Here is a 53733-nt window from a genome sequence, read left to right as displayed (position 1 = left end):
GCGGACTAAATACCAATGCCGTGTAAAAGTAACAGAAGAAAATAATCATTGCGCCAAACAGAACCAAATACAGCGGCTGCCCTGGAGACAACACCAATGCCATATTTTGTAATATCTTTTGTGTAAAAGTAGGATCAGCCGATTGACCAACCCATTGTCCTAAACTTGCTGGAAACAACAATAACGAGCTGGCAAAAATAGCGGGAATAACCCCTGCCATATTTAGCTTAAGCGGCAAATGCGACTGCTGCTGAGCATAAATTTTGCGACCTTGTTGTTGCTTCTGCGCATAGTTTACTGGGACACGGCGCTGCGCTCGTTCAATATAAACGATACCGGCAGTCACCGCGATGCCTAGCAATACAAAGATAAAAAGTACAATCAAGTTCATCTGCCCTTGATTGACCTGTTCGATAGACTGCGAAATCATACCTGGCGTACCAGCCACAATACTCGCAAAGATGAGCATTGAGATACCATTACCCACGCCGCGTTCTGTAATTTGCTCACCAAGCCACATTAGGAACATAGCGCCAGCTACCAATGAGGTAACCGCTGGAATATAAAAAGTCAAACCAGTAGATAAGGTAAGATTCTGACTGATAAGGCCAGCACACATTCCTAATGACTGTACTAGTGCTAATCCAAGTGTCCCTTGACGGGTGTACTTGTTTAGCTTACGTCGTCCCGCTTCGCCTTCTTTTTTGAGGGCTTCAAGCGATGGCAATACCGCCGACATCATCTGAACGATAATAGACGCTGAAATATATGGCATGATGCCAAGTGCCATGATGGACATACGTTCTAGTGCACCACCTGAGAACATGTTAAACATGCTCAAAATGGTATTTTCGTTGCGCGAAAACAGATCAGCCAAGTTAACCGGATTGATACCCGGTACTGGAATATGTGACCCTAAACGATAAACAATCAATGCGCCGATTAAGAATAATAAACGCGTCCATAATTCATCATACTTACGTATAAAGGCAAATGGATTGAGCGGTATACCAGTCGATGACATTGATTGTTTTGACACGTTACTACTCCTCGATGCTACCACCAGCAGCTTCGATTGCTTGCTTGGCGCCTTTAGTCACTTTGATACCTTTAAAAGTATAAGCTTTAGTGACTTCGCCTGACAACATAATACGAACGCGTTTCATGTCATGACGGATAACGTTAGCAGCTTTTAGTGTTTCAATGCTAACCACATCGCCTTCGACTTTGTTTAATTCAGACAGACGAACTTCAGCAGTCGTCATTGCCATTTTACTGGTAAAGCCAAATTTTGGTAGGCGACGATATAAAGGCATTTGACCACCTTCAAATCCTGAGCGGATGCTAGAACCTGAACGAGATTTCTGACCTTTTACACCGCGACCACCAGTTTTGCCAAGACCTGAACCGATACCACGACCACGACGTTGGGCAGTTTTTTTCGCGCCAACACCTGGTGATAATTCATTTAATCTAAGTCCCATTACGCTTCCTCCACTTTTACCATGTAGTTGACGCGATTGACCATACCACGGGTTGAAGGAGTATCTTCTACTTCAACAGTATGACCAATACGGCGTAAACCCAATCCTTTCAAGCTCGCTTTGTGGCTCTTGAGGCGATGGGCACCCGATTTAAATTGAGTGACTTTCATTTTTTTCATCGTAACTCACCTAGTTTCTAAGTTAACCCAAGATTTCGTCTACAGATTTACCACGTTTTGCTGCCATCTTTTCTGGAGTTGACATATCACGTAAACCGTTAAATGTTGCACGTACAACGTTTGCCGTGTTGGTAGAACCATGAGATTTCGTTAAAACGTCTTTAACACCAGCAACTTCTAATACTGCACGCATTGCGCCACCAGCGATTACACCAGTACCTTCAGATGCAGGCTGCATGTAGACTTTACTAGCACCATGACGTGCTTTGATCGGATGGAACAATGTTGCACCATCAAGCTCAACAGTAATCATGTTGCGCTTAGCAGCTTCAAGTGCTTTTTGAATAGCGGCTGGTACTTCACGTGCTTTACCACGACCAAAACCAACACGGCCATTGCCATCACCCACTACAGTTAGCGCAGTGAATGAGAAAATACGACCACCTTTAACCACTTTTGCAACGCGATCAACGGTAACTAAGCGTTCTACTAGACCGTCAGTCTGTTCATTTTTATCATTTTTATCATTTCTAGCCATGATTAAAACTCCAATCCGTTTTCGCGAGCAGCTTCAGCTAAAGCTTTTACTCGACCATGATATTTAAAACCACTACGGTCAAAGGCAACTTTAGTAATACCAGCTGCTTTTGCGCGTTCTGCGATCAATTGGCCCACAGACGTCGCTGCATCAACGTTACCAGTTGCACCTGAACGTAAGCTGCTGTCTAAGGTAGATGCCTGAGCAATCACTTCACCACCGTTTGGAGAGATAATTTGGGCATAAATATGTCTTGGGGTGCGGTTAACCGTTAAGCGATTTACGCCTAAAAAACGGATATGTGCACGGGTTTTCTTTGCTCGACGTAGACGAGCTGCTTTTTTATCAAACATTTCAACTCACCTTATTTTTTCTTGGCTTCTTTGCGAATCACATGCTCGTCACTATAACGAATACCTTTACCTTTATAAGGCTCTGGTGGGCGGAAACCGCGGATATTAGCCGCTGCTTGACCAAGCTGCTGCTTATCGTTTGATTTTAAAACGATTTCAGTTTGCGTTGGGGTTTCAGCTGATACACCTTCAGGTAGCGTATATTCTACTGGATGTGAGTAACCAACGTTTAGCGTTACTTTATTACCAGTAGCTTGAGCGCGATAACCAACACCAATAAGTTGAAGGCGTCTTTCAAAACCTTCGTTTACGCCTATTACTAAATTGTTTAGTAAAGAGCGCATGGTGCCAGTATGCATCATGGCTTCTTTTGAATCGGCTGCAGGTGAGAGAAGAATTGCATCATCTTCCTGTTTTAGCTCGACCAATTCATGCAGGCGTAAAGACATATTGCCATTTTTGCCTTTAACTTCGACCTGCCGATCGTTCAAAGTAACACTTACGCCGCTAGGCAGTGCTACTGGGGCTTTAGCCACACGAGACATAGGAATATTCCTTAAAAAAATTAACTTACTTTTATTAGCGAAAAAACTAACAGGCTAAAAAGCGTGTTAGTTTAGCATAATTGACTGCATTAGGCACCTATCAATGTTAAAAAATATCTATGATAAAATTGATAAGTGCCCAACGAAGATCAAGTAGACTTTATCGTCTCGTTACCGATAGCAATGATTGCTAATTAAGCAACGAATGCAACGATTTCACCACCGATACCAGCAGCGCGTGCAGCACGATCGCTCATGATACCTTGGCTGGTTGATACGATAGCAACACCCATACCTTGTTTAACAGTAGGGATAGCGTCTTTACCGCGATGCTGGCGTAGGCCAGGACGGCTATAACGTTGGATCGTTTCAATAACCGCTTTGCCTTCGAAGTATTTTAACTCGATGGTCAAAGTTGCTTTGTTATTTTCTTGCTCAGTCACAACAGCGCTGGCTACATAACCTTCGCTTACTAATAAGTCAGCGATTGATTTACGTAGTTTAGAGCTCGGCATTGCTACCGATACTTTATTAGCCATTTGTGCGTTACGAATACGGGTTAGCATATCCCCAACGGTATCTTGCATACTCATATCGTTACTCCTTACCAGCTTGCTTTACGAACACCAGGCACATCGCCTTGCATGACACGCTCACGCAGCATATTGCGTGATAAGCCAAACTTGCGGAAGTAACCGTGAGGACGACCAGTGATAGCACAACGGTTGCGTAGACGTACTGGTGATGCGTTGCGTGGTAGGGCTTGTAGCTCTAGCATCGCTTCCATACGCTCTTCGTCTGATGCGTTGATATCACTGATAGTTTCTTTTAGCTTAATACGCTTTTCAGCATATTTAGCAACCATTTTTTCGCGTTTCAATTCGCGGTTAATCATGCTCTTCTTTGCCATAACGTCTTTACCTTATTTAAATGGGAAGCCGAATGCTTTAAGCAACGCACGACCTTCTTCATCATTACCAGCTGACGTGGTGATGGTCACATCCATACCGCGGATACGATCAATCTTGTCAAAGTCTACTTCTGGGAATACGATTTGTTCTTTGATACCCAATGAGTAGTTACCACGTCCGTCAAAGGCTTTAGGTGAAAAACCGCGGAAATCACGAATACGAGGAATTGCAATGGCAATGAGACGATCTAAAAATTCGTACATTTGCTCACCGCGTAGCGTTACTTTACAGCCAATTGGCCATTCTTCACGAATTTTAAAGCCAGCAACTGATTTGCGCGCTTTGGTGACGACAGGCTTTTGACCAGCGATAGCGGTCATGTCAGCTACAGCACCTTCAAGCAATTTTTTGTCTTGAGACGCGCCGCCTACACCCATATTAAGCGTGATTTTAGTGATTTTAGGCACTTGCATCACGTTCGCCAAACCAAGCTCTTCTTTGATTTGTTGCTTTAATTCTTCGTTATATAAAGATTTTAATCTTGCCATTACCATTACACCCTTAGTGTCTTACGCAGTCGCCACTACTTCACCGTTCGAACGATAGACGCGTTGTTTCTTGCCGTCTTCACCGAACTGATAAGTAATACGATCAGCTTTTTGGGTTTGCGCATTTAAAATTGCGACATTTGAGATATGCAAAAAAGCTTCTTGCTTAACGATGCCACCTTCAGTACCAGTTGCCTGATTTGGCTTCTGATGTTTGGTGACAATGTTGATGCCTTCAACTTTAATACGATCGTTTTTTACAGCTTGTACAGTACCTTGCTTGCCTTTGTCTTTCCCAGCAATCACGATAACTGTATCGCCTTTACGTAATTTTGACATGGATTACCTCACAATACTTCTGGTGCTAGTGATACAATTTTCATAAACTGATCACCACGTAGTTCACGAGTTACCGGTCCAAAAATACGAGTTGCTATCGGTGCTTTGTTTTGGTTCAACAATACCGCAGCATTGTCATCAAAACGCAGAACTGAACCATCAGGACGACGAACGCCTTTTTTGGTACGTACAACTACAGCATTCATCACGTCGCCTTTTTTAACACGACCACGCGGAATGGCTTCTTTAACCGTTACTTTAATAATGTCGCCAACTGATGCATAACGACGATGAGAGCCACCCAGTACTTTAATGCACTGAACTCGTCTTGCACCGCTATTGTCTGCAACTTCCAGCATCGATTCAACCTGAATCATAGCGTTACTCCACACGTATGAGCAATAAAAACCAGTTGCTGCCGCTAGCACAGAATGAGTAGTCGGCATTTTAATATTAATAACCGCTGCTACTCTTAATGTGAGTGATATACGCTCGGCGCAATCAGCATCCTTAAAAAGGCGGCTATTTTAACAGCTTCTGGCTTTTAATGCAATTTACTTAGATTTTTTCTACTTTTTCAACCACTTCAACCAAAGTCCAAGACTTGGTTTTTGAGATTGGACGCGTTTCTTTGATGCGGACAAGGTCGCCTTGTTGACAAACGTTATCTTCATCATGAGCTTTGATTTTTGTAGAACGACGAAGCTGTTTGCCATACAAAGGATGACGAACCAGACGCTCAATCAAAACTGTGATGGATTTGTCCATCTTGTCGCTGACAACTCGTCCTGTCAATACGCTAGCATTAGCTGTTTGATTGTTATCGCTCATGAGTCGCCTCGTTGTTTCTCGTTAATCAAAGTCTGAATCTGAGCAATCGTGCGACGATTGCTTCTGACTTCATGGGTGTTACCCAACTGACCCGTTGCTTTAGCCATACGAATACGGAAAGCATCAAGTTGCTTTTCATCAAGTAACTGAGTCAGTTCTTCTAATGATTTATCACGTAATTCACTGATCTTCATTACATTATCGTCCGCTTAACAATGGTAGTTTTAAAGGGCAGTTTTGCTGCAGCAAGCGTTAACGCTTCGCGAGCAAGTTCTTCTGAAACCCCTTCGAGTTCATATAGCACTTTACCAGGTTTGATTTCGCATACCCAATACTCGACTGGACCTTTACCTTTACCCATACGTACTTCTAGTGGTTTGTTGGTAATAGGTTTGTCTGGGAATACACGAATCCAAATCTTACCGCCACGCTTGATTTTACGAGTGATGGTACGACGTGCTGCTTCAATTTGACGGGCAGTCATACGACCACGAGTCAACGATTTTAGACCAATTTGTCCGAATGCAACGGTGCTTCCACGGTGAGCAAGACCTGTGTTACGACCTTTGTGCATTTTACGAAACTTGGTACGTTTTGGCTGTAACATAGTTTAACCTCTGTCTGTGTTTCGACGGTTTCCGTTTCCACGACCACGGCGTTTTGGCGCACGAGTCTGCTCTTCTTTGACGGGATTATATACGCTGTTCATACCGTCAAGGATTTCGCCACGGAAAATCCAAACTTTTACACCGATAGTGCCGTATGTGGTTTCTGCACGAATTGACGCGTAGTCAATATCAGCGCGGAGTGTATGCAATGGCACACGACCTTCACGGTACCATTCAGTACGAGCAATCTCAGCACCGCCAAGACGGCCAGACAGCTCAACTTTAATACCTTTAGCACCAGAACGCATGCTGTTCTGTACGGCGCGTTTCATCGCACGACGGAACATAACACGGCGCTCAAGCTGGCTGCCGATACCGTCTGCTACCAAACGTGCATCAAGATCAGGTGATGTGATTTCTTCAATGTTGACCTGAGCAGGTACGCCCATAATTTTGGTCAATTCTTTTTGAAGTCTTTCGATATCTTCGCCTTTTTTACCGATAACAATACCAGGACGCGCAGTGGCGATGGTAATCTTAGCAGCACCAGTAGGACGCTCAATCATAATGTTGCTGATCATAGCGTTGTCTAGTTTTTTGCGTAGATACTCACGAACTTGAATGTCGTTGATGAGGTATTCTGAGTATTGTTTAGGGTTAGCATACCAGTTTGCGTTATGCTTTTTGACAACACCAAGACGAATTCCGATTGGATGTACTTTTTGACCCATAACTTATTCTCCTACCTTTATAGTGATGTGACAAGTACGCTTACTGATACGATCAGCGCGACCTTTAGCACGTGGTAGGATACGTTTTAGCGTAATGCCTTCATCAACGTAGATGGTTGATACTTTAAGAGTATCGATATCTAAACCGTTGTTGTGTTCGGCATTGGCGATGGCTGAGTCAAGACATTTCTTAACGAAAACAGCGCCTTTTTTATTACTATACGTTAGGATATCCAAAGCACGCTCGATAGATTTGCCACGAACTTCATCAGCAACGAGTCTAACTTTTTGTGCCGATATGGCGGCACCGCGTAATTTTGCAGTTACTTCCATGGTAAGCACCTTATCTCTTAGCTTTCTTGTCAATGCCATGACCACGATATGTACGAGTCGGGGCAAATTCACCTAGTTTATGACCAACCATCTGCTCGCTTACGATAACCGGTACGTGAGTACGGCCGTTGTGAACAGATAAGGTTAGGCCAACCATTTGTGGCAAAATCATCGAGCGGCGCGACCAAGTTTTAATTGGTTTGCGTGAGTTGGTGTCTAATGCATTCTCAACTTTAGCAAATAAGTGCGCGTCTATGAATGGACCTTTTTTCAATGAACGAGGCATGAAATTCTTCCTTTATTTCTTCTTGGCGCGGCGGCGGATGATCATACTGTCAGTACGCTTATTATGACGCGTTTTAAGTCCTTTAGACTTCTGACCCCAAGGGCTGGTTGGATGGCGACCTTTGTTACGACCTTCACCACCACCGTGTGGGTGATCAACCGGGTTCATAGCGACACCACGAACAGAAGGACGAACACCGCGCCAACGTGAAGCACCGGCTTTACCAAGTGATTTCAAGTTATTTTCAGTGTTAGAAACTTCACCAATAACAGCACGGCAATTCACGTGTACGCGGCGAGTTTCACCTGAGCGTAGACGTAGAATAGCATAAATACCGTCACGACCTAGTAGCTGAACGCTGGCACCCGCAGAACGAGCTAGCTGTGCACCTTTACCGATTTTAAGTTCGATATTGTGTATCACAGTACCCAATGGGATGTTTTTCAGTGGTAAGCAGTTACCTGGACGGATTGGAGAGTTCTCTCCTGACATGACGGTATCGCCAACTGCTTGTTTTTTAGCAGCAATGATATAGCGACGTTCGCCGTCAGCGTACTTAAGTAAAGCAATGTGTGCAGTACGGTTAGGATCGTATTCGATACGCTCAACCACAGCTGGGATATTGTCTTTAGTACGTTTAAAATCGATAATACGATAATGCTGCTTATGACCACCACCAACGTGACGAGTCGTGATGCGACCATTATTGTTACGACCACCTGACTTACTTTTTGATTCGAGAAGCGCTGCAAAAGGACGACCTTTGTAAAGGTGTGGATGCACCACTTTTTCAACAAAACGACGGCCTGGTGATGTTGGCTTTGCTTTTACGATAGGCATGAGTGTAATCCTTATTCGTTGTTCGCTGTTTCACTAGTAGAAGCAGTCGTGTTTGCGACTTCTTCACCAGCATCAGCCATTTGTACATCTTGACCAGCTTTTAAGGTAACGTAGGCTTTTTTATAGTCATTACGACGGCCGATATTTTTACCAAAACGCTTTGTCTTACCTTTAACATTCAAAGTGTTTACTTTTAAAACTTCAACGCCTTCGAACATCATCTCAACCGCTTTTTTGACTTCAAGCTTAGTAGCATTAGAGTCAACTTTAAATACCTGTACACCAAGTGAGTCGCCAAGCATTTGAGATTTTTCTGAGAATACAGGCCCTCTTAAGACCTGATAAAGTCTTGCGTTATTCATGCTAGTGCTTCCTCAAATTGTTTCGCAGCTTCAACTGACATGATTACTTTATCAAAAGCAATCAAGCTCACTGGATCCACTTCGTTTGTACCAAGTACATTGACGTGTGGGATGTTGCGCGCAGCTAAGTATAGATTTTCGTCAACTTCTTTGGTGACGATGAGTGCACGAGGTGCGCCCAAATCATTTAACTTTGCAATCAGCTCTTTGGTCTTAGGACCAGAAACGCTTAGCTCTTCAACCAAAATCAAACGCTCTTGGCGAATCAATTCGGCTAGGATGCACTGCATCGCACCGCGATACATTTTGCGGTTAACTTTCTGTGACCAATCTTGTGGTTTGGCTGCGAATGCACGACCACCTGAACGCCAGATTGGGCTACGAATAGAACCTGCACGAGCGCGACCAGTACCTTTTTGGCGCCATGGCTTGATGCCACCACCAGAAACTTCGGCACGGGTTTTCTGAGCGCGTGTACCTTGACGAGCACCAGCAAGATATGCGGTGACGACCTGATGCACTAATGCTTCGTTGAATTCACGACCGAAAGCCGTATCAGAAAGCTCAACTGCCGCCCCTGTAACTGTTTTTAAATCCACGTTAATCCCCTTGCTTAGGCTTTGACTGACGGACGTACGATGACATCGCCACCGGTGGCACCTGGGATAGCACCCTTGATGACAAGTAACCCTTTTTCAACATCAACCGATATCACTTCTAGGCCCTGAACGGTAACGCGTTTGTTACCCATTTGACCTGGCATTTTTTTGCCTTTGAAGACTTTACCTGGTGACTGGTTTTGACCAGTTGAACCAAGGACACGGTGAGACACTGAGTTACCATGAGTGGCATCTTGCATGCTAAAGTTGTGACGCTTTACGCCGCCTTGAAAGCCTTTACCTTTACTCTGTCCTGTGACATCTACAATCTGACCTTGTTCGAACAAGTCAGCTAGGATCTCACCACCAATTTCACGACCTTCAAGATCGCTGTCATTGGCACGAAATTCCCATACACCACGGCCAGCTGCAACGCCAGCTTTAGCGAAGTGACCTTTCTGTGCAGCAGTTACGCGGCTGTCACGACGAGTACCTGTGGTAACTTGAATGGCTTGATAGCCATCTACATCAGTATTTTTTACTTGAGTAATGCGGTTAGCATGGACCTCAACCACTGTAACAGGAATAGATTCGCCTGCTTCAGTGAAGATACGGGTCATGCCGCATTTTTTACCGACTAAACCGATCGCCATTTTAGACCTCTTTATATCTTATATTAATGGGTTGGGTGTGTTTTGCATTAACCCAAAGCAATTTGAACGTCAACACCCGCCGCTAAGTCTAACTTCATTAGCGCATCCACAGTTTTGTCGGTAGGCTGAACGATATCAACCATACGCTTGTGAGTACGGATTTCGTACTGGTCACGAGCGTCTTTATTAACGTGTGGTGAGGTTAGAACGTTGAAGCGCTCAATGCGAGTCGGCAACGGTACAGGACCACAAACTTGCGCACCGGTGCGCTTTGCAGTATCAACGATCTCTTGTGCAGATTGATCAATCAGACGATGATCAAAAGACTTAAGACGGATACGGATTCTCTGGTTAGCCATGCCAGCAAGCTCCTAATATGTGCTTTTGTCATTCTTGCTTTGCAAAGATATGAGCAAAAGCCGTTTGGTTAAATATTCACTTTAAGCGGCCTTCTGTTCTTAACCAGAATGAGTTCGTTACCGGAACTTATAGCGTGCCAAAAGCAAAATAGTTTAAAGCCCCGCCGACCCTTCCATTATAGGATGTCAGCAAAGGCATAATGAAATAGTGCTAGAAACGATGCTCTAGCTGTCATAGCGCCAGCTGTTTAATTGGCTGCGCATATATAATTCAGTGGTGTGTATTATACATAGTATTTCGCTCATTGCAAGAGTAATATCGGCGGTGTTTTGAGATATCCCCCTTTATAAACAAGCGCTTTTATCAATAATTTTCTTATCAAAACCTCAATTAAGATACTTTATAATGGTATAAATTTACTCTATCATTAATCTAAAACGATGTCATATTGCTCTTGGGTATAGAGATTTTCGACCTCAAAGGTAATCACTCTACCTAATAGATACTCTAAATCTGCGACGGTGTCTGATTCGGTGGTCAATAGTAAGTCAATGACGGCAGCATGGGCAACCACAGTGAATTTCTTGGGCGAGTTATAAGTTCGCGCACAGCGCATAATCTCGCGAAATATCTCAAAGCAAACGGTTTCGGCCGTTTTAACAAAGCCGCGACCCTGACAGGTTGAGCAAGGTTCACATAGCTGCTGTCCAAGCGACTCACGGGTACGTTTACGCGTCATTTCAACCAGCCCAAGCTCACTGACTTGGGTAATTTTGGTTTTGGCGTAGTCTTGCGCTAGCTGCGCTTGCAGGCTCTCTAAAATATCGTCTTTATGCTGCTGCTCAAGCATATCAATAAAATCTAAGATAATAATGCCGCCAAGGTTTCTTAGGCGTAATTGCCGTGCAATAGCGTGGGTGGCCTCTAAATTGGTTTTATAAACGGTATCTTCTAACGAGCGCCCACCGACAAAAGAGCCAGTATTGACATCGATGGTGGTCATGGCTTCGGTTTGATCGATAATCAGATAACCGCCAGACTTTAAATCGACACGACGTTTTAGGGCATCACGCAAATCATCCTCGACACGGTGGACATCAAACAAGGAAGGCTCGGCGGTATAATGCACAATACGGTCGTAGACGAAAGGCACAAACTCTTTAGCAAAATAACGGACTTGCTCGTAGATTTGCGCGTTATCAATCACCACTTTTTCGGTATCGGCATGCACCAAGTCACGAATGGAGCGCAGCGGCAGTGATAATTCTTGATAAATAAGCTCAGAGCTTTGATTTGGTTTTGTTTCTTGGCGACGGGCACAAATGGTGCGCCAGAGCTGCAATAGATAGTAGATATCTTCTTCGAGTTTATCGACTGGCACGCGCTCAGCAGCGGTGCGCGCAATCAGCCCACCTTGTAGATTGACCGTTTGCATCAGGCTCGCCAGTTCAGTTTTGAGACGAGTACGTTCTTCTTCGCCATCAATACGCTGCGAGATACCGATATGGTCACTCGATGGCAGATAGACCAAGTAACGTGATGGTAGCGATATATTGGTAGTTAAACGCGCGCCCTTGCTACCAAGCTGGTCTTTGGTCACTTGTACTAAGATACGTTGGCCTTCGTGCAGTCGATGCTGGATAAGAGATTTTGTAACGGCTACAACCTCGGTGCTGTGCGCACTGACCACAGGCGGCGTGACCGCCAAATCATCAGCGGTAGCTTCGATAACAGGACGTTGGTTATTGGTGTTTTCTGAGGTCTTATTTTTGCTCTCGCTAACAGGACGCGGTTCGCGCTGCATGTCATTGACATGTAAAAACGCTGTGCGTGACTGGCCGATGTCGACAAAAGCTGCCTGCATACCCGGAAGCACGCGTACTACCGTGCCCAAATAAATATTGCCGACCAAGCCCAGTTTATGATGACGCTCGATATAAATCTCGCCCAACACCCCGTTATCTAACACGGCGACGCGCGATTCCATGGGACTAATATTAATCAGCAGCTCTTCGGACATAATATTTTCTCTTAGCACTCAGCTTTCTTGTGAAGCGTTCATCGTTTGGTAGCCTCACAGTGTACCAAATGCACCTTGGGTTTGCCCATTATCCTAGCGTGTCATTATGTGCAGATAATTGAGTGATAGCCATTTGCCATCTCATGTAAGACCAACCATTTAATTATCCTACATCAAATACGCGCTACTCTCACCTACCTGTTTACTCAGCTTATTTGCTCAATGCTTAGGCTCTATCGTTGGCGCTGATAGCCGTGATATTTTTAATCAACGCCACGGTTTGTGCCAGCGGTAAACCAACCACATTGGTATAGCTGCCATTAATGCGGCTTACCCAGGCGGCGCCCAAACCCTGAATACCGTAGCCACCAGCTTTATCAGCAGGCTCGCCGCTGTCCCAATAGTTTTCCATCATCTCTTCGGTTAAAGGAATAAAGGTGACATCGGTGCGCTCAGTAATTTGTTGTTGATTCACGATTTGAAATGCTCTGCCGGAGGTTGGAGAGCTTGAAGACTTAGCAGATAACAATACTTGAGTTGCTTGCACCGCTGTCCATACTTGGTGAGTATTATCGGACATCTGCTGCCACATACGATAAGCGTCTGCTCGGCTGTCGGGCTTGACCAATACCGTTTTACCATCGGCTAAGACGCCAATGGTATCAGCGGTTAAAATAATTAGAAATACAGATAGATCAGTTTGACTGTCGTTTAGCTTTTTATTTAGTTCTTTATTCAATTGCTCTAGCGCCGCTTCTGCTTTGCTAGCAACCATACGTTCAATGTAATCTTTAGGAGATTCATTCACATGCGGCGTTTCATCAATATCGACGCTCATGACCGTAAAGTTTAGTTGCGCTCTGGTTAGTAGCTCATGACGACGCGGTGAGCCAGACGCTAAAATGAGGTTCATCGTGATACTCTTATTTTATAAAATTATGGTTTTGCAGGAAAATTGATAATATAGACCGAGTAAGCAAAAAAGCTAGCGGGCAAATCTCCGTAAGGCCAATAGCACCAATGGCCAGCTGATGATACTCATGAATAACGATAGAGCAGATTGGGCAACAAAGGTATTTTGGATAAACAGCTGCAATATCCATAAGCTGACTTGGAAAACAACCAATCCTAGGCTTGCAATAAGCCAAGCGCTAATGGTATTAAGCTGTCTGATATAGATACTGGTAATTTTTATGACCATGGCGACCATAACGGCGGCGAAGGCTTGCTGACCTAGGTGGGTATCCATTAATAAATCGGCGATAATGCCAATAGCAAAGGCGCTAAAAATCCCGACGTAGCGCGGCTGAAACAGTAACCAAAAAATCAGCACCATCACCATCACCATCGGACGCAGTGCAGCCATACTTGGGCTTAAAGGATAGACGCTCAGCGATGAGGCAATAATAAAACTCAGTATAATCAAGGCTGGGAGTACCCCAGTTGCATCATCAAAATCCGCGTATGCCATGAATACTTACCTTTAGCGAGAGTTTAGCAGCTATTTAATCGTTCAGTTAATATTGAAAAAAGTAGCAGCGCTAGTTGACCAAACAATTCTGAATACTATTTATCTTATCTGTCTATCTAGACGTCTATATAAATGTCTGTGCAAATGTCTAGGGTATCAATGAGGACACGCAATGCGGGCTTATGAGTAAGCTGACAAGCCCTTAGTTTTCTTTAATACCGGCATTTCTTCTATTAACCAGTTTATCTTGCAGCACCAACACATAAGCGTTATCAATAAAATTTGCTGCCGGCGTAACTTCAATACTTCTAAAGTTATCCTCTTGCGTGTCTTCGACATGGGCGATACGACCAACGCGATAGCCCGCCGGAATACGTCCGCCCAAGCCTGAAGACACCAGCTCATCACCGACGCGCACATCTGAGGTCTTAAAGACGTAGTTGAGACGTAATGAGGTCGGTATGCCCTCGCCCGTGACGATAGCGCGCTGTCCGGTGCGTTTGACGGTCACAGCAACCGATTGCTGCTCATCGGTAATTAGCAATAAGCGACTGGTATTAGGATAGACATTAATAATCTGACCTAAAATACCCACTTCATCGATGACCGTTTGACCGACTTGCACGCCATCTTGTTCGCCTTTATTGAGCACCACGATTTGTCTGAGAAGATTGGTATCAGTGCCGATCACTTGCGCGAGATTTAAATCAAATTGCTCAGGGCGTGTGGTCGATAAGATACCTTGCAAGCGCGCGTTTTGTGCCAAGATATAATCCTGCTGCTGCAGCTTGGCTTGGGCATGGATGAGTTGCGACTTTAGCTGCATGTTTTCGCGGCGTAGCGCCTCTTTCGACTGCAAGCTACCGCTCGACCAGTGTTTTGCATAACTCGGTAATAACGACAGCTCATAAATAGGCTGCATGGCGGCATGGGTAGTCGAGCGCATCGGCTTAAACCATTCTGGATTTTTGCTATCAAACCACATCAATACCAGCGCCACTATCAATACGATAGCAGTCTTACGAAGCGCGAGCGGCTGACGAGCAAAAATACTTGGAATCATAATTGGTCTAATCTAGAGGTTTTAATGTGAGCAATAGTTGCGACTCGCCATAACAGCAGCAAATATCAGCATATAGCGTCAGTTCAAAATAATGTCGATACGTTAATAACCACGCGTGACTTATCGTACTTCTATTGCATTTTGGTATGGCTAAATGTCATTAAAGGCAACCTTATTGGCTACCTTTAATAGGAAAAAACAAATAGAATCAAACAATTTTTATAGCGCTTTAATATTCACAATTTAAACAAAAATCATATTTAGGCTTTTGTTGTTGATAAAATCAAGCGCAATACCGCCGCCACGGCTGACACAAGTCAATGGCTCTTCAGCGACCGTCACAGGCAGACCGGTTTCTTTAGAGATAAGCTTGTCTAAATCACGCAGCAATGCGCCGCCGCCAGTTAAGACAATACCACGCTCAGCGATGTCTGATGACAACTCAGGTGGCGTCTGTTCAAGTGCTGCTTTTACCGCGCTGACGATACCGCTTAATGGGTCGCTGAGGGCTTTTTGTACTTCTTCTGAATTGACCGTAAAGGTCTTTGGTACGCCTTCTGCCATGCTGCGACCGCGAACTTCAACTTCTAACTGGCTGTCTTCATTTAATGCCGAACCCACCTCTTGCTTGATACGCTCAGCGGTGGTTTCACCAATCACGCAGCCATGCGTACGGCGCACATGAGTAATAATCGCTTCATCAAACATATCGCCGCCGATACGAATCGACTCGGCATAGACGCAGCCTGACAGCGCGATAACAGCAATCTCAGTCGTGCCACCACCGATATCAACGACCATTGAACCACTGGCTTCATGCACGGGCATACCCGCACCGATTGCGGCGGCCATAGGTTCTTCTAGCAACAATACTTTGCTCGCGCCAGCCGACGAAACCGCTTCACGAATCGCTTTACGCTCAACCAACGTCGATTTGCATGGCACACAAACCACCACGTTGGGCTGTGCCATAAAACGCTTGGCTTTTACTTTAGTGATAAAATGCTTGAGCATTTTTTGTGTCACTTCAAAGTCTGCAATCACGCCATCTTTTAATGGGCGAATAGCCGTGATGTTGGCAGGCGTACGACCTAGCATCTGTTTGGCATCAATACCAACGGCGGCGACGGTAGGGTTTTGGGTACGATTACTACGTAGCGCGACCACTGTAGGCTCGTCGAGCACCACCCCTTTACCAGGAATAAAGATAAGGGTGTTCGCAGTACCGAGGTCGATTGCGATATTATTTGATAAAAATCCAAACGGGTTCATGGCTAATATATCCAGCGTATTACAAATGAGGCGAATGAGGCGAACGAAATTGACTGAGGGTTACTCGTCAGTGTTGAGCAGGTCGTCGTAAGACGTGACCGATGGCGCGAGTTTATCATCGCAGCAAGTCAAACCGAAGCAATAATGATGAAATGAAAAAACTGAGCTAAATTATACCGATTTAGCTCAAAAAAAACACAGAAATTTGCATCAGTACGCTAGGATTTTGCCATTAAACGCGAAAAGATGTTACAAAGTTTGAAATGACAGAGCAGAGCATGGCATTTAATGAAACATCATTTAATTCAAACACTAACAAGGCGCGATCACCAAGTATTATTGCTGCGGCGGGTCTTGCTAAAGCATTTAAAGGCATTTACTTAACGTTTCGCTGAGCAGTGGCTGCATACTGTAACGTATTTCTGAACGCAATGCTGAGCAATTGACAATCAATCCATAACTATTGGGTCAATTTTGTAATGCTCTTTATTTGAACAAAGTTAGTAAAGATACAGCAGCAATCGATGCCCTGCTCTGTAATCTTCGGTGAGATGCTTTATAATAAAGGCACTCTTTATAAAATACTCAGGTAGATTGTTTATTTGCGTGTATTTTAAACATTATTACTTTATTCAGTTATTAGTCATTACCTATTTTTATCCCTACTCTAATAAAAACTATCCTTCACTGGAGAAACTATGTCACAGCAAACCCTCGCCGCTGAAAGCAATGTCAGCCGCAAAGAAATCTTAGAAGTTGCCCGCCTTGCACGCCTCGGTGTTGATGAAGACACCGCCAGCAGCTACGCCGACGACATCAGCGACGTATTAAAATTGATGCAAACGCTTGGCAGTGTCGACACCACTGGTATCAAACCTTTATCAAACATTCATGAAGTTTGCCAAGATTTGCGCGCCGATGTCGCCAAACACGATATCAATCGCGAGCGCAATCAATCGGTCGCGCCTGCCGTAGAAGCAGGTTTATACCTTGTGCCACAAGTGATTGAATAATTGCCCCAATAATTTTTACCGTATTTCACTTTATTTAATGTTATTCACATTTTGACGGACGACACCTTATGTCTGAACTTCACCTTTTAAGTACCCAGCAGCTGATTACGGGCTTGCAAGACAAGCAATTTAGCAGTGCAGAATTAACTGAGCACTATATCAAGCGTATCGACGCGCTCGACAGTAAGATCAACAGCTTTATCACCCACACCTCCGAAACCGCGCGCGCGCAAGCACAAGCCGCTGATGAGATGCGTGCCCAAGGTGACAAGCGTCCCCTGCTTGGTGTGCCGATGGCGCATAAAGATATCTTTTGTACCCAAGGTGTCTTAACGACTTGTGGCTCAAAAATGCTGCATAACTTTGTGTCACCTTATGATGCCACTGTCGTCACCAATATCAATAAAGCCGGCATGATTAGCCTTGGTAAGCTCAATATGGATGAGTTTGCGATGGGCTCGGATAATGAGAGCTCGCATTATGGCGCGGTACACAATCCTTGGAATCTTGAGCGCGTCCCAGGTGGCTCATCAGGTGGTAGTGCCGCTGCCGTTGCCGCAGGGTTTGTTCCGGTTGCTACTGCCAGCGATACTGGTGGTTCTATCCGTCAGCCTGCTTCATTTTGTGGTTTAACCGGTATCAAACCAACTTATGGTCGTATCTCGCGCTTTGGTATGATTGCTTATGCGTCAAGCCTTGACCAAGCGGGTAGCATGGGCCGCAGTGCTATGGACTGTGCGTATCTGCTACAACCGATGATTGGTCATGACCCGCGCGACGCCACTTCTATCAAGCATGATATACCAGATTACGTGCAAGACTTAAACAATGCAGTCACAACTGCTGGCGACACCGCCAAGCCATTAGAAGGCTTACGTATTGGCGTGGCAAAAGAGTACTTTACCAAAGGTCTAGATACCGAAGTCGAGCAAGCCGTACGGGCAGCGCTAAAGCAATACGAAGCGCTTGGTGCGAAGATTGTAGAAGTCAACATCACTGACCCTGAAATTACCCTTGCGACTTATTATATGCTCGCCCCTGCTGAAGCATCATCGAACTTATCGCGTTTCGATGGCGTGCGTTTTGGCTATCGCTGTGAGAATCCAACTGACCTGCTTGACTTATATACGCGCTCACGCTCAGAAGGCTTTGGCCCTGAAGTACAACGTCGTATTTTGACCGGTACTTATGCGCTATCCGCGGGTTACTTTGATGCCTATTACACTAAAGCTCAAAAAGTACGCCGCCTTATCGTGCAAGATTTTGAAGACGCCTTTAACAATTGTGATGTCATCGCCAGTCCTACCGCGCCAACAGCAGCTTATAAACTTGCTGAAGACCTTGATCCTGCAACCATGTATTTGGGTGACGTATATACCATCGGTGTTAACTTAGCGGGTTTACCTGCCCTTAGTCAGCCGGTTGGTTTAACCTCAAACGGCTTACCAATTGGGCTGCAATTGATTGGTCAGTACTGGCAAGAAAGCAAACTGCTCTCTACCGCGCATTTATTTCAGCAGCATACCGGCCACCATTTACAACACTCTACCATCGCGAAGGAGACGGTATAATGAACACAGCAACTACTACTGATAATGCCGCTCAGCAAGAAATCGTCCGCAAAGAGCTGTTCGTTGATGGCTATGAAGTGGTCATCGGGATTGAGATCCATTGCCAACTTAATACTGAAAGTAAAATATTTTCCAGCGCGCCGACTGACTTTGGTCATGAGCCAAATACCCAAGCCAGTATCGTTGATTTAGGGCTGCCTGGCGTATTGCCTGTATTGAATACGGGCGTGGTCGATCGTGCCTTAAAGTTTGGTATCGGTGTCAATGCTGAGCTGGGGTTATTTAATACCTTTGACCGCAAAAACTACTTCTATCCAGATTTGCCAAAAGGCTATCAAATCACCCAAATGGCCAATCCTATCGTTGGCAAAGGTTACATCGATGTGGTGGTCAATGAAGGCGAGAAAAACGAATACCCAAAACGTATGGGTATCACCCGCGCGCACCTAGAAGAAGATGCGGGTAAATCCGTACACGATGCCGTCGATGGTATGACAGGCGTTGACCTTAACCGCGCAGGTACGCCACTTATCGAAATCGTCTCTGAGCCTGATATGCGCTCAGCTGCCGAAGCGATTGCTTATATCAAAGCCATTCACCAGCTGGTCACATGGCTTGGTATCTCAGATGCGATTATGGCAGAAGGCTCATTCCGCTGCGACTGTAACGTCTCTGTGCGTAAACCGGGCGCAGATTTGGGAACACGTACGGAGTTGAAAAACCTCAACTCATTCCGCTTTATCGAACGCGCCATCAATCGTGAAATCGAGCGTCAAATCGACATCATCGAGGACGGCGGTAAAGTCATCCAAGCGACGATGCTATACGACCCTGAGCGCGATGAAACCCGTACCATGCGTACCAAAGAAGACGCCAACGACTATCGCTACTTCCCTGACCCTGACTTACTGCCCGTACGTATCGAGCAGCATACGGTCGATGCCATCAAGGCTGCGATGCCTGAACTACCTGTTGCTCGCCGTGCACGCTTTGAAGAAGCGCTTGGACTATCAGAATACGACGCTCGTATCTTGACCGGTAGCCGTCCGCTCGCCGATTATTTTGAAAATGTCGTCGCTGAGGTCGGACAACAAGACGCCAAAATGGCGGCTAACTGGGTCATGGGTGATCTACTCGGTGCCCTTAACAAAGATGATAAAGACATCGCCGACTCGCCTATCAGCGCCAAGCAATTGGCTGGCATGCTGGCACGTATCAAAGATGACACTTTATCGGGTAAATTAGCGAAGAAAGTCTTTAGTGCGCTTTATGAGCGCGAAGGCGGCGATGCTGATGACGCTGCTGATAAAATCATCGAAGAAAAAGGGCTTAAGCAAGAAACCGATACGGGCGCAATTAAAGCCATCGTTGAAGACGTTATTGCCAAAAACCAAGCGATGGTCGATGAGTATCGCGGCGGTAAAGAAAAAGCCTTTAACGGTTTGGTTGGGCAAGTGATGAAAGCCAGCCGCGGCAGTGCTAACCCGCAACAAGTCAACCAAATCCTAAAAGAATTACTAGGTTAAGGTTGAATAACTATGTATGCAACTGACTGTGATAAGTAAAATGCCATTGTAGATTTTGGCTAAAATAAATAGCCCTTGCAATATGCATAATTTTGCGTAAAATAGTCAGTCATTCGGGGCGTAGCGCAGTCTGGTAGCGCACTACACTGGGGGTGTAGTGGTCGCAGGTTCAAATCCTGCCGTTCCGACCAAGAAATACTATATAACTCAACGGCTTAGGTCGTTGAGTTATTTTTTTGGCACAAATTTGGCACAGATTCTCACCTACTCCCCGTATCTAATTTAGCAATCTCACTACGTGCTTTCGACACGTCGATCCAGCGCGCATATCTAGTCTCAAGCGTTCTCACGCTATGGCCCGTTTGTTTGGCCACAAAGTAAATATTCAATCCATCTGTTAAACAGTTTGTTATAAAAGTATGTCGTGTCGTGTAAGTAGCTCGATGTCGTATGCCAGTCGCTTTCATCGCGGCGGTAAGCGCTCGTCTTGGCGTCTTATCTGTTTGCCAAGCACTATTAATGAATCGCGGCGACATAAACAGCCGATCACTGACTGGTGATTTGATACGTTTTAATCGCTTCAGCGCATCTTCACTGCGCGCATTAAAGAAGACATCACGATATTCAGCCGTCTTGGTGCGATTAACCAGCTCCCCATCACTCATGACTTTGCTTACTTTAATCAGTCCCGCGTCCCAATCGATATCATCCCAAGTCAGCGCGAGCAGCTCACCCGTGCGCATACCTGTCCAAAACGCCAATTCAAAATATAACCAATATACAGCTTCATCTTTACCATGTTTGTCATGCAACCAGGTAAGCAGGCGCTCCATTTCATCGCGGCTAAACGGGTCAGGCGGTAGTGTTTGATGCTTAGTGTTCTTTATTTTATCGACTGGGTTGGTATGTATGACGCTATCATCTAATGCAATGCCAAAAACGCCGCGTAAGGGGATTAGGTTATTATTACGTGTCTTTTCACTAGACCAAATAATGTCCGCTATCAATGTGCGGACCTCTTTTGCGGTAATGGTATGGATTTCACGTTGGTACCAGGGCGGTATCCAGTATCTATCAAGAGATTTTGCGTATTCGCGCAAGGTGGCTTTGCTGACGTCTGCTTGCTTTAGATAAAGCCTGGCATAGTCTAAAAAGGTAGGAGTGGTTTTTGGGGCATCATCATTACCGCACAATTCATTGATGATATCGTCAGTAAGTGTGCCCCATTTGGCATGTTCAGCTAAGCGATTTCTGATAACAGACGCGGCGGTGTAGCCACGTTCTGTCGCGGGGAGCTTTTCAAGCGTTTGCCAGTGTCTCTTTTTGTGCCACATCCACCAGATACGGATGGTGCCATTTCTGTCGGTGACGCCTGTGGGCAGCGATTTGCTGCTTGCTGACTTGCCCAATTGTTATACCCCGCAATACTATAATAGAGGCGACCGTCATCAAACTTAGCCCAGACAATACCTTCTGGCCACATCTCATGTTTGCCGCGTAACGATGATTGCTTGATACCAGTGATTTGCTCAAAGCGCTCAGCCTGTACCCAGTCAATCAACCCGCCTCCATTTTGTATTACTTCAATAAGCTGGTCAATAATTTGCGGAATATTAGTCATCTGTCACCCCATCTATTACTTTAAACTCAATCACCCATACCCAAGGGTTTGTAAACCATGCAGCCTCGCCATGCTTTACCATCCAGTAGTCAGCAGCAAAATCCATCAACCCATCGCGCGCCTCTTTTAGTGAATCGCCAAGCGTTATGTCTTGCACACGCTCAATGCTAATATCGGTTATTTCCAAGATTAGACGGCTTGCCCAATATGGCATGTGTTCAGCGTCAATAGGTCCAGTATATTCTTGATGATCATCATCCCATGGTAAGTACAAATCACTTGGCGTATAAGGGTCTTTGCATTTAACTAACGAGTGCGTCGCATCATAAAACCAGTCCCAACTATTAGCTGTATGTGTTGGCTCCTGCACCCACAATCGATCACCGATAGCTCCAAAAGGACAAGGTTTAAGCAAAACCTCTTGCCGTTCGTCATCTATTTCTTTTATACAGACAGCGCTATCACCCTCTGCACTAAAATCCCATTCAAAACCTTCGTCAATCTCCTTCGCGGTTAATACAGGCACTCTATGCTGCGTCTTATTACCTGCTAGCACTGCGTTAACTTCTTGCGTGGTCAAGATTATTGGGCGTTCTTTTGTATTACTCACAGTCATTCCCCTTTATTCATCTCAATCGACAACAACCAAATCATGGCGACTACCAACATGCCAAGCAAGATAGCCATGCCGGTAATTACTAATAATTGCTCATTATTGGTTAGCATCACCGTCCCCTTCTCTCAAATACGCTTTGGCAGTCTACACAGAGCGTTACCCCGCCCACGGCTTGGCGTCTAGCCGGTATATCTTCGCCACATTCCAAACATTCTGTCAGTGACGGTTTATCAAATTTTGGTGCGCGACTTAGACAGTGAGCCAGTGTTAAATCAACATAGTCGTTTGCGCGATCAGCATCATCAGCCATTACTTACCCCATCTTCTCAACATTCGCTTCGATACGCTTATAGCCGATACCGTAGCGATATTCTATTTTCATCCCACGGTCAGCCAAGCGACATGCCCGACCAACCAGGTGACGACCAGCACTGCATGCGTCTACAATTTCCCAGCAGCTTGTGTCTACTTCTAGCCAACTCAGGCCATAATTATTTGCTGCAAACGTGATTCTTTTAATCTTTTTTGACATTACTACTCTCACTTGCTTGGATCATTGCATCTGCCCAGTCACGTATGTCTTTTAAGCGGTCGATGCTGAATTTTTTAAGGATATAAATATCTGCTTTGTCTGGCATTTTGTTATGCGGCGTTTGCAGCTTGATAAATAGTGCGTCATCTCTGACAAATAAATGAGCACGGCGGTTAAGGGATAATGTTTTACTCATCGCTTTAGCTCCCGTAATATCAGACTTTTAATCGTACCGGCTGCGTATAACTGCCCGTTTTTACCATCGATATTGACGACATGATGATTGCGCGTACCGTAATGCTCCCTATCGATTGCCAGGTAATAGCCGTGATGTTCAAACTTCTTGCGCTTGTCGATACGATTGCGTATTTGACACTTATAATTATCAGGTGTGCAGCTGAGTAAGACGCTGATATCGGGTACGACGCCCTCAGTGTCCCAAAGCGGCTGAATCATACGACGTTTGACAGCAGAGTCAGCATTGCGATGCTTATCAAACAAGATGACATCCAAGTGGCTATAGTTGCCAAGCAAATAGTCATCATCAAAGTTGACTACATCGATACCGCGCTCAAGTACGATAACGTCAGTGATAATGCCTTGCGCATTTAAGCACCGCTGCACGCGTTCGCAGGCTGTAGTGACACCGATGTGTGGTGCGCCACTGATATTAATTAGCAAAGGCCCTTTACGTTTTTGGGTATTGATAGACATTACGCCACCTCACTGTGTTCGCTATTGGCAGCTACGACGTCAAGTAGCGGCTCAAGGTTGATGTTATGAGCAAACGCCTTGCGTAAGTCAGCTTCTAAATGCACCAATACCGCCCAGTACATTGGATTGATACGGCAACGACGCTGTGACACTTGCACGATTACTAGGCGCAGTTGCTCAGCGACATCAAGCATAGTGTGCTGGTCGCGTAGTTCGATTGGCTTGGCAATATGCTTGCACCACTGGTTTTCGGCATCGCGTAAAGCGGTACGGCTGACAGCGTTGCTAAGTTTGGCGTTGTGCATGAGCGATACTAAGATAGTACTCGGCTTGATATTGGCGATATTACGCATAGCAAGCCTCCAACGCCGCACGGAAGGCTGGCAGTTCGGCTTCGGTTATGGTGCGATAAGTTTCGTTGTGCCAAACCGATATCTTTACGTACTGACCTGTATGAATAAACTGATTCATTGAAAAACGGCTAGTAAGATCGGCTATGCCAAAGCTTGATTTATCACTATGCTCTATATTTGATGTTGCTATGACAATCGCAAAATTAGGACGCTTAACATTAAAGGAATTTTTACCAATCACGATGTCCCACGCCATCAATTTATCACCACCAATCGCATAGTCGTCTTCGCTAAAACGGTCCATGCTATGCATGCGCTGGATAAGTGTTTCGGATAGGTTTTTGATAAAGATAAGCTGCATATCAGCTTGGGTGATTTGTGGTACTGATTCAGATAGCCAATTAGGTTGGTCTAATACATCATCGATATGTGGGACGCATTCGTCTAAATCACTGCTTAGATAATCGACATCGTTGACGGTTTCGCGGTTAAGATCATTTTCCCAAGGAGAGTGCGTTACAGGCGCATCATTAGCTGCTTCAGCTTGCATGGCTGCAAGTAAGCGGTCGCCGTGACTGTCATTTTTAACTGACAGTGCAAGTGTCACAGCGTCGATTTTCGCTTTTAAAGCATCAATATCAGCTTTGGTTTCGTTATCAAAACCGATTTCAAAGCGTGTGATTAGCTTGCCTAGCTTGTTTTGAGTGCTCATGCCACACCCCCCATCGTCATAGCGACAATCAATAGGGTGCAAAGCGCCATAAACCAGCGTGTATTTCTACGCGCTAATTTGTTGGTTATTTCGGTTTGAGTAAGTTTCTGCTCAGCGGCTTGGAGTTGCTGGTTACGTTCAGCTAGGATTAGTTGTAGGCGCTCAATCTGTTGTTGAGCGCGCGTTGGTGGGACCGTTCCGTTGGTTTGATATTGAGACATGACGTTATACCCGTTTTGTTGATTACGGGTATATATTAATCATTTGTTGTTAATAATGTCAAATCTTTTGTTGTTTATATTTAAAATAGTTAAAATTGAACAACAAAACACGTTATAAAATTAGCGGGGTTTAGTTAATCAAACTCATAAACTTCTATATAGACACACCAACCATGAGCTAAAGGATTGTCTTTTGAGACTGGCTTAGCATGCGCAAAGTAATGCTCAATCCAATATTCTACCCATGGCCTACTAGTCATTATAATATTCCTGTGCATTCATTATCTAATAGGTGCAGCTCGTCGCGTAGTCTGCTAGGCGGCTGTATCTCTACGAATGGATTTAAAACATTCACATCTTCGCAATTAAAAGACATACGCTCCATGCCATTAACAGAAATGACAGTAATAATGCCATGTTGGCAACTGACAAATTCTTTTATCATGTTGCGCCCATCTCTTAATACGATATGTACGTATTCTCCTGCGCATGGCTCTCTTTTAGGGTCAAATACTATATACCAGCCTGAACGCAATGCAGGGAACATGCTGTCACCTACGGCACGTATGACATACGCTGAATCACTAGCATTATTTACTTCTAAGTATCCATCCCCACCATTCCCCATGTAATCTAGCTCCAGCCAATATCCATTATCACCCATCTGAGCTGAACCTTTAACTGGAACGTACTTAATAGGGTTTTTAACTATACCGTCTCCCTTCTCTTTTTCCTTTTTAATCATTTCGCCCATACCGCTCATCAACCAATCAATGTCAATGTCCAGTGCTTTCGCTATTTGAGCAGAATAAGAGCTCTTCTTACTATCTCTTTTTTCTAATGTAGATAATGCTTGCTGTGTCCAACCGATTAGATCAGCAAGCTCACCTTGTTTGAGACCTCTAAACTCTCTTGCCTCTTTAACTCGCTGTCCAAGTGCCATAACTATTGCCTCCATAATTATCAGTAATTTAAAACAAATGAAGTTACAAAGCTAACAACAAAAGATTTGACAGTATTAACAACAAATGATTAAATACAATAAAATTAACAACAAAGGATTTACATCATGAATCTTAAACCTATTACACCTAAACAAGCACTTGCCAAAGCAGTTAAAGCAGCGGGCGGTCAAACTGAGCTTGCAAACCTAATTAACACCAAACAACAAAACGTTTGGCAATGGCTAAATAGAGATGGTAAAGCCTCTGCTAAGTATGTTGTAAAAATTAGCGAAGCAACTGGCGTCCCATATCACGAGTTACGTCCAGATATATTTCCAACTCCCGCTCCAGCCAACGATCCAAGTAATCAACAACAACTAGCTTAACGCTTAAGCAAAAATAAAAGAACGACAATAACGGGGGCAATATGTCGACCACAATATTTACATCAGCTCAGCGCGCAGAACATTGCGTATTATCACTTGAACAAGCCGTCTACCACGCTTGCAAAAAAGAACGTGGCACACTGGGCAAGATTGCTGATATTTATGGCGTTAACTACAACACGCTTGCTTTACAAGTGAATCCAAACCGTAGCAGCCACACGCTTGCGCCTGAAACGATTGAACTAGTACTCGAACATACCCAGTCGTCGTTAATCATGGATGCTATCTGCTGCGCTCATGGCAGCGCCGGATGGTTTTTACTGCCTGCCCCCGATACTCAGTGTGATGAAATGATGGACCTTGCTTTGTTAGGTCAAAAGTTTGCAGACCTCAATAGCACTGCTATTGACGCTTATGCTGACAAGATTATCGAACCTGACGAAAATGCCCGTATTCAAAGAGATTGCCAAGCATTAATTCGTCATATTCATGGGATTTCAGAAAGTTCCAAACGCAATATGGAGAGACACAATGACAGATAAACGCACCCCTTTAGACTTTGACGCCATACGCGCAGCAGCTGTCGGTAATTATGTCTCGACCATATTCCCTGCGGCAGGCATTAGCTTCAGTAAAGCTGCCCATCAGCATCAGTCATGTCCTATGTGCGGCGGCTCTAATAGATTTCGTTGTGATGATAAGCGCGGTGAAGGGACTTGGATATGCTCACAGTGCGGCGCTGGCAATGGCTTCATGCTCGTACAGCAATACACTGGTCTTGATGTTTATGAGACTAACAAGCTGATTGCAGGCGCAATAGGGATTGATGCGACTAGCATGGTCACAGATGAGCAACGCGCACACTGGCAATCACAGCAAGTCGAGCGTGAAGCCGTTGAGAAAGCTGAAAAGCGCCAGGCTCGCATTGATGCTGCCAGTCGTGCCCAAATCATTTGGGATAACTCAAAGCCAGCAGCTGACGATCACCCTTACTTACTACGCAAAAACGTCTCAGCAATTGGGTTGAGCCAAGACGCTAATGATAACTTAATCATCCCGATGTATTACCACAATGCTGACAAACAACAAATAACACTGGTCAACGTGCAAACCATTGCACCTGACAGCGAAAAGTTGTTTTTAAAAGGCGGCTTGGTAAGCGGCGCTTACTTTACGATTGGCAGCCCTGCTATGTTTGGCGGCGGCGTGATACTCATCTGTGAAGGTTACGCAACTGGCGCTACTGTGTTTGACGCAATGAGCTATAGCTTGCCTGTGATTGTGGCATTTAACGCAAACAATCTAATACCGGTCGCCCAATCTATACGCGCTCAATATCCTGATCATCGTATTATTATTATCGCCGATGACGATACTGCCACAGCTATTAAGATGCGCGATAAAGCCATTGCAGAGGGTAAAGAGCCCAAGCCTTTGATTGAGTACAATACGGGTATTCGTGAGGCACGTAACGCCGCCATCGCTATTAATGGTGAGATGGTAGTACCAAGTTTTGATTTACTAGATAAGGATGCGGCGTAATGCAAGGCAAACAACATACAGACTTTAACGACCTCGCCGCTGCATCTGGACTTAATGAAGTAGCACGTCAAATCAAGCATGCGCTAGCCAATCAGTCAATCGTGACGCAAGCGGCCAATGACGATCAGTCTAATAATACTGCGCCTACCACTCAACATAACGGCAATGTACCGGCTGATATTGAACAAGAAATGCGACTGGCGGCAATGCTCAAGCGTTACGCTCAAATCACTGATATCGGCAAAGTAACCAATAAAGTCTATGACACAGAGCAAAAGATTGAGTATACAAAGACGCAGTTTGCTAATGAAATTGGTAATAAGAAATTAGCAGCACGTTGGTGGGAAACGAAGCATCGTAAGATTGCAAAGTCAGAAGTTGCAAAAGACCTTGATGTAATGATGGCTGTCGAAGCTCAATCGATGTTCCAGCGCTACTTCCTTATCTATGGCACCAAAGAAGTTTGGGATGACGTTGAGCGCGTTCGTCTGCCCGTTGATACCATCAAACTAGCACGCCCTAATGAGTATGAGATCTGGCTTAAGTCAGAGGCGCGTATTACTATTAAAGCGGATAACATCTGGTTTGACCCTACTCGCACCAAAACACCCAAGCATGAAAAAGATATTGCTATCAATACGTTTGATGGCCTACCACTAAAGCCTATTGAGACAGATATCAAAGACGCTGCCAAGATGTGCAAGCCGATCACTGACCTGCTATTACATTTGTGCGAAGGCAAACAAGAAGTCTATGAATGGGTGCTTAGATGGCTAGCCATTCCATTACAGCAACCTGGTACCAAGCTTGATACGGCTCTTATCTTTCACGGCGAAGTGCAAGGTGCAGGTAAGTCGCTATTCTTTGACCGCATCATGTCACGTATCTACGGCGATTATGCTGTCACACTTGGTCAAGGTCAGCTTGAGTCTCAATATAATGATTGGGTATCAAACAAGCTTTATGCATTATTTGAAGAGATATTTAGCGGAAGTGACCGCTATTCACAGATGGGCATGGTTAAGCAGCTCATCACTGGAAATACAATCTATATCAGTAAAAAGTTTATGAGCGGTTGGCAGCAAGATAACTTTGTTAATGCGATATTCTTATCAAACAATATGATGCCACTGTCATTAGAACAAAACGATAGACGTCATGTTGTCTGCTATCCACAACAAAAGATTCCCGCACCCATTTTAAATGACGTCGCGGCAGCATTATCTGACACTGACGACAAGATGCTACGCGCTTTCTACACTTTGCTCATGATGACTGATTTAAAAGGCCAGACAGCACATACACCAGCACTCATGACCAGTAGCAAACGTCAGCTCATCCGTTTAAGCCAACCAAACTGGGAAGTGTTTTATGATGACTGGGTGGCTGGTGAGGCTGGAATACCTTATTGCAGCGCCCTTACTGACGATTTATATGATTACTATCAGCATTGGTGTCGTAAAGGCGGCGAACGCGGTACCACTAAAACCAAATTAATGACATATATTGGTAGACGTGAACACAAGGAGCGGTTAAGATATCAACTTCCTGGCGGGATGCGAGTCGTCCAAGCGACAGTAATTGCTGTTAATATGCCAACCAACTATCCAACAGCTGAAGCTGCCAACCAACAAGTATGGCTTGGGCAGCAAATCAAGCTTATGAAGAACGCTATCGGTCACAAACTTGACCCAAAATAGCCAACCATGTGCATAGTGTGCACCCCATGTGCATAGTATAAAAACAAACTATGCACGTCTACAACCCTTACCCCATATAGCTTATAGCAACCCTGTGCATAGTGTGCAGGGTTTTTTCGTATGCGCGCGCGGGAAATAATTATTTATTTAATATACTGATATTATGACAGCTATATTTTTTTAATCCCGTGCGTAAAAATAACTATGCACACTATGCACACTATGAACATCAGTCTTATAAGCCAGTAATAACAAGGGCTGTAGACGTGCATAGTTTAAAACCTAACCCTGCACATCTTGACGTAACTATGCACACGCTTATATATTGGCTATAAATAACGGGGGATATTTATCATGAGCAAAAAAACAACTGCTAATCAAGTAAATGAATTAAAAGAATCACTACTCAAGAAGTTTAGCGGCAAAGCTATATACTTCAGAGACGTAGCGCCATCATCGCCGCACCTAACACAGATACGCATTGATGATATGGTATTTGTTGGCGACAAATGGCAGATGGTAACTGTCTACCACGAAATCAATATATTAGACATTCAGCAACCAGGTGCAATAATCGGACAGCTGTCATATCTTTTAGACCACCAAAAAGCGGAGCTAAAAGCATGCGTCAAGAATACTTAAGAGCAGCTGCTGAAGCTTATGCAAACATTCATGAGATAGAGTCTGATTGCTATCATTATATCTATAGCGGGTTTGACCCAGTCCTTCAGAAGCGCATCGCTGCTAGATACGGTCTCAGATGGAACTATGAAGACAAGCCTCATAAGCATAGTGCAGTACTTAGTGCTACAGCCCTTGCGGAATTACAATACCCAGTGAACGAAGCCACTGGCTTTGCTTGGTCAGGTAATGAGAGAGCTGCATTTGCAGGGATATCTAAAGCGACCTGGTCGCGCAACAATTACTCAGAACATATCGAATTTATAATAAAAGATATCCGCTCTACCGCTCGCAGAGTAAGGCGTAAGATAGATGAACAGCTCATCAATGAATAAAAGCCATATTGATTAATGGAACAGTTTGACCTAATATTTCTCATATTCGAAGTTCCTGCCTAATCATAAAGCAGACGTAAACAAACATCACCAGTTAAGCCCGTTGCCCCCGCAGCGGGCTTTCTTTTTGGAGGTAATAAAGCATGGCGCTCAAAACCCTACGCCCACGCCTCGCAACCATCAGTACCAAAGCAGTCAATGACACCCATCAACCTAAATCAAGATGGGGTCATGGACGCGGCGGTCGACCTTGGCGACGCAAGCGCGATGAGATATTCAAGCGCGACAAATATACCTGCCAAGTTTGCGGTCGTGTTGGCGGTGAGCTTGAGCTAGATCATATTCTCAACGTCGCTCGTGGTGGTACTGACGATGACAGCAACCTCCAAACCATCTGCACTGCTTGTCATAAACCGAAAACGCATGCAGAAAGCCAAGAAATTTAAGATATTTTCTTGGAAATAACCCGGGGGGAGGTGTTTTTATTTCTGGGCAAACCCAGCGGACACCACTCCCCCTCCCACGCGCAAAAAAAATCCTAAATTGAAATTATTTTTCCATTTTTCCGATTACATTTAATTGAGAAAGGTTCTCATTATGTCACTAACTAAAAGAAAGGAAGCGTACTGCCAAAACGTCGCTGACGGCCTTGATGAATTAGAGGCGATGGCAGCCGCTGGCTATAAAGCTAAAAACGAAGCTAATGCAAAACGGCAACTCAAAAATCTTGATGATGATGAGTTGGTTCAAGATCGCATCACTGAATTACGCGCCATTAAACTTTTAAAGACTGGTGAAACTACTGAAGGCGAAACCGCTGAAGTCGTTGAGCTCGTCAATGCCCTACACTTCTTTCAAACGGTATATAAAGACTCTAAAAAATCAATGAAAGACCGCATCAGCTGCGCCACTATTGCAATCCAATACGAAGAGCCGAAACCTGCCCCGATTGGTAAAAAAGAGCAAGGCAAGCTAGATGCTAAAACTGCTACTAACACCGGTAGGTTTGCGACGTTAGGTAATCAGCAGGATTTACTCACATCTAAGACAACGCAATAAGAGCTCATCATGATAACAACCTGGTCGACAGCCTTGCCCGACTGGGAAAAGCGCATCGTCGATGGTGAGTCTCTAATGCCCTGCAAGCCGCTCAATCAGGACGTGGCTGATATTGCACTCAAGATATTCGATAGCCTAATACTAGTCGATATGATTGGCAGCCCACCCGCCGGTGATGTTACCCGCGAATGGGCTCGTGAGTTTATCGCTGCTATTTTTGGCGCTTATAACACTGAGAGTAAAGAGCGACTAATTACTGAGTTCTTTTTGCTTATCAGTAAAAAGAATACCAAGTCTACGCTTGCCGCTGGCATTATGATGATCGCGCTAGTGCTCAATGAGCGCTTTAGTGCAAGCTTAGCTATCATTGCACCAACAAAAGAAGTTGCCAATGCCAGTTATGGCCCAGCAAGTGACATGATCAGTGCTGACCCCGAACTGGCTGCCATGTTCAACGTATCGCCGCACACGCGTACTATTACGCATTTAGGTACCAACGCCACCCTAAAGGTATATGCAGCTGAATCTGACACGTTAGGTGGCAGTAAATTCAGTTATGTGCTCATCGATGAGCTTTGGTTGTTTGGTAAACGCGCCAATGCTGCATCAATGTTGCGTGAAGCAACTGGCGGATTGGCATCACGCCCTGAAGGGTTCGTCGTATATCTAAGTACAATGCCCGATGAACAGCCTGCCGGTATCTTTAAGCAAAAACTAGACTATGCTCGCGCAGTACGCGACGGCAAAGTCGTTGACCCACAGTTCTTGGGCCTGCTCTATGAGTTCCCACAAAAATACATCGACGATGAGTTATATCTCGACCCTGATAACTGGTATATCACTAACCCCAATCTTGGGGCGTCTGTCAGTGTTAAGTTCTTAGAGCGTGAATTTAAAAAAGCAGAAGATGAGGGCAAAGAAGAGCTGCAAGACTTTACCGCTAAGCATTTAAACGTACAAATCGGTATCTCACTACGCGCCAATCGTTGGGCAGCTGCTGAGTTCTGGGAAGCTGCTAAAGCACCTAAGCCATTTACGCTTGATGAGCTGATTGAGGCTTCTGAGGTAATCACTGTCGGCATCGATGGCGGTGGCCTTGATGACTTACTCGGATTTGCTGCCATCGGTCGCCTGCCCACTGTGCTACGCGAATACACTGACAATATCACCAATCAAAAGGTACAAGTTAAGCCTTGGTGGGTATGGACCCGCGCTTGGTGTCATACAATTGCTTTAGAGCGGCGCATGTCTATCGCCCCAATGCTAAAAGGATTCGAGAAAGACGGCGACCTTATCATTGTAAAAAACATCGGTGATGAGTCTGAGCAAGTTGCTCAGTTATGCAAGCAAATAGATGATAGCGGCAAGCTTGACAGTATCGGGCTTGACCCGCTCGGTATTGGCACACTGATTGAAGAGCTGACGGCTGTAGAAATACCTGAAGACAAGCTTATCGGAGTCAGCCAAGGCTTTAAGATGGCAGGCTATATCAAAACTTCAGAAAACAAAATCGCACGTAAACACCTCATTCATGCCGACCAAGATATGATGGCGTGGTGCGTGGGCAACTCTCGCACTGTGGTTCGCGGTAGTGGCACGATGATTAGCAAGGCCGAGTCTGGTACCGCCAAAATTGACCCTGTCATTGGCATGCTGAATGGAGTCGCACTTATGAGCCTTAACCCAGAAGCACCCAATACTGATGGACCGGCACTGTTTTTCATTTAAGGATTTGATTATGTGTAGAGTCGTTTTACTAAACACCACCGCTATTAATATCGGTCAATTATCACATTTAAATATCAATCGTAATTTAGATAAAGGCGAGATGGGTGTTTATGCTCATCTACTTACTGGGCACGTAATATTTCTGCAAAAAACCGATAGTTTTGAGGGCGCAATAATCAAACTTAAAGAGTTTACCCAGAAATGCAACGGTACTTATAGAGCACCGCTGCCACTACCAAAGCCGCAGCATAATCCAAATCTATAATACACCGCCAAATTAGGCGGTTTTATTTTGCCCAAATTTTATAACGAGACTCACTATGACCAAAGCCTACAGCACCTTAAAAGTCAAAGAGATTAGCGAGGATGGCGACACACGCACCATCACTGGCATCGCCTCCACTCCCAAACAGGACCGTGACAACGACATCATGGATATGGAAGGCGCACAGTTTGCCCTGCCCATGCCGTTATTGTGGCAGCACAAGCACAATGAGCCGATTGGCGAAGTCACCGCCGCTACGGTCACCAGTGATGGCATTGAGATCACCGCTACCATCGTCAAAATTGAGGACGACGGACCGCTTAAAAATCGCATTGATGAGGCATGGCAGTCTATCAAGTCTGGGCTGGTCAAGGGCTTGTCTATTGGCTTTCGCCTGCTTGAGTACCAATACCTTGATGACAGCTACGGCCTACACATCAAAGAGTGGGAATGGTACGAGTTATCAGCCGTTACTATCCCTGCAAACCCTGATGGAAAGATAACCAGCGTAAAAAATATCAAGCAAGCTTTTTTGGACGCTCAAAACCCTATTGATACGCCGCCAAAATCTATGGCCGATACAACCACACCTAAAAGCGTTAAAACCGCGCCATTGGCTAATCATGAGCCAGCAGCGCAAAAACCCAAAACCATCACCTTAGTTGACCCAAATCGGGGCAGCATACCGTTAATTAAAATTGGAGAACCCCTATGACCTGGGAACAACGCCGCGCACAGATTCTTGCCACGATTAAGTCTAAAAAAGGACTTAAGACTGGCATCCTCAAAAAATCACTCGATGAAGATCGCAGTACTAATGAAGATGAAGAATCGCAGATACAAGCGATTGATGATGACATCGCAAAGCTACAAAAGAATCTCGACCGCGTCGACGAAATCATCAAAGATGCCGCCGATGCGCAAAAAGACGCCACACCCGCAGGCGGTGAAAACGCCGCGCAAGCGAATGCAAGCGCTGAAGGTGCAAAAGACCCTACGCAAACCGATAAAGGCATAACAGTTAAGCCAAATCACGCCGAAAAAGGCATCGGCTTTGCGCAGCTAACAAAAGCAAAAGCTTTGGCCGTACTGCAACAAAAGCAGGGCAACTATGTCAGCCCCATCGATATCGCTAAGTCGCAAGGCATGGACCCGCGTGTCATCCGCGCGCTAGAAAAGGCGGTCGTACTTGATACCAGCAACTCCAGCGATTTAATCATTGAGAATCAGCTTGCCGGTGAGTTTATCGAGCTACTACGCGCTCAAACCATCGTCGACAAACTGGCGCCCATGATGCGTAAAGCGCCTTTTAACGCAAAAATCCCAGGTCTTGCATCTGGCGGTGTGGCAGCTTGGGTGGGCGAAGGCGAAGCAAAACCAGCTACGAACCCAACATTTACATCTGTCAAAATTGACCACCACAAACTCGCTGGTATCGTTGTCCGCACAGATGACTTGCTTAAACTAGCATCACCCGGAACTGATCAGATGCTCCGCGATGACATGATCGAAGCATGTGCCACACTTATTGATAATACATTTATTGATACGGCAGCCCAGACTGATAAGCGTCCAGCCGGTGTGCTAAATGGCGCCACCAAGATTGACCACTCTGGCGTTGGCGTTGCTGAGTATAATGCCGATCTTGCCGCCCTACGCGCTACATTTATTAGCAATAACTTGTCTCTAAACGGTGCGTACTATGTGATGAGCGAAACCCGCGCAAGTGACATGAGTGAACTGCGCGATGCGCTTGGCAATCCGTATTATCGCGGCATGGATGCACCATTTGGTCAAAAGACTTTAAAAGGTCTACCAGTCATCGAATCTGAGACAGCCACTGATGTCATTGCACTTATCAAACCGTCTGAGCTTTATTTGGCTGATGATGGCGCGGTTGAGATTGCATTTAGTGACCAAGCGACCATTGATATGGGGGCATCGACCCTCGTTAACTTGTGGCAGCAAAACATGACCGCAATTCGTGCTGAGCGTCACATGACATGGGCAAAACGCCGTGTCACAGCTGCAGCTTATATTAACTACACGAACGTTATCCCGTAAACAATAGCTAACCATGCAAAATGATAGCTAACCAAAATCCCAGTCATAGCGCTGGGATTTTTTACGAGTAGGTATTGGTAGTGCCATTCCTTCGCTACCCGTATCTACTCTTAAAAAACGAGGTTAATTATGGATATTGAATACATCAAAGACGCCCCCAACGGCCCAGCAGGTATGGTCGATAACGTTACTGAATTTGAAGGTAATATTTTGATCGTAACTGGATTTGCAAAAGCGGTACCACCCGCTAAACCCAAGCGAAAATCTAAACCTAAAGATAAAACTGACGATGGTACCCTCACCAATGAAGGCACCAAAACCGACACCAAAACCGACGACGAGTAGACATTATGGGCAAGTTTATTGATTGGATAGCTGGCAAAAAATCAGCAAACACCGCCCAGGCTGTCAATGATGGCGATGTTTGGCACACGATACATGAACCATTTACTGGCGCATGGCAACGAAATGAAGAAATTGAAGTCAGTAAAAACGACCAGATGCGCCATCATGCCGTATTTGCCTGTATGTCACTCATTACTCGCGATATTGGCAAGCTCAAAATAAAGACCAAAAAAAATGTCTCAGGCGTCAGTCAAGAAACAAAAAGCCGCGCCAATAAGCTATTGGCCAAACCAAACCACTACCAAAACACGCAGCAGTTTTTTGAATGCTGGGCCTCACAAAAAACGGCACACGGCAATACCTATGTGTGGAAAGTACGCGACATATATGGCGATATATGGCAGCTGCTTATCTTAAACTCTGAGCGCGTGAAGCCACTTGTCGACCCAAATGGCAATGTATTTTATCAAGTCCGCCGCGATAGATTGTTTAACTTAGCTGAGGATATTATTGTCCCAGCTACTGAGATCATCCATGACCGCTTTAACTGCTTTTATCACCCATTAGTCGGCTTGTCTCCTATTACGGCTTGCGCCCTATCAGCGAGCCAAGGCGTCAGTATTCAGCGCAATGCTCATGCTTTCTTTGCTAATGCCTCACGGCCGTCAGGCATATTAGTGACGCCCGGTGCAATAACCAAAGAAAAATCAAAAGAGATGAGTGATAAGTGGAACGCCAATTACTCTGGCACTGGCACAGGGCGCACCGCCGTACTTAGTGATGGTGTGACGTACCAAGCGATATCGGTCGCCGCACAAGACGCACAGCTGGTCGAGCAACTCAAGCTGTCAGGTGAGATTATATGTACCGCGTTTAGTGTACCGGCGTTCAAAGTCGGATTGGCAACACCGCCCTCTGGTAAAGTCAGCGACTATAACGATATCTACTATAGCGACTGCCTTCAGCACTATCTTGAGAGTATCGAAAACCTACTTAATGAGCACTTAGATTTAGAAAATGGCGTTGAAACCGAATTTTGTCTTGATGGACTGTTAAGAATGGACTCGTCCAGTCAAATGGAATATCTAACCAAAGCGGTCGGCGGCTCGATATTATCACCGAATGAAGCGCGGGCCAAAATCGGCTATACCGCTGTGTCTGGTGGTGAAAGCCCCATGATTCAGCAGCAGAACTTTAGCCTCGCTGCTATCGCTAAGCGTGACGCTAGTGACAATCCATTTACTAAAACACCAGCAGCGAACGACGACACAAAAGGGGATGACGATGGCATGGGTAACACTTGAGGAAGTCAAACATCACCTGCGCTATGACGACGATGCCAATGACGCCACGCTGACGATGTTTATCGCTGCCGCCGACTCTGCTATCAATCGCTATATCGATAAAGACACACCAGCAACGGGACATGACGATATCAAAGTGGCTGCGCTGATGTTGGTTGGGTACTTCGATGATAACCGCAACGTGGATAACACAGCCCCAACCAATGGTAATTACCTACCCCAGCCAGTGGTTGCCCTACTCTATCCATATCGTACCCCTGTGGTTACTTAGGAGCTATCATGAGAGCACTCGTAGCGCAACAGCAAGCTAATACAAAAGCGAGTAGATTGCGGCAGCGTATCACTGTACTCAAACAAACCAGTGGCCGCTCGCCTACTGGCGCTATACTGGCGCCAACATGGACGACATATCTGACATTGTGGGCATCTATGGAGCCATTAAGCGTCAAAGATGTGCTGACCGCTCAAGCCGCCAATAGTCAAACTATCGCACGCTGCATCATTCGTTACCGTGCGGACATCGATAGCACTATGCAACTGGAATATAACGGCAAGCGCTATGAGATAAATGGAGAGCCACTTGCAGATGCTAGAAGCGGTCGTGAGCATTTAACCTTAATGTTAAAAAGCATCTAATATTTCTACTTTATTTCTGTGATTGCTAGATTAATGTTGTCACTCGTAATATACTTGTCTATTGATTTTACTGTTATGGGCATGTTTGATATGAAAAAGATAATTAAGTGGATAATTATTATTGTTGTTGCGCTGTTTATCATTGGGCTTATCTTTGGCTCAGATGACGCAGAAAAAACAGTGGCACAAACGACGACATCGGCTGATGTCGCTGAGCCCATGATTTCTGAAACTGAGGTGGTCGCAGAAGACAATGGTATGACTAATCAGCAGAAAAATGCCGTTAGATCGGCTAAAAACTATATTAGTTTTCAGGGTTTTTCGCGAGATGGTTTAATCAACCAGTTATCATCTGATGCTGGCGATGGTTACAATATTGACGACGCCACTATTGCGGTTGATAGCATGGATATTGACTACAATGAGCAAGCAGGTAGGTCCGCTGAGAACTACCTATCATTTACAGGGTTTTCATGTGAAGGCTTAGTGACTCAGTTGTCGTCTTCAGCGGGTGATAAATACACGAAAGAGCAAGCAGAATATGGCGCTAAACTAGCAGGCGCTTGTGATTAAAACCCATTAGTATTTTATTAACTAAAAACCCACCAATCGGTGGGTTTTTTATTATCAAACATTTACTAATTCGTTAATCACCAGCATTATCTAATCAACCTCAATCTGGATACAGTGCGCGATATGATTAGTCAGCCAGCCACTAAATAACCGATAACCTACTCAAAAAAGCCCTGTCATCTGATAGGGCTTTTTATTATCTAGGATTCCATTATGAGCGTCGATTTTAGAATAGAAGGCTTGGATGATCTAGAAAGTCAGTTTGACAGACTCGCGGATACATCCAAAAAAAAGGTGATGATGAAAGCCCTTAATGCTGGCATCCAACCTATCAAAAAAGAAGCAAAGGCCCGCGCCCCAGAGAGAACAGGTCTGCTCAAAAAGAATATACGCTCCAAGCAAATGAGATATACCGAAAAGCCCGCTGTCGGCATCTACATATCTGGCAAGGCATTCTATTGGTACTTTATAGAAAATGGCACTAGCAAGATGGCGGCAGCGCCCTTCCTGCGACCTGCCGTAGACAGCAAGTATGAAGAAGGTGTGAATAAGTTTAAAGAAAAATGGAAAGTTGAGATCGATAAGGTACTGATTGGCTAACAAGGATAAACAATGAAAGCTAGCGAGGTGATATACAGCAACCTAAGGGCTCTGTTTGAAAATAAGGTCTATCCACTGGTCAGACCCGACTCTGAGAAAGGACTGCCTTATCTGGTCTATACCGTGCTTAATACCAACGCGACCAATGTCATCATGGGCTATACCGGTCGCGAGATGGCTTACTTGCAGTTGGATGTCTATCACAGCAATTATGATGGCTGTGAAGACAAAACGAATGAGATGCTTGAGATACTTAAAAATAACGTGCAGCCGTTTCACTATGACAGCCGCCGATATATGTATGAGGACGATGCCAAGCTATTTAGACAAAGTATCGAATGCCATATCTGGCAAACCAATTAAACAAATATAGCAACCGCTATTATGCAATCTCAGGCATAAGCCTCGGATATAACGCCCACAAATGAGAGAGTGACAAATATGGCTATTTCAACCGATAAGCTGGTAAACACGCAGTACACCTGGAGTATTGCAACCGATGATGTGCCCACTTTTAACCAAGTGCAGTTTTTGAACAGCATGGATATGCCTAATCTACCCAAAACAGTGGTGGATGTGACGCCTACTGATGCCACGTCTACTGTGAACGCAGTGGCCAACTTCCGAGAAACGTCAGAAATAGCGTTTACTTTGTACTACATGCCGACTGATCCTCAGCATATGGAGCTAAAAGCGGCTTTTAATAACAATACGACGCTGAAAAATAAGATTACCTTTGTAGATGCTGCGGGTGAAGGCTTTACCTTTGACGGTATGATCAAAGAGTTTAACTTGGTCGCTGAGCAAAAAGACATGCTAAAAGTCGAAGGTGTATTGGTTATCAGCTCAGAAGTCACGCCAACAGTCTAGTCGTTGGTTATTACGCAATAAGTTTATAGGTGTAGTGGTCTAACCGGCTCTACGCCTTTTTATTTTTCTTTTTTATTATCCCTAACTAATAAGCAGGTAACAAAATGACCAAACAAGTAGCCAAAAAAGTATTGAGCAAAGCGGATTTTATGCAGTTAAAAACCAGCGTCAAATCCATTGAGATTCCCGACCTTGGTGAAGTGTTTATCAAGGTAATGACTGCTGCTGAGCGTGAAGGCTTAGAGCGTCATATGCAAAAAGAATCAAAAAATAACGGCGTACGCGCAGTGATATTTATCTACTCGGTCTGTGATGAAAACGGCGTTTTAGAGTTTAACGATGACGACTTGGAAATGGTTAAAGGTTTTCCATCTGCCATTGTGTCAAAAGTCTTCGACGCATCAAGCGACATCAACGCCCTGCAACCAGAGGCAAAAGAAGAAGCTGCAAAAAACTAATAGCCCACCCGCTACGTATATTTAAGTTTCGGCTTGCCGCTCATTTGAGCAAGTCGGTGGCTTGGATTGATGACAACATCACATCAAAAGAGCTAACCGAGTGGCAAGCATTTTATGAGTACGTAGAGCCGTTCGGTGGGAAGTTTTTTGATATACAGTTTGCCACTTTGCGCAAGCAGAATTATGGCAGTGAGGAAAAGCCAGAGCTAAAAGAATTCATGTTATTTGACTATAGCATGCAAACGCCTGAGCAAAAAGAACAGCAACGAATACAAGTCGCCAAACAGCAAGCACAAGCTCAAGCAGCCGCGCTAAAAGACTTCCTAAAATCAAAAGTCAATCCGCAAAACAATCACAATTAATCATAGGGTGACGATATGGCGTCGGTATTGAGTAGAATCCAAATCATTATGGAGGCAAACACTGCCAGATACAACAATGAGCTCAGGCGAGCACGGGAAAACTCTAGCACCAGTTTTGGGCAAATGGGTAAGAGCGCTACCAAAGCGGCAGCGGTTGTTGGCACAGCGCTTGCCGGTATGGGCGCATTATCATTAAAGACAGCGATGTCGTTTGAGACCTCGATGGCTGAGATTGATAAGACTGTAGACTTTGCCTCAAGCAACGGCTTGGCAAATATGCGTAAAGAGCTACAGGCGCTGACAACACAGATACCGCAAACCTTTGAAGAATTGGCAGCTGTCACCGCTACCGGCGGTCAGCTGGGTATTGCAGAAAAAGATTTGGTTCACTTTACCGAAGTTATGGCAAAGATGGGCGTTGCTTTTGATATACCAGCGCAGCAAGCCGCTGATAGCATGGCGAAAATCGCTAACGTGTTTCAGATACCTATTGAAAATATCGACCGTCTGGGCGATGCGATTAATACGCTATCAAACAACACCCCTGCTACCGCCGCCCAGCTCATTGATTCACTGCAACGTGTCGGTGGTGTCGCTAAAGTCTTTGGCTTGTCAGAGGACGCAACGTTAGGCTTGACCGGCGCATTGATTGCCATGGGTAAGCCTGCCGAGGTTGCTTCTACGGCGGTCAATTCATTATTAACTTCATTTTCTACACTGGATAACGCCACCAAGTCTCAATTAATCGGCTTTGAGCAGTTGGGGTTAAATATTGATGATTTTAGTAAGCTAGTCGCAACCGATGGTAAGCAGGCCATTATTACTTATCTTGAGGCTATCAATAAGCTAGAGCAGTCAAAACGTATCGGCACGAACGCCTTGATCATCGGTAAAGAATTTGGCGATGATATAACGATGCTCGCAGGCAGTGTCGGCGTACTAGAAAATAACTGGGAAATGCTTGGTGAGACTGTCAATACAACCAAGGATTATTTTGGTTCAATGGATGTTGAGTTTGAGAAAATCAGCGCAACGTCTGCTAATAAAATGGTCCTAATCAAAAACAATATAGATGGTGTAGTCGCAAGTCTTGGCGATGCCTTTATACCTGCATTAAATGAATTGCTGCTAAAGATGACCCCTATGGTCGCAATTGTGGGCACATGGGTGTCTGCAAATCCCGAGCTGATACAGCAAATCACTCTTATTGGCGGGTCATTAATTGGCACAGTGTTAGGTCTAAAGCTAGCAGTTGATGGATTTACGGCAGCAAAGACTACTGTTGACGGCCTGAAGCTAGCATACGCTGCATTAGGCACTACGATGGGCTTGACAGTACTAGGGCTTGGCATATTGCTTGCGACTGGAGCTTTGGTTTATCAAAACTGGGACGAAATAAAGCGTGTCGTTAGTGAGAATAAACCTGCTTTTATTGCACTAGGCGTAGCAGTAAGCGCGCTTACAGTGGCTTTGATTGCAGCAAATGCGCCATTGATACTATTGAAAGTACAGGCAGCAGCGGCAGCGGTGCAAGCAGGTGTGATGACTGTGGCAACCGCAAGTTGGTCAGTGGCGGCGGGCGTAGGCGCCGCAGCGACTTGGACTTTCAATGCTGCGCTAGCTGTCTTAACCAGTCCAATACTTGCGGTGGTTGCAGCTATTGCATTGATTGCCGCCGGTGGCTATCTAGTCGTTAAAAACTGGGCTGCTATCAGTGCCGGGCTTAACGCTGAGTTTAATAAGATAAAAAGCTATGTCTTGAACACGGTTGCGACTATGCAAGCGGCTTGGGATAGAGGTGTGGCTAACACCCGCGGCGCAATTATTAATATCAAAAACACCATCGTGACTACGCTCAGAGAATTGCCCGGTCGTATGCTGCAAGTCGGTAGAGATATAGTCAACGGTTTGATTAATGGCATTAAGCAAGGCGCAAGCGGTGTTGCTACAGCTATTGGCAGCATGGCATCAAGCGCAGTTGCTAAAGCTAAGAGCGTGCTGGATATTCGTTCGCCATCACGGGTCATGAAGAAAGTTGGTGAGCAGACTGCTGAAGGTATGGCGGTTGGTATCAAGAAAGGAAGAAAGGCAGTCGTGTCTGCCGCACAAAAAATGGTAGCCGATGCGGTCAAAGCTGTACAAGATGGTGTTGCAAATCTAAAGCGTGAGATTGCATTGTTTGGCAATGACAGCGCGCTAGCGGCGCTTAAATACGATATTAGTGTCGGCAAGTTTGGCGCTGCTGATACCAGCCAATTGATAGCATTAACACAAACCAAGGAGCAGTTAGAATTAACTAAGAAGCTTGCTGATGCCAATAGATCAGTGCAAGACAGTATTGATGGGCTTATCAAGCAGCAAGCCTTGTTTGGTAATAGCAGCTCGCTTGCTGCGCTCATGTACGATATTGAGCACACCGAGAAATACAAAGGCATCAATGAAGAATTGCTTGAAGTGCTTAAAGAGCAAACGCGGGCTTACGAGCAACTGGGCATGACCGCGAAAGCGACTGACGCTATCAGGGCACGCTTTGCAATACTAGGAAAAGATAGAGAAAAATCTAGCGAAGCGCTAAAAGGTATGCTTGGCGGTATCGAGCAAGAAACGCCGTTGGGTAAAATACAATCTGACTACGAACAGCGATTGGAGATAGTGCGCCAATTTGAGCAGCTGCATACCGACGAAGTGCAAAGAGCGTCAGAAGCGAGAATGGCAGTCGAGCAAAGTTACCAAGACGCTAAACGTAATCTCATGCTAACGCAAGGTGAGGCGCTGTTTGGTGATTTGGCAGGTATGGCCAAATCTTTTGCTGGGGAGCAATCAGGTATCTATCGTGCGTTGTTTGCAGTGGAGAAAGGCTTTGCTATTGCGCAGTCTGCAATGGCTATTCAGCAGTCTGTCGCCAAGGCAATGGCTGTTGGCTTCCCGCAAAACATACCTATTATCGGTCAAGCGGTTATGCAGGGCGCTGAGATTGTTAGTAACATCAAGTCAATTGCTATGCCTGTTGGTCAAGCGCATGACGGTATTGCATCCGTACCGCGCGAAGGCACTTGGGTGCTTGATAAAAATGAGCGCGTAGTAAAGGCTGATGACAACAAAAAGTTAAGTCGCTTTTTGGATAATAGCGAAGGCAGCAAACCTAATATCAACGTCAACGTCAACGTAACCGTATCAATGGACGGCAATTCAAACGTCGAATCAAACAGCGCATACGGCAAACAAATCGGACAAGGACTAGCAGCTGTCGTCGTCAGCGAAGTCAATAAGATGACCCGACCAAACGGCACGCTCGATAGATTGTACGCAAAACGGTAATCAACCTATATCAATCAACCAAAAGCCCACTACTCAGTGGGCTTTTTAGTGGGCAAACCTATGATAAAAACATTTCCTTGGCAGATGGATATGGGCGCGGTTGCTGACAAACAGTATCGCGTGAACAAAACACAGTTTGGTGATGGCTATGCGCAGCTGTCATCTATTGGCATTAATAACACAACCAAAAACTGGTCAGGCACTAAGACTGGCGCACTTGATACCGTTATCAAGCCCATCGAAGCGTTTATCGATGAACATGCGGGCGCCAAACCATTCCTGTGGACCGACCCGCACGGCAACACCAAACAATATACCTGCGCCGGTGTATCGATACCGCAGCGCAAAGGCGATCATTGGCAAATCACGCTCAACTTTGAGCAGTTTAATAATACTTAAGGATTGGTATGCAAATACAAAAAATAAACCTTGGTGCTGAGCCCAAAGGCATCGGCGGCGACAGCGCACGGACCAGTAATGGCAAGGTTAACGACAATTTTGATGCGGTAGCAGCTGAATTTACAGACGTCAAAGCCTTGATACCTAAAGTGACCTCTGAGCTTGGACAATCGACAACGACAGCGATATCACAAAAGCTGTTTACCGATACAGTCATTCCGACGTTCGAGGACATTGGCGTTGCGGGATCGATATCATTTGGTATTGGCATTACAACCAACCTACCGCCTGGTATGTCAGAGATGGAAGGCACGCGCATCAAGGGTCATAGTAATTATGGCAACTATCAATACACAGACGGCTCGGTGATGTGCTATGTCCCCATGTTCTATTACCGCTGGGGACATGCAAGCAATCCTAATTATGCAACTCACGGTCTTAATTCATGCGATGTTAAGTCAAAACAAGCATTCGCAAGCATCGCAGCGGCACAAAGTGCAGGTTACGCAGTCCATCGCGCGTTCTATGACGATGGCCAATTAAAAGACGGCTTCTTTGTTGATAAGTATCAAGCGAGTAACAACGCAGGCAAAGCAAGCTCTATCAAAAATGGCATCCCATTATCATCCGCCGCCGCTAACTCCCCGTTCAGCGCACTAACTGGCTCACCCGCTAATAACTTAGCCGGATCAATCGATGCTGTCAAAACCCGTGGCGCAAGCTTCTTTCCAACGACCATCTTTATCCAGCGCGCGCTATCGTTGCTTAGCATGGCTCATGCCCAAGCAGCAACGAGCACGGCGGCATGCGCTTGGTACGATGCGGCTGGTGTAACCAATTACCCTAAAGGCTGCAATAACAACGCACTGCGCGACGCAAACGACACGAGCGTTATCTATGAAGAGACCGGCTACCTAACAGCGGGCAAAACAGGGTCAGCAAAACCATTCGCTAAGACCACACACAATGGCCAACACAGCGGAGTTGCGGATCTGAACGGCAATATGTACGAAGTGGCTTTAGGGTTGACGCAAACAGACGGTAATTTTTACATATTAAAAACCAGTGCAAAAGCGTCAGCACTTACCAGCGGAGTAACGCTTGCGACCGATGCCTGGGGCACTGCGGCAATGACGGCAAGCTATGACTCGCTTGGCGCAAGCTATGGTGAGCTTACCGGCGAGAGCCGTAACTTTGCAATCGGCTCTACAACCAAACAGGTATTCTCAAGCGCCAACAGTGGTCTGGCTTGGTCTGCCTCATGCGCAGGCATACCGCAACTTGGCGGCTCAGATGGCACCAATATATTCGGCAATGACCGTTTTTATGACAACCGAATTGAGCACCTGTGCCCGCGTGTGGGCGGCAACTGGAGCCACAGCGCGCTTGCTGGTGTCTGGATGGTCTATTGCAACTATTCTCGGACGGACGGCAACTACGGCGTCGGTGTCCGGGCGGCCTTGTACCCTGTTTGACTGAGCGATAGCGAAGGAGTTTGAGTTGGCAGTAGACAGCGAGTCAAATTTAGATAAGAAGTTCATTCAAACGATGAAGCTTTTAAATATCTATCTTAATCATTTCCCAAGCCATGAGAAGCATGGCTTGGCGCTTAAAATAAGACAAACCGCTTACGATATGTATGACTACATCGTCGAAGCGCAAAAGCGTTATCACAAAAAGACGACGCTTACCAATTTAGACATCAAGCATGAGCAGCTCAGAATGCAAGTTAGGCTTGCGTTCGAGCTGTCCTATTTCGGTCATCCAAAGACCGAAAAGATGTCTGTGCAAAAATTAAATGCCAAACGTTATCTTGTGATATCAGCAAGTATCGATGAGATCGGCAAGATAATCGGCGGTTGGATTAAATCACTAAAACAATAAGGTGCTCCAAAAAAGGGAGGCGTCTTAATATGTGCCCGATTGTGGGCGGCAACTGGAACAACAGCACGAATGCTGGTGTCTGGATGGTCAATTGCAACAATTCTCGGACGAACAGCAACAACAACATCGGTGTCCGGGCGGACTCGGCATCACCTAAATCGGCAAGCTGCCGACTGGTGCCAAGGGAGACGTTTTCCTGCTTTAAGCGAAATCGGTTTAAACCCGTCTTTCTAGTAGCGCAAGCGAAAGTCAGACAGGTTCTTTTTTAAGGATTGTTATGAAAAGGATTGGTAATTTATACGAATCCGTAGTCTCAGCCGAATCATTATGGGACGGCTATTTGGGCGCAAAGAAAAGCAAAGGTGGTCGACGTGGGTGTTTTCAGTTTGAAAAAAGCCTAGGCCGCGAGCTAAACGAATTACAAGAAGAGTTGGCAAACAACTCCTATAAGCCAAGACCCTATTTTAGATTTGTGGTACATGAGCCAAAGAAGCGGGAGATATATGCCCCAGCATTTAGAGATTGTGTTGTGCAATATGCAATCTACTTAAGAGTCATGCCAATATTTGATAAAACCTTTATAGACCAGTCATTTGCTTGCCGTGTTGGGCTTGGCACACACAAGGCTGCCGACTATACGCAAGACGCGCTCAGAAGAGCCGGCCCCAATACCTACACGCTACAATTAGACATAAAGAAGTTCTTTTACAGCATAGACAGACCGACTCTTAGAAAATTATTAGAGAGGAAGATTAAGGATAAGCGATTGGTCGATTTGATGATGTTGTTTGCGGACTATCCCGAACCCAAAGGCATACCAATTGGCAACCTACTCTCGCAAATGTTTGCGTTGATATACATGAATCCTGTAGACCACTACGCCACTAGAGTGCTGAAGCCAGCAGCTGGGTATTGTCGTTATGTGGATGACTTCTTATTGTTTGGCTTGACCCGCGCGCAAGCACTGAAGTACAGAGAATTGCTGACAGATTTTGTAGAACATGAGCTCAAATTGACCCTATCACGATCAACGATAGCCAATACCAAACGCGGCGTTAATTTCTGTGGCTATAGAACCTGGCGCAGCGGCAGGTTTATTAGGAAGCACAGCTTATACAAGACTAGAAAGGCTGTAAGGACCAATAAACTGGAATCTGTTGTATCTCATCTTGCGCACGCCTCAAAAACCCATTCACTGCAACATCTACTAAATTATACGGAGCAACAAAACCATGGCTTATATTGTGAGCTACCAAAAATTTATCACCAAAGACACCACCAAGCAGTTGGACGCTCCGGAGGGATCAGTGGAGTTATGTACAATCGATGGGGTGACGTATGTTAGCGTGCCTGATGATGCGGACTTGCCCATCAATCAGCCGGATGAGATTGCAGATACAGTACAAACAGTAGTAATGACTGACGAGCTGCGAGCGCGAATTAAATCGCAATCAACGCATGTGCAGCTCATCGATGATCGCGTCAAAGCAAAGATTGCTGAGCGCTACAGCTTGTCTGACGAACTCAAAGAGATACGAAATTCATCATCACCCTCTTTTGCTGTCTATGCAGATTATGTAGAGGAGTGTAGACAATGGGGTCGTGAGCAAAAGGCCAAATTAGGTCTAACTGATGATACTAGCAAGAAACTACGAGCGCTAACTCGCAGACAGTTTAAACTGGTCTTGATCGAAAACGACTTGCTTGCAGCTATTGAGACAGCTATCGCAGGCATCGAAGATGAGGCGCTAAAAGCCCGTATCGAAGTTGAATACAGGGAGGCGACTAGCTTTGTAAGAGAGAGCGAAAGCGTTGCTTACATGAGTGCTTTGCTCGGATTAAATGATGAGCAGTTAGATGCTATGTGGGCGCAAGCGCTGACGCTCTAACAAACAGAGGTGTAAAATGCTTTCATCCGACCTACAAAAACTCAGTGTCACAGGGCTTGTCACACTATATGAATTAGATGCTACCAAGCAAGGCGGCGGCATATTGCGATGGCATGGGCATGTGAGCTTTGAAGACTGGCGCAAGTTATTTGAGTGGGCCGGTAGTACTGAAACACTAGCGGGAGACACTACAGTCTTAGCTGGTACCGACTATACACAAAGTCCTACAGATACTGATTTTTTTAGAAACATCATTTGGCAAGGTCAAAAATACACTCCGGTTGCCATTCAAACCGATGGGCTTGAGATTCGAGGCGATGGCAGTCCATCTACGCCGGCACTTGTCATTGGCAATAACATCGATGGCATTAATGGCGCAGTTACGGCGTTGTGCGCTTTTTACAGTGACTTTGTTGGCGCAGAGCTCCGCGTCATCCATGTCCTAGCAAAATATCTCGACGCCGCAAACTTCGGCGCAGGTAACCCAACAGCTGATAGTCAGCAATATACTGACCAGTACTGGACCATCAATCAAAAGACCCACGAATCGCTAAGCGACCAAGACAGCTCAGTGGCGTTTGAGTTATCAACCCCGCTCACCGCCCAGCGCAAGATGATACCTAGTCGCACGATTACTAAGTATTGCGACTGGGCGGTTAAAGGTAAGTATCGCGGCGAATCATGCGGCTACACAGGTGCCGCCATGTTTACTGAGGATGGCAAACCAACCGATAATCCCGCGCTAGATAAATGCGGCGGTTGTCTCAGCGATTGCAAGCTGCGATTTGGTGAGCATGAGCCACTCTCGTTTGGTGGATTCCCAGCCGCATCGATGCTAGGTCGGAGATAAGGAATAAATATGTATATTTTAAAAGAAGCACGCGAAGCCATAATCAATCATGCTGCCGCTTGTTATCCCAGGGAATCTTGTGGTGTGATTGTTAATCGCACCTATATCGAATGCGAAAATATTGCTGATAGTGACAATGAGTTTGTTATCAGTCCGCGCGATATCGTCGCCGCTGAGGCGTTCGGTAAAATAGAAGCGATTGTACATAGCCATCCTGACGGCTCAACCAAGCCCAGTACGTTTGACCTTTTGCAGATGCCACTACACGGGCTGCCATGGGTGATTGCCAGCTACCCTGAAGTAGACATCAAAGTCCATAAGGCCAAACCATATAGCGCACCATTGATTAATCGTGAGTATATCCACGGCGTACTGGACTGCTTTAGTATCGTGCGTGATTACTATGCCCGTGAGCTGGATATTGAGATTGATAACTTTGAGCGACTGGACCGCTGGTGGGAAAACGCCGCTAACGCGGATTTATATGTCGATAACTTTGCCTCACAAGGCTTTGTCCAAGTCGATAACTTGCAGCGCCACGATGTCATCTTGTGCCGCGTGCAACCAACCGCGCATGTTAATCATGCTCTTATCTATCTTGGCGACGATGGCCAATTAACCTCAGAGAAGTCAGAGGCAGTGATTGGCGATCACTTAGTATTACATCATCCATACCGCCGCCGCTCGCGCCGTGAGATTTACGGCAATGTCTGGCAAGAGCGCAGCGCGATCATCGTGCGCCACAAATCATTAATGTGAGGTAATCATGCTTCGACGCATCGAGCTACACGGCATCTTAGCCGAAAAATTTGGCAAGTCATTTGAGTTTGATGTGGCGTCGCCCCGCGAAGCGTGCGAGGCGCTGAGCTATCAAGTCGATGGCTTTAGAAGATTTATGATGACCGCACACGAGAGCGGTCTTTTTTTCGCCGTATTTAATGATGATAACAACATTGGCGCTGATGAGGTTGAGATGAAAACGGGCGCAAAAGTCATTCGTATCGTACCTAAAATCACCGGCGCAGGCGGCGACGCAATGGGTTGGATTCAAGTCATTGCGGGCGCTGCGTTGGTTGGTTTAGGCGCTTTTATGGGCTTCAACCCAGCGTTAATGAGCGCCGGCGCCGGTCTTATGCTGGGGGGCGCTGTCTCTTTACTTATGCCTCGACCTACCATCACCCCACAAGACCCGGATGGCAACAAACCAAGCTATGCGTTTGGCGGACCCGTCACTACCGTCGCTGAAGGCAATCCTGTCGCCGTTGGATTTGGCCGCTTCCACTGGGGCGGTGCTGTTATTAGTACGATGATCGTCAATGAGGATACGTAATGTCATTATTAGCAATTAAAGGCGCAAAAGCCGGACAAGAAAAACCACACCAGCCCTCTATCGCCAAAGACGATATCGCATCTATCAGCAAAGTAAAAATCTTATACGCACTCTCTGAAGGCGAAGTTAAGGGCCTAGCTAATGGCGCTGCCAGTATTATGCTAGACGGTACGCCATTACTTGATAGCGATGGGCAGCCAAATTTTGAAAACGTAGAGTGGGAAATACGCAACGGTACGGTTGACCAGACACACATCGCAGGGCTGCCAAGCCTTAGTAGTGAGATTGGCATTGGCACAATATTGCGTAGCGGTACGCCGTGGATTCGCACCATTACAAATACCCAGCTATCTAGCGCCAACGTCAATGTATCTTGGTCGCGGCTCAGCGAAACCACCGATAAGTTTGACGTCATTGGTACCAAAGTCGATTATGCAATTGACGTGCAAACCGATGGCAACGGCTATGTAACGGTACTTGATACCAGCATCAAAGCCAAAACTTCGGGGCGCTATCAGCGCACGCACAATATCAAACTGCCAGAAGCGCAGCAAGGCTGGCAAATTCGTGTGCGTAAAATCACTGCTGATGGCGATAATGAGCGCAAGTTCAATCAGATGCAAATTGACAGTATCGCTGAGATTATCGATGCAAAGCTACGCTATCCGCATACCGCATTGCTATACCTATCGTTTGACGCCCGCGCTTTTAGTAATATACCTAAAATGACGGTTGATATGTACGGTCGCTATCTCAAAGTGCCCGTCAACTATGACCCTATTAGCCGCACCAGCACAGGTATTTGGAATGGTACGTTTAAAACTGCGTATAGTAATAACCCAGGCTGGGTTTTTTACGACCTCATCACCAATGATCGTTATGGCCTTGGCGACCGTTTAAAGCCATTTATGATTAATAAATGGGCCATTGCTCATATCGCGCGTATCTGTGATGAGCCAGTCAGCGATGGCAAAGGCGGCACTGAGCCGCGCTTTACTTGCAACCTATACTTGCAAGTCGCTGAGCAAGCGTACCAAGTCTTGCAGCATATTGCCGCCATCTTTCGTGGTATGTCGTTTTGGGACGGCGCACAAATCGTCCTTGACGCCGATACCCCGCGCGATGTCGACTATGTCATCACCCGCGCAAACGTAGTCGACGGCCAGTTCAACAAAAGCGGCACCGCCATTGATGATCGTCATACCATCGCGCAAGTGGCATGGTCAAATCCTGATAATAACTACGAGACAGACTATGTAATGGTGCGCAATGAGCGTGCGATTGCAAAATATGGCATCAATCCACTTGAGATGCCAGTTGTCGGCTGTACCAGCGAGGGGCAAGCATACCGCGCAGGACTGGCGGCATTACTGTCTGAGCAAAACCGCACGCAAACCGTCACATTCACTATGGGGCTAGATGGCTCACTACCAACTGTCGGCAATCGTGTTGATATTGCAGATATGATGTTCACTGGCGTTAATAACGGCGGGCGTATATCAGCAGTCAATGCAACCCGTACCGTCATTACTGTTGATCGTGATGACATCCCTGCAACCACCGGCGACAGATTAAGCGTTAACTTAGAGTCTGGTCGCGCCCAAACTCGCGAAATCTTAAGCGTATCAGGACGCAACATCACCGTAAAAGCAGCATTTGACCCAGTTGCTGCGGAAAACGTCTGGGCAGTTGATAGCGATGAGCTACCAACCATGTCATTTATCGTGCTATCAATCACAGAAAACGAGGATAGAACGCAATACACGTACACCGCACTGCAATATGACGCAGGGCTCTATGCGCAAATCGATAATGGCACCATTATTGAGCCGCGTCCACCCGCACCGGCGTTTAATCCGTATATCATCCAAGCACCGGATAGTGTCACAGTGTCATCACGTAACCGCGTGGTGCAAGCACAAAACGTCACCACATTTGTTATTGTGTGGGACCAAGTTAAAGACGCGGTTGCATACGATGTTGAGTGGCGTAAGGATGACGGCGACTGGATTAAAGTACCTCGCACTGGCAACATCTCTGTCGAGATTGATGGTGTGTATAGTGGTAATTACATTGCTCGTGTGAGCGCAGTGTCTGCATTTGATGCAGTTTCTAAGCAAACCACGTCAATACTTACCGCCATCACCGGCAAAACTGGTAAACCACCAAAGCTGCTAGCGCTAAAAGCAATTGGCTTGCTCTTTGGTATGCAGCTTGATTGGACATTTAGCCCAGGCAGTGACGACACGGCTTATACAGAGATACAAGTCGCCTCTGCACCTGATGTTAATGTCGCAACCCTGGGTCAGTTTGCATACAGTACCGATACTCACACGATTAACGGACTGCAAGGCGGATTGACACAGCACTATCGTGGTCGCATCGTCGATAAGCTTGGCAACACCAGCGACTGGACAGCTTGGGTTAGCGCGACAACAGACCAAAGTGCTGACAAAGTGCTGGACTTAATCCAAGGTCAGATAACCGGTAGCAGCCTCGATCAAGCACTAACTAGCCAGATTGATAAAATTGCAGTCAATGAAACTGCAATTATTGCCGCCAACAAAGCTATCGCTGCAGAAACGCAAGCTCGCATTGATGCAATACTAGCAGCTAATGACGCTATCACTGCTGAGCGTGACGCGCGTATCGCCGATGTTTTAGATGCAAATAACAAAATTACCGCAGAGCAGCAAGCGCGGACCGCCGATGTTTTAGCTGCCAACGACGCTATTAGCACAGAACAACAAGCTAGGGTCGCCGAAATTTTAGCAACGAACAATGCAATAAATGCAGAAACGCAAGCCCGTATTGATGCGATGCTAGATGCTAACGATGCTATCACTGCTGAGCGTGACGCGCGTATCGAGGGGTTGTTGGCAGCTGAGGAAGGTATTACTACAGAAACGACACAGCGCAAAGCCTCTGACGAAGCACTAGGCAAACGTATCGACACAGTCATTACTAAGACTGATGGGAATACGGCTGCCATACAGACCGAAGTTA

73 protein-coding genes, 1 tRNA gene and 1 pseudogene (1 of these 75 only partly in view) are annotated in these 53733 nt (G+C 45.7%); 36 read left to right on the top strand and 39 right to left on the bottom strand.

What is annotated here, in order from left to right; translation table 11 throughout:
* From secY to JFC07_RS04930, 27 genes and pseudogenes are all read right to left on the bottom strand, one after another.
* On the bottom strand, positions 1-1024 hold the 5' portion of the coding sequence (secY, locus tag JFC07_RS05060; protein WP_180952577.1) for a preprotein translocase subunit SecY. 308 nt of this gene lie to the left of the window's left edge; the window shows 1024 of its 1332 coding nt (coding positions 1-1024); the start codon lies at positions 1022-1024; its stop codon lies beyond the left edge, outside the window.
* A gap of 19 nt (positions 1025-1043) precedes the next feature.
* Complete coding sequence (gene rplO, locus JFC07_RS05055) at positions 1044-1484, bottom strand: 50S ribosomal protein L15 (protein WP_068408451.1); 441 nt, start codon at positions 1482-1484, stop codon at positions 1044-1046.
* On the bottom strand, positions 1484-1663 hold the full coding sequence (rpmD, locus tag JFC07_RS05050) for a 50S ribosomal protein L30 (RefSeq protein ID WP_068408453.1): 180 nt from the start codon (positions 1661-1663) through the stop codon (positions 1484-1486). The genes rplO and rpmD overlap by 1 nt, the downstream gene beginning before the upstream one ends.
* A 22-nt stretch (positions 1664-1685) precedes the next feature.
* Positions 1686-2201 carry a 30S ribosomal protein S5 gene (rpsE, locus tag JFC07_RS05045; RefSeq protein WP_068408455.1) on the bottom strand — a complete coding sequence of 172 codons (516 nt, stop codon included), beginning with the start codon at positions 2199-2201 and terminating at the stop codon, positions 1686-1688.
* 2 nt (positions 2202-2203) lie between these two features.
* Complete coding sequence (rplR, locus tag JFC07_RS05040; RefSeq protein ID WP_068408457.1) at positions 2204-2554, bottom strand: 50S ribosomal protein L18; 351 nt, start codon at positions 2552-2554, stop codon at positions 2204-2206.
* Between the two features lie 11 nt (positions 2555-2565).
* Positions 2566-3099 carry a 50S ribosomal protein L6 gene (rplF, locus tag JFC07_RS05035; RefSeq protein WP_068408459.1) on the bottom strand — a complete coding sequence of 178 codons (534 nt, stop codon included), beginning with the start codon at positions 3097-3099 and terminating at the stop codon, positions 2566-2568.
* Between the two features lie 194 nt (positions 3100-3293).
* A complete protein-coding gene (rpsH, locus tag JFC07_RS05030) occupies positions 3294-3692 on the bottom strand; it encodes a 30S ribosomal protein S8 (protein WP_068408460.1) in 399 nt (132 codons plus the stop codon).
* 11 nt (positions 3693-3703) lie between these two features.
* A complete protein-coding gene (rpsN, locus tag JFC07_RS05025) occupies positions 3704-4009 on the bottom strand; it encodes a 30S ribosomal protein S14 (RefSeq protein WP_068408462.1) in 306 nt (101 codons plus the stop codon).
* 12 nt (positions 4010-4021) lie between these two features.
* Positions 4022-4558 (bottom strand): 50S ribosomal protein L5, encoded by a 537-nt coding sequence (gene rplE, locus JFC07_RS05020; RefSeq protein WP_068408463.1) that lies wholly within the window; start codon positions 4556-4558, stop codon positions 4022-4024.
* Positions 4559-4579: 21 nt separating this feature from the next.
* The gene (gene rplX, locus JFC07_RS05015; RefSeq protein WP_068408465.1) at positions 4580-4897 is read right to left on the bottom strand and encodes a 50S ribosomal protein L24; all 318 of its coding nucleotides are present in this window, start codon (positions 4895-4897) and stop codon (positions 4580-4582) included.
* Positions 4898-4905: 8 nt separating this feature from the next.
* The gene (gene rplN / locus JFC07_RS05010) at positions 4906-5274 is read right to left on the bottom strand and encodes a 50S ribosomal protein L14 (protein WP_010196702.1); all 369 of its coding nucleotides are present in this window, start codon (positions 5272-5274) and stop codon (positions 4906-4908) included.
* A gap of 181 nt (positions 5275-5455) precedes the next feature.
* On the bottom strand, positions 5456-5728 hold the full coding sequence (gene rpsQ, locus JFC07_RS05005) for a 30S ribosomal protein S17 (RefSeq protein ID WP_068408467.1): 273 nt from the start codon (positions 5726-5728) through the stop codon (positions 5456-5458).
* Positions 5725-5922, bottom strand: a complete 198-nt coding sequence (rpmC, locus tag JFC07_RS05000; RefSeq protein WP_068408469.1) for a 50S ribosomal protein L29 — start codon at positions 5920-5922, stop codon at positions 5725-5727. Before rpmC ends, rpsQ begins: the two co-directional genes overlap by 4 nt.
* The gene (gene rplP, locus JFC07_RS04995; protein WP_068034608.1) at positions 5922-6335 is read right to left on the bottom strand and encodes a 50S ribosomal protein L16; all 414 of its coding nucleotides are present in this window, start codon (positions 6333-6335) and stop codon (positions 5922-5924) included. Before rplP ends, rpmC begins: the two co-directional genes overlap by 1 nt.
* Positions 6233-7067: pseudogene (gene rpsC, locus JFC07_RS04990) on the bottom strand (30S ribosomal protein S3). The gene rplP and the pseudogene rpsC overlap by 103 nt, the downstream one beginning before the upstream one ends.
* Positions 7068-7070: 3 nt before the next feature.
* The gene (rplV, locus tag JFC07_RS04985; protein ID WP_068408473.1) at positions 7071-7400 is read right to left on the bottom strand and encodes a 50S ribosomal protein L22; all 330 of its coding nucleotides are present in this window, start codon (positions 7398-7400) and stop codon (positions 7071-7073) included.
* 10 nt (positions 7401-7410) lie between these two features.
* A complete protein-coding gene (gene rpsS, locus JFC07_RS04980; protein ID WP_010196682.1) occupies positions 7411-7686 on the bottom strand; it encodes a 30S ribosomal protein S19 in 276 nt (91 codons plus the stop codon).
* Between the two features lie 12 nt (positions 7687-7698).
* Positions 7699-8526, bottom strand: coding sequence for a 50S ribosomal protein L2 (gene rplB / locus JFC07_RS04975; protein WP_068408475.1), 828 nt, complete (start codon positions 8524-8526; stop codon positions 7699-7701).
* A gap of 11 nt (positions 8527-8537) precedes the next feature.
* The gene (gene rplW, locus JFC07_RS04970) at positions 8538-8888 is read right to left on the bottom strand and encodes a 50S ribosomal protein L23 (RefSeq protein ID WP_068408477.1); all 351 of its coding nucleotides are present in this window, start codon (positions 8886-8888) and stop codon (positions 8538-8540) included.
* The gene (gene rplD / locus JFC07_RS04965) at positions 8885-9487 is read right to left on the bottom strand and encodes a 50S ribosomal protein L4 (RefSeq protein WP_068408479.1); all 603 of its coding nucleotides are present in this window, start codon (positions 9485-9487) and stop codon (positions 8885-8887) included. The genes rplW and rplD overlap by 4 nt, the downstream gene beginning before the upstream one ends.
* 14 nt (positions 9488-9501) lie before the next feature.
* Positions 9502-10140, bottom strand: a complete 639-nt coding sequence (gene rplC, locus JFC07_RS04960; protein ID WP_068408481.1) for a 50S ribosomal protein L3 — start codon at positions 10138-10140, stop codon at positions 9502-9504.
* A gap of 47 nt (positions 10141-10187) precedes the next feature.
* A complete protein-coding gene (rpsJ, locus tag JFC07_RS04955) occupies positions 10188-10499 on the bottom strand; it encodes a 30S ribosomal protein S10 (RefSeq protein ID WP_010196670.1) in 312 nt (103 codons plus the stop codon).
* Between the two features lie 428 nt (positions 10500-10927).
* Complete coding sequence (locus JFC07_RS04950) at positions 10928-12520, bottom strand: Rne/Rng family ribonuclease (protein WP_198328458.1); 1593 nt, start codon at positions 12518-12520, stop codon at positions 10928-10930.
* Between the two features lie 226 nt (positions 12521-12746).
* Positions 12747-13433, bottom strand: coding sequence for a Maf family protein (locus JFC07_RS04945; RefSeq protein WP_198328456.1), 687 nt, complete (start codon positions 13431-13433; stop codon positions 12747-12749).
* A gap of 72 nt (positions 13434-13505) precedes the next feature.
* Complete coding sequence (gene mreD, locus JFC07_RS04940) at positions 13506-13991, bottom strand: rod shape-determining protein MreD (RefSeq protein WP_144297881.1); 486 nt, start codon at positions 13989-13991, stop codon at positions 13506-13508.
* A gap of 202 nt (positions 13992-14193) precedes the next feature.
* Positions 14194-15054 carry a rod shape-determining protein MreC gene (gene mreC, locus JFC07_RS04935; protein ID WP_198328454.1) on the bottom strand — a complete coding sequence of 287 codons (861 nt, stop codon included), beginning with the start codon at positions 15052-15054 and terminating at the stop codon, positions 14194-14196.
* 243 nt (positions 15055-15297) lie between these two features.
* On the bottom strand, positions 15298-16335 hold the full coding sequence (locus JFC07_RS04930) for a rod shape-determining protein (RefSeq protein WP_414706782.1): 1038 nt from the start codon (positions 16333-16335) through the stop codon (positions 15298-15300).
* Between the two features lie 689 nt (positions 16336-17024).
* Here JFC07_RS04930 and gatC point away from each other — a divergent pair.
* From gatC to JFC07_RS04910, 4 genes are all read left to right on the top strand, one after another.
* Positions 17025-17339: an Asp-tRNA(Asn)/Glu-tRNA(Gln) amidotransferase subunit GatC gene (gene gatC / locus JFC07_RS04925; protein WP_198328453.1), complete on the top strand. Its 315-nt coding sequence runs from the start codon at positions 17025-17027 to the stop codon at positions 17337-17339.
* A gap of 68 nt (positions 17340-17407) precedes the next feature.
* On the top strand, positions 17408-18910 hold the full coding sequence (gene gatA / locus JFC07_RS04920; RefSeq protein ID WP_198328451.1) for an Asp-tRNA(Asn)/Glu-tRNA(Gln) amidotransferase subunit GatA: 1503 nt from the start codon (positions 17408-17410) through the stop codon (positions 18908-18910).
* On the top strand, positions 18910-20436 hold the full coding sequence (gatB, locus tag JFC07_RS04915) for an Asp-tRNA(Asn)/Glu-tRNA(Gln) amidotransferase subunit GatB (RefSeq protein ID WP_198328449.1): 1527 nt from the start codon (positions 18910-18912) through the stop codon (positions 20434-20436). The genes gatA and gatB overlap by 1 nt, the downstream gene beginning before the upstream one ends.
* A 114-nt stretch (positions 20437-20550) precedes the next feature.
* A tRNA-Pro gene (locus tag JFC07_RS04910) sits at positions 20551-20627 on the top strand.
* Positions 20628-20696: 69 nt separating this feature from the next.
* On the opposite strand, the gene JFC07_RS04905 is transcribed toward JFC07_RS04910, so the two are convergent.
* The 12 genes from JFC07_RS04905 to JFC07_RS04855 all read right to left on the bottom strand — a co-directional run bounded on the left by JFC07_RS04905 (position 20697) and on the right by JFC07_RS04855 (position 26148).
* Positions 20697-21770: a tyrosine-type recombinase/integrase gene (locus JFC07_RS04905; RefSeq protein WP_198328447.1), complete on the bottom strand. Its 1074-nt coding sequence runs from the start codon at positions 21768-21770 to the stop codon at positions 20697-20699.
* Positions 21677-22057, bottom strand: a complete 381-nt coding sequence (locus JFC07_RS04900) for a hypothetical protein (protein ID WP_198328446.1) — start codon at positions 22055-22057, stop codon at positions 21677-21679. The genes JFC07_RS04905 and JFC07_RS04900 overlap by 94 nt, the downstream gene beginning before the upstream one ends.
* Positions 22050-22667 (bottom strand): hypothetical protein, encoded by a 618-nt coding sequence (locus JFC07_RS04895; RefSeq protein ID WP_198328438.1) that lies wholly within the window; start codon positions 22665-22667, stop codon positions 22050-22052. Before JFC07_RS04895 ends, JFC07_RS04900 begins: the two co-directional genes overlap by 8 nt.
* Before the next feature lie 115 nt (positions 22668-22782).
* Positions 22783-22983 carry a TraR/DksA C4-type zinc finger protein gene (locus JFC07_RS04890; protein ID WP_198328436.1) on the bottom strand — a complete coding sequence of 67 codons (201 nt, stop codon included), beginning with the start codon at positions 22981-22983 and terminating at the stop codon, positions 22783-22785.
* Between the two features lie 3 nt (positions 22984-22986).
* The gene (locus JFC07_RS04885) at positions 22987-23205 is read right to left on the bottom strand and encodes a hypothetical protein (protein WP_198328435.1); all 219 of its coding nucleotides are present in this window, start codon (positions 23203-23205) and stop codon (positions 22987-22989) included.
* Positions 23189-23401 (bottom strand): hypothetical protein, encoded by a 213-nt coding sequence (locus tag JFC07_RS04880; RefSeq protein WP_093071442.1) that lies wholly within the window; start codon positions 23399-23401, stop codon positions 23189-23191. Before JFC07_RS04880 ends, JFC07_RS04885 begins: the two co-directional genes overlap by 17 nt.
* The gene (locus JFC07_RS04875; RefSeq protein WP_198328433.1) at positions 23398-23919 is read right to left on the bottom strand and encodes a hypothetical protein; all 522 of its coding nucleotides are present in this window, start codon (positions 23917-23919) and stop codon (positions 23398-23400) included. The genes JFC07_RS04880 and JFC07_RS04875 overlap by 4 nt, the downstream gene beginning before the upstream one ends.
* Positions 23919-24272, bottom strand: coding sequence for a hypothetical protein (locus JFC07_RS04870; RefSeq protein ID WP_198328431.1), 354 nt, complete (start codon positions 24270-24272; stop codon positions 23919-23921). The genes JFC07_RS04875 and JFC07_RS04870 overlap by 1 nt, the downstream gene beginning before the upstream one ends.
* Entirely contained in the window at positions 24265-24984 is a 720-nt protein-coding gene (locus JFC07_RS04865) for a hypothetical protein (RefSeq protein ID WP_198328429.1), read from the bottom strand. The genes JFC07_RS04870 and JFC07_RS04865 overlap by 8 nt, the downstream gene beginning before the upstream one ends.
* Entirely contained in the window at positions 24981-25205 is a 225-nt protein-coding gene (locus tag JFC07_RS04860; protein WP_198328428.1) for a hypothetical protein, read from the bottom strand. Before JFC07_RS04860 ends, JFC07_RS04865 begins: the two co-directional genes overlap by 4 nt.
* A 134-nt stretch (positions 25206-25339) precedes the next feature.
* Positions 25340-25465: a hypothetical protein gene (locus tag JFC07_RS13255; protein ID WP_265090558.1), complete on the bottom strand. Its 126-nt coding sequence runs from the start codon at positions 25463-25465 to the stop codon at positions 25340-25342.
* A complete protein-coding gene (locus JFC07_RS04855) occupies positions 25465-26148 on the bottom strand; it encodes an XRE family transcriptional regulator (protein ID WP_198328426.1) in 684 nt (227 codons plus the stop codon). The genes JFC07_RS13255 and JFC07_RS04855 overlap by 1 nt, the downstream gene beginning before the upstream one ends.
* Before the next feature lie 126 nt (positions 26149-26274).
* On the opposite strand from JFC07_RS04855, the gene JFC07_RS04850 reads away from it, so the two are divergent.
* The 32 genes from JFC07_RS04850 to JFC07_RS04695 all read left to right on the top strand — a co-directional run.
* On the top strand, positions 26275-26535 hold the full coding sequence (locus tag JFC07_RS04850; RefSeq protein WP_198328424.1) for a transcriptional regulator: 261 nt from the start codon (positions 26275-26277) through the stop codon (positions 26533-26535).
* A 41-nt stretch (positions 26536-26576) separates the two neighbouring features.
* Positions 26577-27077: a phage regulatory CII family protein gene (locus JFC07_RS04845; RefSeq protein ID WP_198328423.1), complete on the top strand. Its 501-nt coding sequence runs from the start codon at positions 26577-26579 to the stop codon at positions 27075-27077.
* Positions 27067-28077, top strand: coding sequence for a primase-helicase zinc-binding domain-containing protein (locus JFC07_RS04840; protein WP_198328421.1), 1011 nt, complete (start codon positions 27067-27069; stop codon positions 28075-28077). Before JFC07_RS04845 ends, JFC07_RS04840 begins: the two co-directional genes overlap by 11 nt.
* Complete coding sequence (locus tag JFC07_RS04835; protein WP_198328419.1) at positions 28077-29777, top strand: primase-helicase family protein; 1701 nt, start codon at positions 28077-28079, stop codon at positions 29775-29777. The genes JFC07_RS04840 and JFC07_RS04835 overlap by 1 nt, the downstream gene beginning before the upstream one ends.
* A gap of 354 nt (positions 29778-30131) precedes the next feature.
* Positions 30132-30419, top strand: coding sequence for a hypothetical protein (locus tag JFC07_RS04830; protein WP_198328417.1), 288 nt, complete (start codon positions 30132-30134; stop codon positions 30417-30419).
* Positions 30401-30793 (top strand): hypothetical protein, encoded by a 393-nt coding sequence (locus tag JFC07_RS04825; RefSeq protein ID WP_198328415.1) that lies wholly within the window; start codon positions 30401-30403, stop codon positions 30791-30793. Before JFC07_RS04830 ends, JFC07_RS04825 begins: the two co-directional genes overlap by 19 nt.
* A gap of 143 nt (positions 30794-30936) precedes the next feature.
* Positions 30937-31239 carry an HNH endonuclease gene (locus JFC07_RS04820; protein WP_198328413.1) on the top strand — a complete coding sequence of 101 codons (303 nt, stop codon included), beginning with the start codon at positions 30937-30939 and terminating at the stop codon, positions 31237-31239.
* Positions 31240-31390: 151 nt separating this feature from the next.
* Positions 31391-31852 carry a hypothetical protein gene (locus JFC07_RS04815; protein WP_198328411.1) on the top strand — a complete coding sequence of 154 codons (462 nt, stop codon included), beginning with the start codon at positions 31391-31393 and terminating at the stop codon, positions 31850-31852.
* 9 nt (positions 31853-31861) lie between these two features.
* Positions 31862-33580: a terminase large subunit gene (locus tag JFC07_RS04810; protein ID WP_198328409.1), complete on the top strand. Its 1719-nt coding sequence runs from the start codon at positions 31862-31864 to the stop codon at positions 33578-33580.
* 10 nt (positions 33581-33590) lie between these two features.
* A complete protein-coding gene (locus JFC07_RS04805) occupies positions 33591-33845 on the top strand; it encodes a hypothetical protein (RefSeq protein WP_198328407.1) in 255 nt (84 codons plus the stop codon).
* 55 nt (positions 33846-33900) lie between these two features.
* Positions 33901-34560 (top strand): HK97 family phage prohead protease, encoded by a 660-nt coding sequence (locus JFC07_RS04800; protein ID WP_198328405.1) that lies wholly within the window; start codon positions 33901-33903, stop codon positions 34558-34560.
* Positions 34557-35909, top strand: coding sequence for a phage major capsid protein (locus JFC07_RS04795; protein ID WP_198328404.1), 1353 nt, complete (start codon positions 34557-34559; stop codon positions 35907-35909). The genes JFC07_RS04800 and JFC07_RS04795 overlap by 4 nt, the downstream gene beginning before the upstream one ends.
* 129 nt (positions 35910-36038) lie before the next feature.
* Positions 36039-36254, top strand: a complete 216-nt coding sequence (locus tag JFC07_RS04790) for a hypothetical protein (RefSeq protein WP_198328402.1) — start codon at positions 36039-36041, stop codon at positions 36252-36254.
* 5 nt (positions 36255-36259) lie between these two features.
* Complete coding sequence (locus tag JFC07_RS04785) at positions 36260-37558, top strand: phage portal protein (protein WP_198328400.1); 1299 nt, start codon at positions 36260-36262, stop codon at positions 37556-37558.
* A complete protein-coding gene (locus tag JFC07_RS04780; protein ID WP_198328398.1) occupies positions 37539-37829 on the top strand; it encodes a head-tail connector protein in 291 nt (96 codons plus the stop codon). The genes JFC07_RS04785 and JFC07_RS04780 overlap by 20 nt, the downstream gene beginning before the upstream one ends.
* Positions 37830-37837: 8 nt before the next feature.
* A complete protein-coding gene (locus tag JFC07_RS04775) occupies positions 37838-38194 on the top strand; it encodes a phage head closure protein (RefSeq protein WP_198328395.1) in 357 nt (118 codons plus the stop codon).
* A gap of 90 nt (positions 38195-38284) precedes the next feature.
* On the top strand, positions 38285-38767 hold the full coding sequence (locus JFC07_RS04770) for an Ltp family lipoprotein (RefSeq protein ID WP_198328394.1): 483 nt from the start codon (positions 38285-38287) through the stop codon (positions 38765-38767).
* Positions 38768-38980: 213 nt separating this feature from the next.
* Complete coding sequence (locus JFC07_RS04765; protein ID WP_198328392.1) at positions 38981-39367, top strand: HK97-gp10 family putative phage morphogenesis protein; 387 nt, start codon at positions 38981-38983, stop codon at positions 39365-39367.
* 12 nt (positions 39368-39379) lie between these two features.
* Positions 39380-39730 carry a hypothetical protein gene (locus JFC07_RS04760; RefSeq protein ID WP_198328390.1) on the top strand — a complete coding sequence of 117 codons (351 nt, stop codon included), beginning with the start codon at positions 39380-39382 and terminating at the stop codon, positions 39728-39730.
* 78 nt (positions 39731-39808) lie between these two features.
* Positions 39809-40237, top strand: a complete 429-nt coding sequence (locus JFC07_RS04755; protein WP_198328388.1) for a hypothetical protein — start codon at positions 39809-39811, stop codon at positions 40235-40237.
* A gap of 104 nt (positions 40238-40341) precedes the next feature.
* Complete coding sequence (locus JFC07_RS04750; RefSeq protein ID WP_198328386.1) at positions 40342-40695, top strand: hypothetical protein; 354 nt, start codon at positions 40342-40344, stop codon at positions 40693-40695.
* 44 nt (positions 40696-40739) lie between these two features.
* The gene (locus JFC07_RS04745) at positions 40740-41057 is read left to right on the top strand and encodes a phage tail assembly protein T (RefSeq protein WP_198328384.1); all 318 of its coding nucleotides are present in this window, start codon (positions 40740-40742) and stop codon (positions 41055-41057) included.
* A 15-nt stretch (positions 41058-41072) separates the two neighbouring features.
* A complete protein-coding gene (locus JFC07_RS04740) occupies positions 41073-44375 on the top strand; it encodes a phage tail tape measure protein (protein WP_198328383.1) in 3303 nt (1100 codons plus the stop codon).
* Positions 44376-44435: 60 nt separating this feature from the next.
* Positions 44436-44774 (top strand): phage tail protein, encoded by a 339-nt coding sequence (locus JFC07_RS04735; protein WP_198328381.1) that lies wholly within the window; start codon positions 44436-44438, stop codon positions 44772-44774.
* An 8-nt stretch (positions 44775-44782) separates the two neighbouring features.
* Positions 44783-46249: a hypothetical protein gene (locus tag JFC07_RS04730; RefSeq protein ID WP_198328379.1), complete on the top strand. Its 1467-nt coding sequence runs from the start codon at positions 44783-44785 to the stop codon at positions 46247-46249.
* Between the two features lie 25 nt (positions 46250-46274).
* Positions 46275-46658, top strand: coding sequence for a four helix bundle protein (locus JFC07_RS04725; protein WP_011279747.1), 384 nt, complete (start codon positions 46275-46277; stop codon positions 46656-46658).
* 277 nt (positions 46659-46935) lie between these two features.
* Positions 46936-48003 (top strand): RNA-directed DNA polymerase, encoded by a 1068-nt coding sequence (locus JFC07_RS04720; protein ID WP_198328377.1) that lies wholly within the window; start codon positions 46936-46938, stop codon positions 48001-48003.
* Positions 47966-48547 (top strand): hypothetical protein, encoded by a 582-nt coding sequence (locus JFC07_RS04715; protein ID WP_198328375.1) that lies wholly within the window; start codon positions 47966-47968, stop codon positions 48545-48547. The genes JFC07_RS04720 and JFC07_RS04715 overlap by 38 nt, the downstream gene beginning before the upstream one ends.
* 16 nt (positions 48548-48563) lie before the next feature.
* Positions 48564-49397 (top strand): phage minor tail protein L, encoded by an 834-nt coding sequence (locus tag JFC07_RS04710; protein WP_198328373.1) that lies wholly within the window; start codon positions 48564-48566, stop codon positions 49395-49397.
* A 9-nt stretch (positions 49398-49406) separates the two neighbouring features.
* The gene (locus JFC07_RS04705) at positions 49407-50156 is read left to right on the top strand and encodes a C40 family peptidase (RefSeq protein ID WP_198328371.1); all 750 of its coding nucleotides are present in this window, start codon (positions 49407-49409) and stop codon (positions 50154-50156) included.
* A 7-nt stretch (positions 50157-50163) separates the two neighbouring features.
* Positions 50164-50727, top strand: coding sequence for a tail assembly protein (locus tag JFC07_RS04700; protein ID WP_198328369.1), 564 nt, complete (start codon positions 50164-50166; stop codon positions 50725-50727).
* The coding region (locus JFC07_RS04695; protein WP_198328367.1) for a TipJ family phage tail tip protein at positions 50727-53733 on the top strand (3007 nt) is incomplete at its 3' end. The genes JFC07_RS04700 and JFC07_RS04695, both read left to right, overlap by 1 nt.

Source organism: Psychrobacter faecalis (assembly GCF_016107575.1).
Classification (GTDB): domain Bacteria; phylum Pseudomonadota; class Gammaproteobacteria; order Pseudomonadales; family Moraxellaceae; genus Psychrobacter; species Psychrobacter faecalis.
Note: the sequence above shows the minus strand (reverse complement) of the source record. Positions and strands in the feature narration are given on the sequence as shown.

What these genes read in the sequence shown, in the direction of transcription:
- JFC07_RS04865 (WP_198328429.1), bottom strand. Translation starts at nt 24,984, where the DNA reads ATGAGCACTCAAAACAAGCTAGGCAAGCTAATCACACGCTTTGAAATC.
- JFC07_RS04785 (WP_198328400.1), top strand. Translation starts at nt 36,260, where the DNA reads ATGGGCAAGTTTATTGATTGGATAGCTGGCAAAAAATCAGCAAACACC.
- rplN (WP_010196702.1), bottom strand. Translation starts at nt 5,274, where the DNA reads ATGATTCAGGTTGAATCGATGCTGGAAGTTGCAGACAATAGCGGTGCA.
- rplO (WP_068408451.1), bottom strand. Translation starts at nt 1,484, where the DNA reads ATGGGACTTAGATTAAATGAATTATCACCAGGTGTTGGCGCGAAAAAA.
- JFC07_RS04720 (WP_198328377.1), top strand. Translation starts at nt 46,936, where the DNA reads ATGAAAAGGATTGGTAATTTATACGAATCCGTAGTCTCAGCCGAATCA.
- rpsE (WP_068408455.1), bottom strand. Translation starts at nt 2,201, where the DNA reads ATGGCTAGAAATGATAAAAATGATAAAAATGAACAGACTGACGGTCTA.
- rplW (WP_068408477.1), bottom strand. Translation starts at nt 8,888, where the DNA reads ATGAATAACGCAAGACTTTATCAGGTCTTAAGAGGGCCTGTATTCTCA.
- mreC (WP_198328454.1), bottom strand. Translation starts at nt 15,054, where the DNA reads ATGATTCCAAGTATTTTTGCTCGTCAGCCGCTCGCGCTTCGTAAGACT.
- JFC07_RS04710 (WP_198328373.1), top strand. Translation starts at nt 48,564, where the DNA reads ATGCTTTCATCCGACCTACAAAAACTCAGTGTCACAGGGCTTGTCACA.
- JFC07_RS04770 (WP_198328394.1), top strand. Translation starts at nt 38,285, where the DNA reads ATGAAAAAGATAATTAAGTGGATAATTATTATTGTTGTTGCGCTGTTT.
- JFC07_RS04825 (WP_198328415.1), top strand. Translation starts at nt 30,401, where the DNA reads ATGCGTCAAGAATACTTAAGAGCAGCTGCTGAAGCTTATGCAAACATT.
- rpsQ (WP_068408467.1), bottom strand. Translation starts at nt 5,728, where the DNA reads ATGAGCGATAACAATCAAACAGCTAATGCTAGCGTATTGACAGGACGA.
- JFC07_RS04860 (WP_198328428.1), bottom strand. Translation starts at nt 25,205, where the DNA reads ATGTCTCAATATCAAACCAACGGAACGGTCCCACCAACGCGCGCTCAA.
- JFC07_RS04750 (WP_198328386.1), top strand. Translation starts at nt 40,342, where the DNA reads ATGACCAAACAAGTAGCCAAAAAAGTATTGAGCAAAGCGGATTTTATG.
- rpsS (WP_010196682.1), bottom strand. Translation starts at nt 7,686, where the DNA reads ATGCCTCGTTCATTGAAAAAAGGTCCATTCATAGACGCGCACTTATTT.
- gatB (WP_198328449.1), top strand. Translation starts at nt 18,910, where the DNA reads ATGAACACAGCAACTACTACTGATAATGCCGCTCAGCAAGAAATCGTC.
- JFC07_RS04730 (WP_198328379.1), top strand. Translation starts at nt 44,783, where the DNA reads ATGCAAATACAAAAAATAAACCTTGGTGCTGAGCCCAAAGGCATCGGC.
- rpsH (WP_068408460.1), bottom strand. Translation starts at nt 3,692, where the DNA reads ATGAGTATGCAAGATACCGTTGGGGATATGCTAACCCGTATTCGTAAC.
- JFC07_RS04905 (WP_198328447.1), bottom strand. Translation starts at nt 21,770, where the DNA reads ATGTGGCACAAAAAGAGACACTGGCAAACGCTTGAAAAGCTCCCCGCG.
- JFC07_RS04840 (WP_198328421.1), top strand. Translation starts at nt 27,067, where the DNA reads ATGACAGATAAACGCACCCCTTTAGACTTTGACGCCATACGCGCAGCA.
- JFC07_RS04780 (WP_198328398.1), top strand. Translation starts at nt 37,539, where the DNA reads ATGGCATGGGTAACACTTGAGGAAGTCAAACATCACCTGCGCTATGAC.
- JFC07_RS04820 (WP_198328413.1), top strand. Translation starts at nt 30,937, where the DNA reads ATGGCGCTCAAAACCCTACGCCCACGCCTCGCAACCATCAGTACCAAA.
- JFC07_RS04900 (WP_198328446.1), bottom strand. Translation starts at nt 22,057, where the DNA reads ATGACTAATATTCCGCAAATTATTGACCAGCTTATTGAAGTAATACAA.
- JFC07_RS04765 (WP_198328392.1), top strand. Translation starts at nt 38,981, where the DNA reads ATGAGCGTCGATTTTAGAATAGAAGGCTTGGATGATCTAGAAAGTCAG.
- JFC07_RS04800 (WP_198328405.1), top strand. Translation starts at nt 33,901, where the DNA reads ATGACCAAAGCCTACAGCACCTTAAAAGTCAAAGAGATTAGCGAGGAT.
- JFC07_RS04795 (WP_198328404.1), top strand. Translation starts at nt 34,557, where the DNA reads ATGACCTGGGAACAACGCCGCGCACAGATTCTTGCCACGATTAAGTCT.
- rplC (WP_068408481.1), bottom strand. Translation starts at nt 10,140, where the DNA reads ATGGCGATCGGTTTAGTCGGTAAAAAATGCGGCATGACCCGTATCTTC.
- JFC07_RS04705 (WP_198328371.1), top strand. Translation starts at nt 49,407, where the DNA reads ATGTATATTTTAAAAGAAGCACGCGAAGCCATAATCAATCATGCTGCC.
- JFC07_RS04870 (WP_198328431.1), bottom strand. Translation starts at nt 24,272, where the DNA reads ATGCGTAATATCGCCAATATCAAGCCGAGTACTATCTTAGTATCGCTC.
- JFC07_RS04775 (WP_198328395.1), top strand. Translation starts at nt 37,838, where the DNA reads ATGAGAGCACTCGTAGCGCAACAGCAAGCTAATACAAAAGCGAGTAGA.
- JFC07_RS04850 (WP_198328424.1), top strand. Translation starts at nt 26,275, where the DNA reads ATGAATCTTAAACCTATTACACCTAAACAAGCACTTGCCAAAGCAGTT.
- rplE (WP_068408463.1), bottom strand. Translation starts at nt 4,558, where the DNA reads ATGGCAAGATTAAAATCTTTATATAACGAAGAATTAAAGCAACAAATC.
- JFC07_RS04885 (WP_198328435.1), bottom strand. Translation starts at nt 23,205, where the DNA reads ATGTCAAAAAAGATTAAAAGAATCACGTTTGCAGCAAATAATTATGGC.
- rpmC (WP_068408469.1), bottom strand. Translation starts at nt 5,922, where the DNA reads ATGAAGATCAGTGAATTACGTGATAAATCATTAGAAGAACTGACTCAG.
- JFC07_RS04735 (WP_198328381.1), top strand. Translation starts at nt 44,436, where the DNA reads ATGATAAAAACATTTCCTTGGCAGATGGATATGGGCGCGGTTGCTGAC.
- rpmD (WP_068408453.1), bottom strand. Translation starts at nt 1,663, where the DNA reads ATGAAAAAAATGAAAGTCACTCAATTTAAATCGGGTGCCCATCGCCTC.
- JFC07_RS04810 (WP_198328409.1), top strand. Translation starts at nt 31,862, where the DNA reads ATGATAACAACCTGGTCGACAGCCTTGCCCGACTGGGAAAAGCGCATC.
- JFC07_RS04830 (WP_198328417.1), top strand. Translation starts at nt 30,132, where the DNA reads ATGAGCAAAAAAACAACTGCTAATCAAGTAAATGAATTAAAAGAATCA.
- rplB (WP_068408475.1), bottom strand. Translation starts at nt 8,526, where the DNA reads ATGCCTATCGTAAAAGCAAAGCCAACATCACCAGGCCGTCGTTTTGTT.
- JFC07_RS04945 (WP_198328456.1), bottom strand. Translation starts at nt 13,433, where the DNA reads ATGAACCTCATTTTAGCGTCTGGCTCACCGCGTCGTCATGAGCTACTA.
- JFC07_RS04805 (WP_198328407.1), top strand. Translation starts at nt 33,591, where the DNA reads ATGTGTAGAGTCGTTTTACTAAACACCACCGCTATTAATATCGGTCAA.
- JFC07_RS04890 (WP_198328436.1), bottom strand. Translation starts at nt 22,983, where the DNA reads ATGGCTGATGATGCTGATCGCGCAAACGACTATGTTGATTTAACACTG.
- gatA (WP_198328451.1), top strand. Translation starts at nt 17,408, where the DNA reads ATGTCTGAACTTCACCTTTTAAGTACCCAGCAGCTGATTACGGGCTTG.
- gatC (WP_198328453.1), top strand. Translation starts at nt 17,025, where the DNA reads ATGTCACAGCAAACCCTCGCCGCTGAAAGCAATGTCAGCCGCAAAGAA.
- mreD (WP_144297881.1), bottom strand. Translation starts at nt 13,991, where the DNA reads ATGGCATACGCGGATTTTGATGATGCAACTGGGGTACTCCCAGCCTTG.
- rplR (WP_068408457.1), bottom strand. Translation starts at nt 2,554, where the DNA reads ATGTTTGATAAAAAAGCAGCTCGTCTACGTCGAGCAAAGAAAACCCGT.
- rpsN (WP_068408462.1), bottom strand. Translation starts at nt 4,009, where the DNA reads ATGGCAAAGAAGAGCATGATTAACCGCGAATTGAAACGCGAAAAAATG.
- JFC07_RS04700 (WP_198328369.1), top strand. Translation starts at nt 50,164, where the DNA reads ATGCTTCGACGCATCGAGCTACACGGCATCTTAGCCGAAAAATTTGGC.
- rpsJ (WP_010196670.1), bottom strand. Translation starts at nt 10,499, where the DNA reads ATGGCTAACCAGAGAATCCGTATCCGTCTTAAGTCTTTTGATCATCGT.
- JFC07_RS13255 (WP_265090558.1), bottom strand. Translation starts at nt 25,465, where the DNA reads ATGACTAGTAGGCCATGGGTAGAATATTGGATTGAGCATTACTTTGCG.
- JFC07_RS04855 (WP_198328426.1), bottom strand. Translation starts at nt 26,148, where the DNA reads ATGGCACTTGGACAGCGAGTTAAAGAGGCAAGAGAGTTTAGAGGTCTC.
- JFC07_RS04875 (WP_198328433.1), bottom strand. Translation starts at nt 23,919, where the DNA reads ATGTCTATCAATACCCAAAAACGTAAAGGGCCTTTGCTAATTAATATC.
- rplF (WP_068408459.1), bottom strand. Translation starts at nt 3,099, where the DNA reads ATGTCTCGTGTGGCTAAAGCCCCAGTAGCACTGCCTAGCGGCGTAAGT.
- JFC07_RS04880 (WP_093071442.1), bottom strand. Translation starts at nt 23,401, where the DNA reads ATGAGTAAAACATTATCCCTTAACCGCCGTGCTCATTTATTTGTCAGA.
- JFC07_RS04845 (WP_198328423.1), top strand. Translation starts at nt 26,577, where the DNA reads ATGTCGACCACAATATTTACATCAGCTCAGCGCGCAGAACATTGCGTA.
- JFC07_RS04755 (WP_198328388.1), top strand. Translation starts at nt 39,809, where the DNA reads ATGGCTATTTCAACCGATAAGCTGGTAAACACGCAGTACACCTGGAGT.
- JFC07_RS04835 (WP_198328419.1), top strand. Translation starts at nt 28,077, where the DNA reads ATGCAAGGCAAACAACATACAGACTTTAACGACCTCGCCGCTGCATCT.
- rplX (WP_068408465.1), bottom strand. Translation starts at nt 4,897, where the DNA reads ATGTCAAAATTACGTAAAGGCGATACAGTTATCGTGATTGCTGGGAAA.
- JFC07_RS04740 (WP_198328383.1), top strand. Translation starts at nt 41,073, where the DNA reads ATGGCGTCGGTATTGAGTAGAATCCAAATCATTATGGAGGCAAACACT.
- JFC07_RS04950 (WP_198328458.1), bottom strand. Translation starts at nt 12,520, where the DNA reads ATGTCCGAAGAGCTGCTGATTAATATTAGTCCCATGGAATCGCGCGTC.
- rplP (WP_068034608.1), bottom strand. Translation starts at nt 6,335, where the DNA reads ATGTTACAGCCAAAACGTACCAAGTTTCGTAAAATGCACAAAGGTCGT.
- rplV (WP_068408473.1), bottom strand. Translation starts at nt 7,400, where the DNA reads ATGGAAGTAACTGCAAAATTACGCGGTGCCGCCATATCGGCACAAAAA.
- JFC07_RS04760 (WP_198328390.1), top strand. Translation starts at nt 39,380, where the DNA reads ATGAAAGCTAGCGAGGTGATATACAGCAACCTAAGGGCTCTGTTTGAA.
- JFC07_RS04815 (WP_198328411.1), top strand. Translation starts at nt 31,391, where the DNA reads ATGTCACTAACTAAAAGAAAGGAAGCGTACTGCCAAAACGTCGCTGAC.
- JFC07_RS04790 (WP_198328402.1), top strand. Translation starts at nt 36,039, where the DNA reads ATGGATATTGAATACATCAAAGACGCCCCCAACGGCCCAGCAGGTATG.